Annotated in this window: 67 protein-coding genes (1 of these 67 cut by a window edge); 26 read left to right on the top strand and 41 right to left on the bottom strand. The window is 40.2% G+C overall.

The genetic code is table 11. From position 1 onward, the window contains the following. Positions 1-74 precede the first annotated feature (74 nt). From ACE1CC_RS08440 to ACE1CC_RS08375, 14 genes are all read right to left on the bottom strand, one after another. A complete protein-coding gene (locus ACE1CC_RS08440) occupies positions 75-1073 on the bottom strand; it encodes a ParM/StbA family protein (protein WP_413270026.1) in 999 nt (332 codons plus the stop codon). Between the two features lie 84 nt (positions 1074-1157). Then, a complete protein-coding gene (locus ACE1CC_RS08435; RefSeq protein WP_413270025.1) occupies positions 1158-1388 on the bottom strand; it encodes a hypothetical protein in 231 nt (76 codons plus the stop codon). A 70-nt stretch (positions 1389-1458) separates the two neighbouring features. After that, a complete protein-coding gene (locus ACE1CC_RS08430; RefSeq protein ID WP_413270024.1) occupies positions 1459-1848 on the bottom strand; it encodes a hypothetical protein in 390 nt (129 codons plus the stop codon). Next, the gene (locus ACE1CC_RS08425; protein ID WP_413270023.1) at positions 1848-2066 is read right to left on the bottom strand and encodes a hypothetical protein; all 219 of its coding nucleotides are present in this window, start codon (positions 2064-2066) and stop codon (positions 1848-1850) included. Before ACE1CC_RS08425 ends, ACE1CC_RS08430 begins: the two co-directional genes overlap by 1 nt. 16 nt (positions 2067-2082) lie before the next feature. Then, positions 2083-2274: a hypothetical protein gene (locus ACE1CC_RS08420; protein WP_413270022.1), complete on the bottom strand. Its 192-nt coding sequence runs from the start codon at positions 2272-2274 to the stop codon at positions 2083-2085. Between the two features lie 176 nt (positions 2275-2450). Then, on the bottom strand, positions 2451-3692 hold the full coding sequence (locus ACE1CC_RS08415; protein ID WP_413270021.1) for a terminase large subunit domain-containing protein: 1242 nt from the start codon (positions 3690-3692) through the stop codon (positions 2451-2453). Positions 3693-3790: 98 nt separating this feature from the next. Then, positions 3791-4264, bottom strand: coding sequence for a hypothetical protein (locus tag ACE1CC_RS08410; protein WP_413270020.1), 474 nt, complete (start codon positions 4262-4264; stop codon positions 3791-3793). Positions 4265-4277: 13 nt separating this feature from the next. Beyond that, entirely contained in the window at positions 4278-4490 is a 213-nt protein-coding gene (locus ACE1CC_RS08405; RefSeq protein ID WP_413259879.1) for a hypothetical protein, read from the bottom strand. 68 nt (positions 4491-4558) lie between these two features. Beyond that, on the bottom strand, positions 4559-4876 hold the full coding sequence (locus ACE1CC_RS08400; protein WP_413270019.1) for a hypothetical protein: 318 nt from the start codon (positions 4874-4876) through the stop codon (positions 4559-4561). Between the two features lie 67 nt (positions 4877-4943). Then, on the bottom strand, positions 4944-5276 hold the full coding sequence (locus ACE1CC_RS08395) for a hypothetical protein (protein WP_413270018.1): 333 nt from the start codon (positions 5274-5276) through the stop codon (positions 4944-4946). After that, positions 5276-5662, bottom strand: a complete 387-nt coding sequence (locus ACE1CC_RS08390) for a hypothetical protein (protein WP_413270017.1) — start codon at positions 5660-5662, stop codon at positions 5276-5278. The genes ACE1CC_RS08395 and ACE1CC_RS08390 overlap by 1 nt, the downstream gene beginning before the upstream one ends. Positions 5663-5714: 52 nt before the next feature. Beyond that, complete coding sequence (locus ACE1CC_RS08385; protein ID WP_413270016.1) at positions 5715-6254, bottom strand: hypothetical protein; 540 nt, start codon at positions 6252-6254, stop codon at positions 5715-5717. An 81-nt stretch (positions 6255-6335) separates the two neighbouring features. Further along, on the bottom strand, positions 6336-6953 hold the full coding sequence (locus ACE1CC_RS08380; protein WP_413270015.1) for a hypothetical protein: 618 nt from the start codon (positions 6951-6953) through the stop codon (positions 6336-6338). 70 nt (positions 6954-7023) lie between these two features. Then, positions 7024-7611 carry a hypothetical protein gene (locus tag ACE1CC_RS08375; RefSeq protein WP_413270014.1) on the bottom strand — a complete coding sequence of 196 codons (588 nt, stop codon included), beginning with the start codon at positions 7609-7611 and terminating at the stop codon, positions 7024-7026. Between the two features lie 112 nt (positions 7612-7723). Between ACE1CC_RS08375 and ACE1CC_RS08370 the strand changes: the two genes are divergently transcribed. The 4 genes from ACE1CC_RS08370 to ACE1CC_RS08355 all read left to right on the top strand — a co-directional run bounded on the left by ACE1CC_RS08370 (position 7724) and on the right by ACE1CC_RS08355 (position 9556). Continuing rightward, positions 7724-8041: a hypothetical protein gene (locus ACE1CC_RS08370; protein ID WP_413270013.1), complete on the top strand. Its 318-nt coding sequence runs from the start codon at positions 7724-7726 to the stop codon at positions 8039-8041. Between the two features lie 216 nt (positions 8042-8257). Beyond that, positions 8258-8860, top strand: a complete 603-nt coding sequence (locus ACE1CC_RS08365; protein ID WP_413270012.1) for a hypothetical protein — start codon at positions 8258-8260, stop codon at positions 8858-8860. Between the two features lie 73 nt (positions 8861-8933). Further along, positions 8934-9221, top strand: coding sequence for a hypothetical protein (locus ACE1CC_RS08360; protein WP_413270011.1), 288 nt, complete (start codon positions 8934-8936; stop codon positions 9219-9221). Positions 9222-9352: 131 nt separating this feature from the next. Beyond that, the gene (locus ACE1CC_RS08355) at positions 9353-9556 is read left to right on the top strand and encodes a hypothetical protein (protein ID WP_413270010.1); all 204 of its coding nucleotides are present in this window, start codon (positions 9353-9355) and stop codon (positions 9554-9556) included. A gap of 6 nt (positions 9557-9562) precedes the next feature. Here the strand turns inward: ACE1CC_RS08355 and ACE1CC_RS08350 are convergent, their stop codons facing one another. Beyond that, complete coding sequence (locus ACE1CC_RS08350) at positions 9563-10240, bottom strand: hypothetical protein (protein ID WP_413270009.1); 678 nt, start codon at positions 10238-10240, stop codon at positions 9563-9565. Between the two features lie 710 nt (positions 10241-10950). Here ACE1CC_RS08350 and ACE1CC_RS08345 point away from each other — a divergent pair. The 13 genes from ACE1CC_RS08345 to ACE1CC_RS08285 all read left to right on the top strand — a co-directional run bounded on the left by ACE1CC_RS08345 (position 10951) and on the right by ACE1CC_RS08285 (position 22573). Beyond that, entirely contained in the window at positions 10951-11451 is a 501-nt protein-coding gene (locus ACE1CC_RS08345) for a hypothetical protein (RefSeq protein WP_413270008.1), read from the top strand. A 125-nt stretch (positions 11452-11576) separates the two neighbouring features. Continuing rightward, entirely contained in the window at positions 11577-11798 is a 222-nt protein-coding gene (locus ACE1CC_RS08340; RefSeq protein WP_413270007.1) for a hypothetical protein, read from the top strand. An 86-nt stretch (positions 11799-11884) separates the two neighbouring features. After that, positions 11885-12847 (top strand): PIN domain-containing protein, encoded by a 963-nt coding sequence (locus tag ACE1CC_RS08335; protein WP_413270006.1) that lies wholly within the window; start codon positions 11885-11887, stop codon positions 12845-12847. Between the two features lie 117 nt (positions 12848-12964). After that, on the top strand, positions 12965-13633 hold the full coding sequence (locus ACE1CC_RS08330) for a DNA cytosine methyltransferase (RefSeq protein WP_413270005.1): 669 nt from the start codon (positions 12965-12967) through the stop codon (positions 13631-13633). 44 nt (positions 13634-13677) lie between these two features. Further along, the gene (locus tag ACE1CC_RS08325; RefSeq protein WP_413270004.1) at positions 13678-13902 is read left to right on the top strand and encodes a hypothetical protein; all 225 of its coding nucleotides are present in this window, start codon (positions 13678-13680) and stop codon (positions 13900-13902) included. Continuing rightward, positions 13896-14522 carry a deoxynucleoside kinase gene (locus tag ACE1CC_RS08320; RefSeq protein ID WP_413270003.1) on the top strand — a complete coding sequence of 209 codons (627 nt, stop codon included), beginning with the start codon at positions 13896-13898 and terminating at the stop codon, positions 14520-14522. Before ACE1CC_RS08325 ends, ACE1CC_RS08320 begins: the two co-directional genes overlap by 7 nt. A 69-nt stretch (positions 14523-14591) precedes the next feature. After that, positions 14592-15431, top strand: a complete 840-nt coding sequence (locus ACE1CC_RS08315) for a hypothetical protein (protein WP_413270002.1) — start codon at positions 14592-14594, stop codon at positions 15429-15431. An 84-nt stretch (positions 15432-15515) separates the two neighbouring features. Beyond that, positions 15516-17351, top strand: coding sequence for a primase-helicase family protein (locus ACE1CC_RS08310; RefSeq protein ID WP_413270001.1), 1836 nt, complete (start codon positions 15516-15518; stop codon positions 17349-17351). Between the two features lie 138 nt (positions 17352-17489). Beyond that, a complete protein-coding gene (locus ACE1CC_RS08305; protein ID WP_413270000.1) occupies positions 17490-18110 on the top strand; it encodes a hypothetical protein in 621 nt (206 codons plus the stop codon). A gap of 86 nt (positions 18111-18196) precedes the next feature. Further along, positions 18197-20782 carry a DNA polymerase gene (locus ACE1CC_RS08300; protein WP_413269999.1) on the top strand — a complete coding sequence of 862 codons (2586 nt, stop codon included), beginning with the start codon at positions 18197-18199 and terminating at the stop codon, positions 20780-20782. A gap of 131 nt (positions 20783-20913) precedes the next feature. Then, positions 20914-21558, top strand: coding sequence for a hypothetical protein (locus tag ACE1CC_RS08295; RefSeq protein ID WP_413269998.1), 645 nt, complete (start codon positions 20914-20916; stop codon positions 21556-21558). Next, entirely contained in the window at positions 21533-21877 is a 345-nt protein-coding gene (locus tag ACE1CC_RS08290; protein ID WP_413269997.1) for a hypothetical protein, read from the top strand. Before ACE1CC_RS08295 ends, ACE1CC_RS08290 begins: the two co-directional genes overlap by 26 nt. A 75-nt stretch (positions 21878-21952) precedes the next feature. After that, on the top strand, positions 21953-22573 hold the full coding sequence (locus ACE1CC_RS08285) for a methyltransferase domain-containing protein (RefSeq protein WP_413269996.1): 621 nt from the start codon (positions 21953-21955) through the stop codon (positions 22571-22573). 765 nt (positions 22574-23338) lie between these two features. Here ACE1CC_RS08285 and ACE1CC_RS08280 read toward each other — a convergent pair. Both ACE1CC_RS08280 and ACE1CC_RS08275 read right to left on the bottom strand, forming a co-directional pair. Continuing rightward, positions 23339-23749: a response regulator gene (locus ACE1CC_RS08280; RefSeq protein WP_413259854.1), complete on the bottom strand. Its 411-nt coding sequence runs from the start codon at positions 23747-23749 to the stop codon at positions 23339-23341. Positions 23750-23780: 31 nt separating this feature from the next. After that, positions 23781-24017, bottom strand: coding sequence for a DUF1816 domain-containing protein (locus tag ACE1CC_RS08275; RefSeq protein ID WP_413259853.1), 237 nt, complete (start codon positions 24015-24017; stop codon positions 23781-23783). A 209-nt stretch (positions 24018-24226) separates the two neighbouring features. Between ACE1CC_RS08275 and ACE1CC_RS08270 the strand changes: the two genes are divergently transcribed. From ACE1CC_RS08270 to ACE1CC_RS08260, 3 genes are read left to right on the top strand one after another with little or no spacing between them, the layout of a single operon-like run. Beyond that, positions 24227-25696: a hypothetical protein gene (locus tag ACE1CC_RS08270; RefSeq protein ID WP_413269995.1), complete on the top strand. Its 1470-nt coding sequence runs from the start codon at positions 24227-24229 to the stop codon at positions 25694-25696. A gap of 32 nt (positions 25697-25728) precedes the next feature. Then, complete coding sequence (locus ACE1CC_RS08265; protein ID WP_413269994.1) at positions 25729-27906, top strand: phage tail family protein; 2178 nt, start codon at positions 25729-25731, stop codon at positions 27904-27906. A 1-nt stretch (position 27907) separates the two neighbouring features. Beyond that, on the top strand, positions 27908-28618 hold the full coding sequence (locus ACE1CC_RS08260) for a hypothetical protein (protein ID WP_413269993.1): 711 nt from the start codon (positions 27908-27910) through the stop codon (positions 28616-28618). Here the strand turns inward: ACE1CC_RS08260 and ACE1CC_RS08255 are convergent. Continuing rightward, positions 28613-28930 carry a hypothetical protein gene (locus ACE1CC_RS08255; RefSeq protein ID WP_413269992.1) on the bottom strand — a complete coding sequence of 106 codons (318 nt, stop codon included), beginning with the start codon at positions 28928-28930 and terminating at the stop codon, positions 28613-28615. The two genes, ACE1CC_RS08260 and ACE1CC_RS08255, sit on opposite strands and share 6 nt — an antisense overlap. Before the next feature lie 96 nt (positions 28931-29026). Here ACE1CC_RS08255 and ACE1CC_RS08250 point away from each other — a divergent pair, with 96 nt between their 5' ends. From ACE1CC_RS08250 to ACE1CC_RS08240, 3 genes are read left to right on the top strand one after another with little or no spacing between them, the layout of a single operon-like run. Next, positions 29027-29620: a phage baseplate assembly protein V gene (locus ACE1CC_RS08250; RefSeq protein ID WP_413269991.1), complete on the top strand. Its 594-nt coding sequence runs from the start codon at positions 29027-29029 to the stop codon at positions 29618-29620. Positions 29621-29624: 4 nt separating this feature from the next. Continuing rightward, a complete protein-coding gene (locus ACE1CC_RS08245; protein ID WP_413269990.1) occupies positions 29625-29990 on the top strand; it encodes a hypothetical protein in 366 nt (121 codons plus the stop codon). Beyond that, positions 29987-31150, top strand: coding sequence for a baseplate J/gp47 family protein (locus ACE1CC_RS08240; RefSeq protein WP_413269989.1), 1164 nt, complete (start codon positions 29987-29989; stop codon positions 31148-31150). Before ACE1CC_RS08245 ends, ACE1CC_RS08240 begins: the two co-directional genes overlap by 4 nt. 45 nt (positions 31151-31195) lie before the next feature. On the opposite strand, the gene ACE1CC_RS08235 is transcribed toward ACE1CC_RS08240, so the two are convergent. From ACE1CC_RS08235 to ACE1CC_RS08195, 9 genes are all read right to left on the bottom strand, one after another. Beyond that, positions 31196-31816 carry a GNAT family N-acetyltransferase gene (locus ACE1CC_RS08235; RefSeq protein WP_413269988.1) on the bottom strand — a complete coding sequence of 207 codons (621 nt, stop codon included), beginning with the start codon at positions 31814-31816 and terminating at the stop codon, positions 31196-31198. Between the two features lie 2 nt (positions 31817-31818). After that, positions 31819-32427 (bottom strand): phosphatase PAP2 family protein, encoded by a 609-nt coding sequence (locus tag ACE1CC_RS08230; RefSeq protein WP_413269987.1) that lies wholly within the window; start codon positions 32425-32427, stop codon positions 31819-31821. 48 nt (positions 32428-32475) lie between these two features. Further along, complete coding sequence (locus ACE1CC_RS08225; protein ID WP_413269986.1) at positions 32476-33546, bottom strand: hypothetical protein; 1071 nt, start codon at positions 33544-33546, stop codon at positions 32476-32478. A 26-nt stretch (positions 33547-33572) separates the two neighbouring features. After that, the gene (locus ACE1CC_RS08220; protein WP_413269985.1) at positions 33573-34904 is read right to left on the bottom strand and encodes a KAP family P-loop NTPase fold protein; all 1332 of its coding nucleotides are present in this window, start codon (positions 34902-34904) and stop codon (positions 33573-33575) included. Positions 34905-35309: 405 nt separating this feature from the next. Continuing rightward, positions 35310-35819 carry a hypothetical protein gene (locus ACE1CC_RS08215; RefSeq protein WP_413269984.1) on the bottom strand — a complete coding sequence of 170 codons (510 nt, stop codon included), beginning with the start codon at positions 35817-35819 and terminating at the stop codon, positions 35310-35312. Between the two features lie 26 nt (positions 35820-35845). Then, on the bottom strand, positions 35846-36349 hold the full coding sequence (locus tag ACE1CC_RS08210; RefSeq protein ID WP_413269983.1) for a hypothetical protein: 504 nt from the start codon (positions 36347-36349) through the stop codon (positions 35846-35848). Positions 36350-36355: 6 nt separating this feature from the next. Further along, the gene (locus tag ACE1CC_RS08205; protein WP_413269982.1) at positions 36356-37756 is read right to left on the bottom strand and encodes a hypothetical protein; all 1401 of its coding nucleotides are present in this window, start codon (positions 37754-37756) and stop codon (positions 36356-36358) included. Between the two features lie 44 nt (positions 37757-37800). Then, positions 37801-39273, bottom strand: coding sequence for a phage tail protein (locus ACE1CC_RS08200; protein ID WP_413269981.1), 1473 nt, complete (start codon positions 39271-39273; stop codon positions 37801-37803). Between the two features lie 43 nt (positions 39274-39316). After that, complete coding sequence (locus tag ACE1CC_RS08195; RefSeq protein ID WP_413269980.1) at positions 39317-39925, bottom strand: phage tail protein I; 609 nt, start codon at positions 39923-39925, stop codon at positions 39317-39319. A gap of 735 nt (positions 39926-40660) precedes the next feature. Here ACE1CC_RS08195 and ACE1CC_RS08190 point away from each other — a divergent pair. Then, positions 40661-42973, top strand: coding sequence for a peptidoglycan DD-metalloendopeptidase family protein (locus ACE1CC_RS08190; protein WP_413269979.1), 2313 nt, complete (start codon positions 40661-40663; stop codon positions 42971-42973). Between the two features lie 126 nt (positions 42974-43099). On the opposite strand, the gene ACE1CC_RS08185 is transcribed toward ACE1CC_RS08190, so the two are convergent. From ACE1CC_RS08185 to ACE1CC_RS08165, 5 genes are all read right to left on the bottom strand, one after another. Beyond that, the gene (locus ACE1CC_RS08185) at positions 43100-43483 is read right to left on the bottom strand and encodes a hypothetical protein (RefSeq protein ID WP_413269978.1); all 384 of its coding nucleotides are present in this window, start codon (positions 43481-43483) and stop codon (positions 43100-43102) included. A gap of 73 nt (positions 43484-43556) precedes the next feature. After that, positions 43557-43799, bottom strand: coding sequence for a hypothetical protein (locus tag ACE1CC_RS08180; protein WP_413269977.1), 243 nt, complete (start codon positions 43797-43799; stop codon positions 43557-43559). A 74-nt stretch (positions 43800-43873) separates the two neighbouring features. Next, a complete protein-coding gene (locus tag ACE1CC_RS08175; RefSeq protein WP_413269976.1) occupies positions 43874-44134 on the bottom strand; it encodes a hypothetical protein in 261 nt (86 codons plus the stop codon). Positions 44135-44288: 154 nt separating this feature from the next. After that, entirely contained in the window at positions 44289-44531 is a 243-nt protein-coding gene (locus ACE1CC_RS08170) for a hypothetical protein (protein ID WP_413269975.1), read from the bottom strand. A 296-nt stretch (positions 44532-44827) separates the two neighbouring features. Then, a complete protein-coding gene (locus ACE1CC_RS08165; protein WP_413269974.1) occupies positions 44828-45118 on the bottom strand; it encodes a hypothetical protein in 291 nt (96 codons plus the stop codon). A 157-nt stretch (positions 45119-45275) separates the two neighbouring features. On the opposite strand from ACE1CC_RS08165, the gene ACE1CC_RS08160 reads away from it, so the two are divergent. Continuing rightward, positions 45276-45671 carry a hypothetical protein gene (locus tag ACE1CC_RS08160; protein ID WP_413259824.1) on the top strand — a complete coding sequence of 132 codons (396 nt, stop codon included), beginning with the start codon at positions 45276-45278 and terminating at the stop codon, positions 45669-45671. Positions 45672-45768: 97 nt separating this feature from the next. Here ACE1CC_RS08160 and ACE1CC_RS08155 read toward each other — a convergent pair whose 3' ends face one another. The 6 genes from ACE1CC_RS08155 to ACE1CC_RS08130 all read right to left on the bottom strand — a co-directional run bounded on the left by ACE1CC_RS08155 (position 45769) and on the right by ACE1CC_RS08130 (position 52138). Further along, a complete protein-coding gene (locus ACE1CC_RS08155; RefSeq protein ID WP_413269973.1) occupies positions 45769-46329 on the bottom strand; it encodes a hypothetical protein in 561 nt (186 codons plus the stop codon). A 138-nt stretch (positions 46330-46467) separates the two neighbouring features. Further along, on the bottom strand, positions 46468-47172 hold the full coding sequence (locus ACE1CC_RS08150; protein WP_413269972.1) for a CHAT domain-containing protein: 705 nt from the start codon (positions 47170-47172) through the stop codon (positions 46468-46470). 84 nt (positions 47173-47256) lie between these two features. Then, positions 47257-47631: a hypothetical protein gene (locus ACE1CC_RS08145; RefSeq protein ID WP_413269971.1), complete on the bottom strand. Its 375-nt coding sequence runs from the start codon at positions 47629-47631 to the stop codon at positions 47257-47259. Between the two features lie 97 nt (positions 47632-47728). Next, positions 47729-48991: a hypothetical protein gene (locus ACE1CC_RS08140; protein WP_413269970.1), complete on the bottom strand. Its 1263-nt coding sequence runs from the start codon at positions 48989-48991 to the stop codon at positions 47729-47731. 43 nt (positions 48992-49034) lie between these two features. Next, complete coding sequence (locus tag ACE1CC_RS08135) at positions 49035-49673, bottom strand: hypothetical protein (RefSeq protein WP_413269969.1); 639 nt, start codon at positions 49671-49673, stop codon at positions 49035-49037. Between the two features lie 887 nt (positions 49674-50560). Then, complete coding sequence (locus ACE1CC_RS08130; protein WP_413269968.1) at positions 50561-52138, bottom strand: hypothetical protein; 1578 nt, start codon at positions 52136-52138, stop codon at positions 50561-50563. 164 nt (positions 52139-52302) lie between these two features. On the opposite strand from ACE1CC_RS08130, the gene ACE1CC_RS08125 reads away from it, so the two are divergent. Then, complete coding sequence (locus ACE1CC_RS08125; RefSeq protein ID WP_413269967.1) at positions 52303-53358, top strand: hypothetical protein; 1056 nt, start codon at positions 52303-52305, stop codon at positions 53356-53358. A 170-nt stretch (positions 53359-53528) separates the two neighbouring features. Here ACE1CC_RS08125 and ACE1CC_RS08120 read toward each other — a convergent pair whose 3' ends face one another. From ACE1CC_RS08120 to ACE1CC_RS08110, 3 genes are all read right to left on the bottom strand, one after another. Continuing rightward, positions 53529-53954 carry a hypothetical protein gene (locus ACE1CC_RS08120; RefSeq protein WP_413269966.1) on the bottom strand — a complete coding sequence of 142 codons (426 nt, stop codon included), beginning with the start codon at positions 53952-53954 and terminating at the stop codon, positions 53529-53531. Positions 53955-54062: 108 nt separating this feature from the next. Continuing rightward, complete coding sequence (locus ACE1CC_RS08115; RefSeq protein WP_413269965.1) at positions 54063-54617, bottom strand: hypothetical protein; 555 nt, start codon at positions 54615-54617, stop codon at positions 54063-54065. Between the two features lie 60 nt (positions 54618-54677). After that, positions 54678-55101, bottom strand: the 3' portion of a protein-coding gene (locus ACE1CC_RS08110; RefSeq protein ID WP_413269964.1) for a hypothetical protein. It continues 146 nt past the right edge of the window; the window shows 424 of its 570 coding nt (coding positions 147-570); the start codon falls outside the window, past its right edge; it ends in the stop codon at positions 54678-54680.

Genomic DNA, 55101 nt, shown 5'->3' with positions numbered 1-55101 from the left:
ACGCTTCAGTGTGCGATCGCAGTCCTAAGATCTGTCTATACCTGTCTAATAAGTTATATTCCTGCTCTCCTAGATCAAACCTGTATCGCTTGTTCTGTTTGGGCATTTACGATGTCCTCATTATTTTCTAAGATGCCCAAAAGGTTAGCATAGCGAGGATCTGGCATAGACAGAAACATTGGAGTATCAGCAACCAAGTCTTTAACTAATAGGCTTGATCCGCCCGTCAGAATAAAGCGGGTAATGTAGCCAAAATACGGGGCATATTCGGCTTGAACTTCTGCCAAAATGCTAGAAAACCAAGGCTTAAGATATTCCATGTAATAGTCTTTCCAGGTAACTGGTAAGCTGCCGTAATGTAGAGTACCGTTGGCAAGACCGTCCATGATCATAGATGGCAGTGGTCTACTGGGTAAAGCTGCTCTCAGTCTTCCATCAAAAGCAATGTTCTGAGCTAAGGCAAAAGCACCGCCCTTTTCATTTACTGTTGAGCCGATAATGTCCCCATCTTCATTGAAAAGCCTACTGATCCAAGTACCGCCACCAATGTCGATCAGGACTGTATAACCCTTGTCTGGAACCATGCCCAACTTCTTAGCGTGTAGGTAGCTTCCCAGACCTTCAGGCAATACTTTAACGTCTAGGACTCTGACTTCCATTGGTTCGCCGTTGTACTTAAACTCATGCTTACCGACTAAAGAAGCGCGATAACCTTGAGTAACCATTTCTGGCATAGGGTGAAACGTGGTGAGAAATACGCCATATTCGTTCCGTCCCATTAATGGGGGTAAGCAAGCAAATAAAGCGGGAATGATGCGATCTTGCTTATTTGCTAATACGGTAGGCTCATTACTGCGATATTCGTTAGCCTTAGCGCCGTAGTGGTATCGAATGCCCTGGTACTCAATAAGCGGTGAAGAAGGGCTAGACTTGTGAGCTACAGTACCCCAAGGAAGCTGAAAGCGTAAAGAGCGAATACTAGTAGGTTGAGATCCATTAAGGCTGTGTTTGATATCGTAGTTGCCAAAGTCAAAAATAAGTCTATGGTTTTGCTGTTGTTGTACATTGATCATGGTTCTCGTTGTTGTTAGTGTCGTTTAATAGGTTGATAAATATTTCTAGGGACTTATTGACATTGCCCTAGTTTAGGGTGGACTTTACCAGGGGTTTACTTTGCCAGTTAACCGTCTGTCATTGGCGTTAAACTCAGCCAATGCAAGAGATAGACCGCACGTAGGGATAGCAAATAACCACCCCCAGTCCCGATCGTTGTCGTTAGCTTCTAAGACTTCACCGGAATAATACCGACCTGCTACGCGGTCAAACTCTCCCATCCGATGACCATCCTCATCGTATCTAGCATCGGGGTTAAACCATTGAGTTACCATTGTGTTTTCTCCTTTAATGAATGTTCAACTTGCTTACTTAACAAGCCTAGTTAACTAGTTAAAGAGGATGTTAATAACGACCTTTACCGCCTCCATAGCCGCCTTGACGGTTTCCGTAGCCACCACCTTTATTAAAGCCGCCACTTTGACCACCATTGCCGCCTCTATTGAAGCCGCCGCCTTGACCACCTTGACCACCTTGACCACCGTAGCCACCACCGTAACCGCCGCTTGGTTCTTCATAGTCTGACAGGGACATCAGACCATAGCCCATAAGCGAAGCACCACAGGTAAAAGGAGCTAAGGCTAAAGACACACCGAAGTTCCAGTCATCTTGTCTTAGTTGGCTGTCAGAGTACCAGCCGTCCAAATGCCGCCACTCCCTCTCACCAGTTTGCTCGTTAAGACGGTATTGCCCGTATCCGTTCCCCATTTTGCCCATGTCTTCTGGTCTGGTCATTAATACCCCCTTTGTTGTTGTTGTCCAAACTGTTGACCTTGATCGATAGGGATGAATAGATCTAGCACCCCACTAACTCTCAGTTGCCCGTCTACTACTTGGGCATTTTGTATCTGAAACGTGGTTTGTTGCCGATCAAAGGGTTGACCTAAGCTTTGTTGATATCCACGTTGCTGGGAGTGTTGATAGCCCTTACCGTTTCCTTGTTGTTGATACATTTCACCTCAAATAAAGTTACAGCCCTAGCAGGCATAACCAAGCGTGAAGGAAGAGAGAAAGACCTAAAGTAAACGGCGCTAAGACAATGGCAATAACAAGGTTTAAGTTATCTCTAGCTATCTCATCTTTGGTATAGAAACCATCGGCATAATAAACGCCATCTTTTCTAGGCGCTTGCCCTTGCTGTTGCTTATTTATCTGTTGCATTGTTTTTAAAAACCTTTATGTGGTTTTATCTTTCTCTGTGGCTCACTTCTTTAATATAACTACTTTTTGGTCAGTTTTACCACGTTTTTATGACCAAAATGGTCAGTATTTTTAACCTTTTTTGGAACCCTTGCAGGCAGCGGAGCTTAACCGATGAGTTAGTTCGATAGATATTTTTATTGAGTATTTGTACCTGTAGGAACAGCAAGCGCGTAGCGTATCGCATCGATTAGGTGATCGTTCTGTCCTTCAGCCGGAATATCTAGAATAGTCCCGTCTTTAGCCGTTTTCCGGTGATAGCTCATCATTAGCTCATACGCATCTTTACCAGATACATAACCCTTAGCATTACTCGTTATTGCAGTCGGAAACAGTAGCTTACGCTGATAAATAAGGCTGTGTACTTGGTTGATACCTTCAGCGATCGCGTTAAAACCTGCTACCGTCTGCTGTAGTCCTCTTACGCTATTTTGAGCGCCCATAGTACGCATTCTTAATATAGATGCTGGTCTTGAGGGGTCACAGTAGGTTATATGGACATTCCAACGACTTGCTAAACGTAGAGCTTGACTGTCAAAAGTAGGCTCTGGTACTACTTGACCTGTGTTGTTTTGCCAACCTTCTAAGTAGTACCAGACACCGTTATTGCGTCCTATTACGACTATTGCGGGGTTAATGTCTCCCCAATCGCAACCCATAACCACCAAGTCAAAACTATTAGGAACATAGTTAACTAGGTTTTCTTCTGAAAGTTCGGTGTAAAACTGGTTATCAAATGATAAAAATGAGGCTTCGTACTCTTGCCTAAATAGTTTGGGAGGTAGTCTAAGTCTAGCCGCTTGTATTTCTGCCCTTGGTATTGTTGGATTAGTAGATGTAGGCATATTAAAAGAGGCGTACTCATCAGGCAATTTCTCACACATTTGAAACATTTCATATAAGGTATTTTTCTTACCTTTTGGTGTACCTGTGATTAATGCCCTACTACCTTTTGTGTCTGACATTGCAGGTAAAACAACAGTCTCAAAAATTCCTGATTTCCAATCTTGGTACTCATCGCATAATATAAAATATACTCTTAAACCTCTTAAGCGATCGCCATTTTGGTCATTAGCGCCGCTAACAATAATACTCGGTTTACTGCCTTTAAAGTCGATTCGATATTCGCTTTTATTAATGTTTTTAACTACATGGAATAACTCAGTTTCAGCTAAGTTAACCAAAGGTTGCCAAAGCACTTTTTTAGCCTGTTGTAATGTGGGTAAAACTCCTAATACGACTTCTGGGGACTCTAAACTAGTCTTACCTTGAAATGATAAAGTTCTTACTAATAACTCATAGGTAGCCAACCTAGTCTTGCCAAACCTACGTCCTGCTACTAAAGTCCTGATTCTATGAGGATCGTTAAATACCCTCATTTGTCCTGAATGCAGCCTTATTTCCACATCAAAAACACCCTAGAAACTTATCATCTCTAAGGTGTTTATTGAGAGGGATTTTTTAACTTTTTAACTTTTTAAGCTGCTTTAGATAATAGCAAGTTGATCTTAGTTTTTAACTCCGTTACTTCTTCATAAGCATTTAGTCTGTCCAAAACGCCTAAAGCTCTTTTTAACTGAGAGATGTCAGCATCAGGCATGATCGGCTTCATTGTCTTGAGTTCATCTGATGTCAGTCTTAAAGTTCTAGTCATCTTGTTGAGTCGTTCCGAAATGGCTTGATGATAGCCTGGTAACTCTGAGTTGATAGCCTGCAACTCTAAGGCAATACTGTCTAAACGTCTTGCATAACTCTGGTAGATCTCAGAAGACTTATTTGGGTTAACTGGCTCTGTGTTGGCTGCTAGAGCGTCACAGGCTGCAACATAAGCAACTCTGAGGTGATGACGGACTAGGAAAAAGTCTGGAGTATCTAAGGTATTGATAGCGGTGCGGATAGCGGTAAAAACTGAGTTAATGACCTGTTCTTTCAACCGATAAGTTAATGCCATTAAACTAAACTCCTTATTTCATGGGATCTGTAGTGGTCAATGCCTGAAGTCCTAAGACGATGTTGCAGCACTTGATCCGGGCTGTATCGACTTCTTTTAAAACCTTTTTACCTGAATAGTCCTCACCTTCTAAGATCGCCGCTTCCTGATCTTGGATCATTTCAGTCTGCAACGAAGTTAATAAACTTACTACTTGCCTCAAAGTAGCGATCTGTTTTTCATACATTTCCTTACTAGTCCTATTTTTTCTATATACCACTATTTTATCTATGATAACCTACTATGTCAACCAGTTTAACGGTTTTCTTCCTCAAGTGGCAGAACATTCACGGTAAAACTAACATCTGTCTCAGTTTGGGTATCGTTGGCTCTGTTCATCGCATCTTGGAATATTTGGAACTGAAGCGCGATACAACGGGCTGCTATTTCGGGGTACTTCTCCAATAGATCGACCTTGCCAGTCTCCGATCGCGTGGCTACTTTTTCCTGTTCCCAACCTGCGATCGACTGTAGGCGTATTTGCTCCAGTTTGGCAGCTAAACCTACATGGTTAACACCTAGTTCTGATAGTTCTGACAATATTGCTTGAAAGTTTGGTTTTTCTGTAGTCATGATAATAACGCCTTAAGGTTTAAAAAATATCTCATCCCTAAGACGTTATTGATATTTTCCTAGTTAACTAGTTTTTATCTTGTTCTTTGTAATGTTCTAATAGTTGTAAAATACTGCTGTGAGCTTCTAAAGAATACCCAGAGCTAGAGGGTAGTTTACCGTAGTCTTCAGCTACCTTTGACAGTTTTCTAACTACTTCAGCGTTACTTAACCCCTTTTTATTTCTGGTTTTCCTGTCTTCAGGTCTAACAGTTTCTACTAAGTAACCGCTCACGCTTCCTGATAGTAAAGCTACCGCTAAATGTCCGAAATCCTCAGAAGCTAACCAAGCGGGGAACCCGATAAATAAACCAGCTAGAGCGCCTACAGAAACAGAGTAAATAGTTTTTTCTTCTTTCATTATTTCTGGTAAAACTCTATTTTGTTACCGTCACCGTTGATCTCATCAATGTGAATATTTGTTGTATTGTTGTGTCTATTCATGTTTCCCATTGAAACCAGTAACGATCCGATACCAACAACCATCAAAATATAGACTAGGGCTGTCTTTTTGTCCCCTACATTGATAGACGAAGAAGAGGAAGAGTAAGAGCTATCATCTGAGTAGTTACTGTCAGAACTATCTGAAACATAATAACCAGACTCGTAAGGTGTACTATCATCGTTAATATTTGAGTCTGACGAACGACTATAAGATGAACTGCTACCAGATGAGATAAACCCGCTATTACTACTATCATCCCAAGTTTCCCAACTTTCTTTGATGTGTCGAGTACGTCTAGCCATTGGTTAACCTTCTTTCAACTTCTTTAAAGCTAACACTGGTAAACCAGTAATGTCAACTTGCTAAAAGAGTTTTTTCCTGTTTATTTTTGAAGTTTGCTACAGAGGACTTTTTAGGCATTAATACACCTAGCAGGTTAACCAGTGCAACTGATAACAACAGAAATAAAGGTAGCTTTAAAGGCTCTGGTTTATCCTCAGCTTCTCTTTCATCCGGGCTGTAAAACAAGGCTGTTACGCCGTTGTCATCCGACACAGAAGCAACCTCTGTCAAATAGTCCATCATCAGATCGTCAGTTGCGGTCTGATAGCGGGTAAGTTGGTTGATGGAATGACGCGATCGATGTTGGGTATTTTCGTAAACACCTATCAGTTTAGGTAATAAACTTAACACTTCTTCAGTACAGCCATAGTCATCTAAAAGAGATCTCACCAATGAGGTAGCAACCGGATCGGTAGCCTGACGACCATAGAGCATTTGAAACTTTGCTTGTACTGCACTATGAGAGATGCCAACTTGACGAGCGATCGTTCTCAAAGACTTACCCTTGAGCCATTCTAGGTACTGCTCTTGTATTTCTGCTTTCGTTTTCATGACAAAACCTGTGTAGCATTAGTAACTTTACTTTTTCCTAAATACTAACACAGGTTAACCTGCTATGTGTTGCAATATCTTTTAGTTAGTGCTATGGCGTACTATAGCTCTCTTTGGTAGCTTCCTTAAGTCCTCTACGATGTTCTCTAACTCTTGTCTGAGTATGTAAGTGTGACTTTCTAGCGATATTTGCGGTACTACCCCTAACCGCTCAAAATGCCGAATATCAGTGAGGATCTGGGGACGTTCTAACCCTGGTATTAACTGGGGTTTTTCGTAGATGTAAATGCTATAGGCTAGGCTAATAAGCTTTGATAAGTGGTAATGATGCCCTATCTCTTCCAAGTCGTTTAAAACGTCAAACCGCTTAGGCTTATTCTCTGACACTTTACGAGGTAGGTATTTTTGATACTCTTCTACCCATTGGACTAAATGCCAGTTTGTCTCTAGGCTTAACCTTTCGATCTCTTTCCGCACCGTTAACCACTCAGCGCCCACAACGAGAAAGTTGCTCAGGCTGATCGATAAGTCAATACCGAGCGTTTCTTGAGCCTCTTTCAACTGTCGCTTTATCTCTTCCAGACTAGGACTAGCTGAGGTATCAAAACCGAAAATGTGCCAAGCCCTTACCAGCCAGTTAGCCTTAAATGTTTCTGTCGCTGTGTTGAAGTTAATGCCTGAAAGTCTTGTGTAGAGCATGAGTTAATGTCTTTGGTTCTTATGGTGCTGTTCTTTTATGTTAACATACTATGTTAACTAGTTAAATGGTTTATTTTTCTGCTGTTGCGGCTGTTAAGTCACTCACGATCTTTAAAAGTTCTATTTGTAATGTAGAGGGTGACTGGTTAAGTTTTGGGTGAACTGTTACGCCTTTATTGATGAAAAAGGTTAAATGCTCTCTCAATGTTGCGACATCCATTATATTAACTAAGATGCTATGTTGTAAGTTCTTTTCTTCCACATAACTAGTTAACTGTCTCAAGTAGAAATATTGCCCTATTTCTTCCAGTTGATCGAGTGCAGGAAACCGGGGGCTATTGATGTTATTCGCTTTATCTTCCTCTGACAAAATACTTTTGTAATAGAGATAGCTATCGTGAAAGTTTGAGTAAAAAACTTTGTGCCACTCTACACGACTTGCCATGTATTCAATATCATCGACTATTCGCTTCCATTGCAGTTTTAAGTGTTCTGTAGAAGCAGATAAGTTAACCTTGGTTTCTACTCTTTCTCTGATATCTCTTAGCTTATTTTTCAAAGTATCGCGGTCTAAGTTTTGGTAGTCAATGTTAGCTACTAAACGCCAGCTTTTCATGACATCTGTAGCTTTCCTTTTATTCACTGCCTGTAAGACCATTTAAAACCCTCTTGGTGATTTATCCTATGCTAACAATGCTAACTAGCCATGTCAACTAGTACAACTACACTTTAGTAATGAACTATCAAGACTTACAGAAGGGTTTAAAAATATGGACTTGGCGATCGGTAGAAGCTATCGCTTAAAGGCTGAAGGTGTAGAGGTGCGATATCTGGGGACTATCTTAGGTTTACCAGCCTTCAGACGCTTGAATAACGGTATGGACATTAGGATCGATCCTGAGCTTTTAAACGAGCAACTAACGCCTATGGATATTGATACTCAACCCATCCCCGATCAGTTAGTTGCTACTCCAGACGAACAAGCCGAAAAGCTAGATGCTCAAGAGGAAACCGTACAAACTGAAGTACAAGCGCCATCAGTCGTTAAGAAGCAACCCAGAGTGTCTAAAAATGTAGTTTCTGAGTAACAAAAACACCTTAGTAGGGATGTCATAGGTAACAGCAATGGAGTTTAAATACATCCCTACTGAGTGCTATTTTGTGCCTGAGATCCACAAGGTTAAATACATCGGATCTAGGGAAGGTTTACAGTTTTTTGAAATGCAGTCAGGACGCATTTTTTCACTGCCTAAAGAACTGGTGAAAGACAGCGTATTTATGTCTTCTCCAAGTGAGGTTAAATAATGGCGCTTGATGGAAAACGCCTACTAAAATACATGGCATTCAAGGGGTACGAGATCGAACCTTGGAACATTGTATATATTGAAGACTGCGATCCTGATACTTGGCAACCTATAGTAGGCAGACTTGATAAATGGGATGATGCCCGATCGGTAGTCACTAATGAGGGCATTGTACTTTTTAGTAATATTGCAACCTCAGAGCCGGGGGAGTTTTACACAAACCGACCGCTTAACCCGAATGGCGCTGCACGTATCGCTTTAATGCAGCATAAGGATGCTTGGGCGTTAGGCGATCATAAAGGTCAACCCGCTTTAGTCCAAGTTGGCAACTTAAAGATCCATCGTGACCTTAACCAGGACGGGTTACGCATTGGCGATCCTATTTTTACTGGTGATGGTTACGGCATTAACCAGCATTCTACAAGTCCAAGTTTTAGTAATAACTCTGTTGGTAAGTGGTCAGCAGGCTGCTTAGTTGGCAAGTTTTACTCTAGCCACTTGAACTTTATCGAGTTGTGCCGTGAAATACAGCGAAAAACTGGTAAAAAACGCTTTACCTCTACCATTATCGATGCCTCAGACTTTGCCAAGTTTACAGGCTAAATATTGAAAGCCCTTGTGGTAGTTCATCTATCCAAGGGCATACTTAAACGTTATATATTGAGTTGTTTCTATCATGACAGAAGAAAATATTAACTGCAACAGCGAACAGCCAGAGCAGACCTTTATTGCAGAAATGCCAGCAACTAATGAGCAGGTAGCAGTCAAGCATACTGAAGCACAACCAAACTACGGGTTAGTACGTATTGAAGCTATTAGAGCCGCTTTGGTGGGTATTGCGATCGCCGGGGCTATCTTTCTGGGTATCCGCTACCCTGAACACTACGCACAGGCTGTCTCAGTTACTCTATCTGCTGTGACTGGTGGGTACTTCGGACTAGCACAACAGCGAGGTGAGCGTTAGTGTTTATTGGTTTTGGTTTTGGCAGTATTTCAGGTATCGCTAAACAAGTAACCGGATCTGTATCAGGTATCCGAAAGGTTTTAGACCTTAACCCTCAGATATCGCCTTTTAAGTTTCCTCCACAGGTTAACATGGGTATTCAACTGTTAAACCAAGTAGGGATCAAAGTGCCTACCCCAGACGAACTGATCGGACTGGCACAAGGCAAAATAGACATGGTTTTAAAAGGCGTTAGACGACCTATACTAGACGCTCTTGGTAAAGTTGAGGGCGATCTATTGGGTAAGTTAGGCGGTGTCGAAGGCATTTTAAGCCAGATAGACTGGTTACTCTGAGGTAACTTACCACTTACCCGGAAAATGGGGCAAAGTGCTACAAGGAACTGTACTCATGAGGCTGTTACGCTTGTAAAAGCCGTTATCCTCATTGTTACGAATAGCGCCGCCTACTTTTGCTTGCCTCATTTCATACCAAGGGGTTAACTCTCTGATCGGATCTACCCACTTTAAAAAACTTCTTTTAATATCGGGTAAACCATAACTAGAAGCCCATTCGTTAAACTTTTCGATGTACTGTTGCCAGTATTTAACCCGCCCGTGTACGCGGTTTTTCGCGTCCTGTAACATTTCTTTGGCTGTCTTAGCTGGTTTGGCTAAGTCCTTATAAAACATTAGTTCACCTGACTTGTTGCGGTATGCCATCCCTTTAAGTTGTTTGACAGCATCCTTAGCGTCTTTGAATGATGACCGGATACTACCTCTACCGTAGAAAGGTCTACCACTAGGGGACTTTTGAGGTTTTGCTGTTGCAGGCTCGATTTCTTTTTGAATATTTCTATAACTGTTTAAAAAAGTTTCAATGTTGCTAACAATGCTATTGAAAACTTCTGCTTTATCTATAAACCTTTCTGCTAGTTTTTGATACTTTTTAGCAAAAAATGCTAGTTTTTCCGGGTTTTTCCTTGCTTGTACAACCTCTCTAGGGCAACCTTTCCACCACCAGTTAATATTTGATGTCATAGTATCCCTCTTATTTGCTTAAATATTGTTCTAAAATAAAGAAATATTCCTGATAGTTACTAGACCAACTTAACAACTACCAGGTATCTCTAAAGCCAAAAAGTTTAAGCCTTCTTAGGGCATCTTGTTCAGTCTTCAGCTTGGCTAACCACGCCTTAACCATGCTTGGACTTTATTAGATGCCCTATTGGGCTATGAAACCTTATCATTGCTGAGTTATCAGCCGTCTACTTAGAGGCGTGGTCATCGTTTCCGACCTTACCTCAGCTACTTTCAGGTTTTGTCAAGGTTCTGTGTGGTTTATAGTCTCACTCGACTTTTAGCTTGAAAGCTCTCATGTAGTTTCAGGCTCATCACCTTTCACTCATGCCGTAGTAGCTAGTTGATGGTTTAGGAGTTACAAACCGCGTTTATACCTAGCTCTCTTGCAACAGTGGCTTTAGTCGTCAGTTACCGTTGGCAGATCCAATGCGTTTCATTCGACGGTGGTCTGTGCTAGGGAGTACCAGTCCCTCTGTTGCCTTACATTTACCATGTTATACGGGATGACCTACCTTGTCAACCTGTATAAGAATATTTTTAGTATCATATCTTAGTGATACAAAGTTTACTCATGCCTTGTATGGTGTACAGGTTGACATAACAGGTTTTATGAAAGTAGAATAATATCTAAATATATTAAAACTTTCATAGAGAGGGAACATTTTTAAATGCAAGTAGTCTTAAACCAGTTAAACCGAAGCAAGGACAGCAGTAATGAGGTTCATTATTTAGAGTTAATACCTAAAAAACAAATACTTAAGCTTTTAGTTGCGGCTTTAGCTCAACCCGCACAATATGCCTTAGCCTTAGCAGACGACTTAAGCCCTGTAGAAGAAAATACACCCGCAAAAGATATGATAACTCTATCTGAATGGCTAGAAAGCAAGGGTTTAGAACTGGAACGATCGGAAAAGCACAAGTTAGCTTTGTTACTATCCAGACTCTACAAAGAAAAAACTGGTAGTACTCCCAGAGTGATCACCCGTCCAGATAGCCGGGGTAAATGGCTCAAGAAAGCTAATGGTTTTACTCAGGAAGAAACACCTATTTTGCAAGAAGCTTTAAACGAGGTCATACCAGACTGGAAAAGTCGATCGACTCTTGCTACTCCTTCTAGAAGAAACACCAAAAGTAAGACGACAAAAGCAACAACTACCAGCAAAGGATAACTTTAAAAGCAGAGTAGTACTATGATGTCACATTTTTATAAGTGGCACGGGTTAGAACTGTCACACATACAGGTTAACCCGTGTTATTATGAAACAAACGTTATATATTACGAGTGCTAACTAAAATGCAAACTACTATATCCCACTGGTTTACTCTGGGGTTAAAAAGAGCTTTTGGCAAAATAGCGAGTATTGATAAAAAGTTGAAAGAGGCTGATGATATTGATGAGATGCTACTACTTGCTTGTGAGCGGTTAAACTGGGCAGAGTCAGCCGATCATATCTTTTTAACAAAAGAAGCGGATGTAGAAACTATTACAGCCGAAGTTGTCAGCCTACAAAACTGATATGGGAGAACTATTACACTGGTTGACATGGTATGTTAAACAAGTTAATGTTAGGGTACAACACCAAGACATTAACCCATTTTTCTATGCAAAAAACCAGGCATACAACAGTAGTATTCGACTATTCAGTTTTCTGTCATCAACTACACGCGATCGTAGGTAATGCAGATATCCCAAAAAAGCATTATTTAGGCGTTATTAAAGCTCAGTTAGTGCAGGTTTTATCGCAAGAATATTTAGGTGTTTTAAAGCCTAACGAAAAGTTTCAGACCGTATTTTGTGTAGACTCAAAACCTTATTGGAGAACAGAGTATTTATTAAGACCTGAAGTGTGGGAAAAGGTAGAGAGGTATGGAAAAAAGGGTAAACTTTTAGAACCTCAACCGATACATTACAAAGCTGGTAGAAAGTTTCCTGAATACACTTTTACTAAGTTAAAAAACAAGATGCTAGAGGTTATTCAAAACCAAGGATGGTCAGTGATGGCTGGTCAAGGTTTTGAAGCTGATGATATGGCAGCTTGTATAGTTATGTGTAACAGGATATTACCGCCTGAAAAACAGCACAGGTTGATATTAGTTACAGTCGATACTGACTGGTTAGGTCTGTTGGACAATAACACCGAATGGTTTTGTATGAAGGGCTGGTTTCCTAGAGTTAGGATGACTCTGGACGATCTAAACCATTGGTCACACAAACGGCTAGGAACTTATTTTGATATGCCTGCTGAGTTATGGGGACATAAAGCGGTATTCGGGGATAAGTCCGATAACTTACCGCCTAATAGTCCCTTGGAGGTGATCGACTTGTGTGAACCGCCTGCTGAGTTTTGCTCTTGGGAACTTTCTGCAACGAGAAATAAAGCTATGCAGTTTTTACAGTATCCGGCTGATCACAGCGAGAAATACTTTACAGACTCAGCTAGTCGCTATCTGATGCAGCTTGGAATGCCAAAGGCTATCAGACCTTTAGACGTTGGTAAAGACTGCCTACCAGCGTTACAAAGTCAGTTAGGCTATTACCCAGAGTTGGAACTACTGACAGCTTAAGCGCGGTTAACCCTGGTTTTGTCTGGGGTTGAGCCATTTGTAACTGAATGCAAGTAACTAGTTGACATAGTTAGTAAACATATATAATAATGGAAACAACAGAACATTGATAACTAAATGAAACTTTTGGATCTGTTTTGCGGCGCTGGCGGGGCTGCTGTTGGTTACGATCGCTCTGGTCTAGTCTCAGAAATACACGGCGTTGATATCGTGCCACAGCCAAGATACCCATTCAGGTTTTACCAATACGACGCGATCGAGTTTCTAAAGCGGTACGGGCATCAGTACGACATTATTCACGCTTCACCGCCTTGTCAGAGGTTTAGTAGTGCATCGGGTAAGCACAAAGAAAAACACCCAGACTTACTGACACCGACTAAGGAAGTGCTGAAAAAACTGGGAAAACCCTACATTATTGAGAACGTACCAGGAGCGCCGTTAGAAAACCCTGTGATGCTTTGTGGTTCTATGTTTGGGTTAAAAGTCTATCGCCATCGGCTTTTTGAGGTTTACCCAGAGATCGAAGCGCCGTTGCACTTTCCCCATAATGACCGATCGCCGGGGGCTAATAAAGGGCTATCGCCTAAAGGTTTTGTTTGTGTGGTAGGGCATAGAGCCGGGATACAGCCAGCAAAAGGCGTTACTAAGGAATATGTAGAGGCTGCTATGGGTATTAACTGGATGTCAGCAACAGAACTGAGTCAGGCGATACCTCCGAAGTTTACTCAATACATCGGAGAACAACTTAAGAAAAAACTAGTTATACTAGTTGACATGGCTAGTTAACTAAAAGTAATATTAAACCATGAAACAGCGATAAACCTTGATAAATGAATAACACAGAAAAGCCCAAACTTGAGTTAGAGGTTGCTTACAACCTGCTGATCAAGGATAGCAAAGTACCTAACGAGGTCTTAGTTTATCCCACTCGCATAGAAACCGATCGCATCGTTGAAAATGTGATGGTTCCATTTTTCAAAGAGTCTGATGTACTCGTTGCACATTGCTGCACGATGCCTAATACAAACAAAGTACAGAGGTTAAGCCCTTGGTAAAACCCTTAAGTATCGGCATTACTGGCGTTATGGGTACTGGTAAAAGTACCTTGGGAGTGAAGTTAAGCAGAGAGTTAGGGTTAACCTACCATGTAGAACCCTTCGAGTTAAACCCTTGGATAGTCCACAGCTTAACCACTCCAGAGCCATCAGAGTCTAACTTTGACTGCCAAGCTGTAGCAATAACTTTAGGATGGCAGAACGTTTATAAAGTATCGCGCTTGGGTGGTATGGTTGACGCGCCTTTTATGGGTGAGTCTGTTTTTACGCCTACGATGTACCAGTTAGGACAGTTAAACGATGCACAATACGAAAGTTTACTGCTTATAGCGGATAACTTGCCAAAAGTGCGGTTAGATGTCCTTATTTGCTTGAAGGCTGCTGTTAGCACCATGCTATACAGAATAGCTTGCCGGGGTAGAAGTTTTGAGAGTGAGGTATCAACTGAGTACCTGCACGCTTTGAAAACAGCTTACGATCATTGGGTTGAGTACGCAGCCTATAAAATGGCTACGGATACTCTAGTAATAAATACTGATGAACTAGAAGCTGAGGAAGTTTTAGAAAGTTCTCTAAAATGGTTGGCAATCACAGGTCAACCTGCTATGATAAGGGTATAAGGCAAAGAGAAGCCTGATAAACCTGAAACCAAGACATAAAAAGACTTACAACACTTAAGGAACATAAGTATGCAGTTCGTAACAGAAGAAGTAAAAAGCTTGTTCAACCGCGCTAAGTTTTCCAAAGAAAGAACTGAGATCCCGAATGACCATCCTGCGATCGCAAGAGTTCAGAATGTTATCGATGATGCTTTGAGCATTTTAGGTCTTACAAATGTTTTCCTATCCCGTACTCGCTTCACTTACACAGTCATCTATAAAGATGGTGAAGTAAACATTTATGCTCCATACGTAGGCAGTAAAGACGGTGTGGCTGTTCTGTGTTGGGGTGATGAAAAGTTCCCCATTAGCGACATTAAATCAGACCTAGACATTATTGAAGACAACAAGCGGTTTTTACTTGAGGTTGCTGATGAAGAGGGCAACGCGCTTGAGTTAACTATGATGGTACGCCGCAAGGACAAAGACGGCAATGATGTCAAGTTTGAGAAAGCAGAGTTACGTAAAGCCTTAAAGCAAGGTCGCTTAGGTGAGTACCTTTCTCAGTCATTCGTTAAGCCTCTGAAACTCAAGGACGTTCAACCTGGTACTTACACTGTCACTGGTTACGAGTCCCGTATTTATGAAGGCGACGTAAAATACACGCTATTTCTAGAAGGTGTCGGGGCTGTCTCAGCTAACACAGCGTTAAATAACCGCTTGAGCTTTGAGCCTGAGATCACCCCAACAAAACCAGCAACTTTAGTTATTTCTCCGTCAACTAAGACAACTAACCAAGGTCATCCTATTATCCCTACCCAGTTAACCACTGCTAAAGACTTAGAGATCCCGGTTTTTGACTTCTGTGATGGACTTGTAACAGATAACTTTGCTGAAGATGAAAACCTAGTGGATAACATCGCTTTCTAAGCTAGTTGACTAGTATATGAAGGCTCTAGGGTTAACTTAGAGCCTTTTTTATTCACCAAGACACTAACCAAAGTCAACAACACTATGCCTAAGAAAACATCACCAGGACAAGACAAAGGTAAGACTGGGTATAGCAACATGAGTAACCAAGACTACAACGCTACGCATGAAGAAGAAACAGTAAGTATTTCTCTTCATTCCTATGCTGAGGTGATGGGAATATTGATCGCAGACCTTGACTATAAAGGCTTTCAGCTTATCGCTTCACCTTTAGGCGAGTTCTGCGGTTATGAAGTCTACACAAAAAGTAAACTGTCAATACCTGGTATAAAACCAGACGATAACTTCTGGTACTGGAAGCGAGTAGACCCTACCAATACTGGAGAGCGTTTAAAGTTCATTGCTGCTGTTCGTAGTGCGATCGAGGGGCATTTAGAAGAGGCAAGCAAAGAGGAAGCACGATACTGGAAAGAAGTGTGGTCATGTTTCGCAGATAAATCAGCCGATGTTACCAGCAAAGTCTTTATACACAGTCGGACTGAAGCATCTACTTACTATCGAAACAAGAGATCGGCGCTATTGGGGACTAGTGGCGGGTTTAAGTTCGTTCCTAAAGTTGAATGGTTTCCAGTTCAACTACAAAACTATGATGCTAGAGACTTGCTGACGCTTTTACCCGATGCTGAGGCAAAACAGTTAATGTTGCTCTTAGGTCGCTTAATGGCTGGTGCTAATGGTACTGAGGCTGTAGAAGGCGTGATAGAGCATACTTTCCGGTCTATGGCGCTCATCGTTGGGAACACAGCCGGAATGGGTAAGAGTACTTTTCTGGGTTACATCAGTTCTGCTTTAGTTCAGCTTGGTTATGCTACCAACTGGATAAATACCAATGACACGCGGTTTGGTTGGGGAGAGGTAGCGACTACAGACTTGGCTATTGTAGACGACTTGACAGAAGAGGTACAAAAACGCCTGATCCGAGATGTGCGTATTAAGTCCATAGTTTCCAACAACTACCTAAAAGTAGAAGAGAAAGGGATCGCAGCAGTATCAGTAAGAGCAACATCGGTAGTTTTGGGGTGTACTAACCTCTCTAACTACTCCCACTACATCGGTATGGATAGCGGTAGCATATCGCGCTTAAACCAGCTTGACACCTTCAGTAAGACCGACTTAGCCGCTAAATATCCTCATGTGCCAGATGCCCGGATCAAGCCATTCTGGGAAGCTAAAGCCGAAGAGATGAGAGTCAGTGAGTCAGTTTTGGCGATGTACTTGCTCAGACGATCGCTTGACTTATTTCTTGACGTAACTGGCTATGATGTCACATCAGCAATGTTAGTCAAGGATAGGTCTAAAGACAGGCTGGAAGAGGTCAATAATGAGCTTAGAAAGCAGTTTCGGATCGATATCAACATTAGTCATGCTGAGGAACTGACAAGGGTAGCGGCACATTTAGCGGCGCTAGTTATTGCTGATAGCCGTCAGAGCGATCGCACAGAGTTAGAGCAAGGTCTGAAGGCTTTGGAATATTGTCCAGAGCTATTATTGACTGTTGCTGAGTTGTTCATCGATCAGGCTAAAATGCCAGATGAGTTAAAGGGACTAGCACTTTCACAGATGAGCCTAGCTGTTCGGAAGTACCTCAAAGCTCAGATCAGTGACCTTAGACAACTGGCAATAACTAAGACTTTTGAAGAAGCTTTTGCTATCATCATCAAGCATTTCAAGAGTACCAAAGGTTTTGGTTATCCGGTCGCATCATCCCACTATCAGAACCTATGGCAAGCTGAAAAGCGACAAGTAGTAGAACTCGTTACGGAATACGAGAAACTGCTAGAAAATGGCTTTAAACTGCCTAAAGCCGTGCGTAACGCAATGGATAGCATGAGATCGTTGTTAACCGAAATGACTGAATAGCCTACTGGTTAACCTGTGTGTAAACATATATTACACTGGTTGACATGGTTAGTAAGCCAGTGTTAGCTTTTGAATATCAACACTAGTTAACCAGTTTGCCTAACCATGTTACCAAGACAATATCAACAACTAACCAGAATGAAGACTACAGAGAACAGAGGATACAAAAAAGGGGACACAGATTTTGCTAAAGCTTACAATGAGGGACTAGATGAGGAAACGCGGATCTTGTGTTTTTTAAATAGGTTGCCTGGAATGGCAGTATTAGCCACAGAAGAGATACACGACCAGTTTAATGATATTGACTGCTATCTCAATGGAGTCCCAACAAGTATCAAGACTGAACACGCCGGAACCCGTTATGGGCATATATATGTGGAACTGGCTACACAACGCTTTCAGCCGTTTGACTGGGAAGAGTCAGAAAGTGAAATGATGAGTAAGTTATTGAAACAGTATTTTATAAAGAAACGAAACGATAAAGCTTACCGCCCGTCTTGGTGGTTTAAAGGTAAAGCCGAACAGTACCTTATTCTACAGGGTGAGATTTTGTACCTGATCAGAAAGTCTACTATTGCCGAAATGTTGGAAAAAGGACAGATAGCAAGGGTTTTAGGTTTATCGGCTAAAACGCTGTTACAACAAGGCAATAAAGATACTATTTGCGCCTTCTTTAATATCTCAGAAGTCGAGAAAGTGGCAGAATGGCAACTACCCAACCCAACAGCTAGACCCAAGCCATTAAAAGCTATTGCGTAAAGTATCACCTTTTTATTACACTAATACTAGTTGACATACTAGGTTAACTAGTATTAGTATTAAACCATCACCAAGACATTAATACCATGACTAAAGTTAAAAAACTCTCGGACTCGCTACACCAAAGAGTTTTAGGCTACAGTCCCGCACCTTGGACAGCCAAAGTATTGAAGACAGCAGAAGACAACTGGCGTAAAGCAGGCTTATTGGATGCAGAAGACTTGACCGAACTGGTAGAACTTCCTTTACCTGAGTGGTTTGGTAAATATCAGGATATGCTCAGTAAAGCGGTTTTTAAGTATGGCATACCTCATATTGTACGCTTAGACGCTTTTGCACAAATAGACATCCCAGAGATACCCGAAATAGCTCCATATTCTAAAGTTTCTGGCTGGTACAAGTGGACGGGCAATAGTTGGAAACCGGGAAAAATAGCCGATGACAGCACTCTGGTTATAGACTTTGAAACGGTTAATGTACCTACTGATGACTACAAAGATGTTTGGTGTCCCGTCTGTGCAGTAGCCTACACTATCGATGGTGACTGGTTTTTATGGTTGGCAGATCTGGATAACCTGACAACTACCATTGACTTTCCCAAAGGCTGTACAGTTATTAACCATAACGTACAGTACGATCGCCAGTTTTTAAGAAGTGAGTACTATTACAAAGACTCAGGCAACCGCTTCTTTGACACTATGGCAGCTTGGATCGCTTGCCGGGGTATTTCAAACCAGCAACGTCCTGTGTTACTTAAGACTGAGGAAACCTACCGCCCTGACTGGTGCGATGAAACCGCTACAAATGGCTTAGATGCTGTTTATCAGTTTTATTTTGGTGACGATCTCGACAAAGGTGTTAGAGATGCCTTAGTCGCTGAAGGTTTACCGTTTGTCCGTAAAAACCTCTCTGATGTAGTGAAATACTGCCTTAAGGATGTACAAGCAACTATTAAGGTATTTCAGGCAGTATACCCGGAAAATAAGCGCCATAGACCTTCTTTAATATCTCAGACAGCACAGTTACTCTTGGGGTCTTGTTGGTTGCCTTTGGATGGCGATCGCTTTCCTGAGTATTACCCTAAAGCTGAAGCTGCTTTTGATGCGGTGATGTCGGTAGTAGATGCCCGTATCGCTGAAAGATGGGCAGAAGTTTCAGAATGGGTGCAAACTTACTACAAATGGTCAGACGATAGCATCAAAGCTTTCAAAGCTAACCCAGATCAGGTGTTGGCAACTTATTTAAACCAAGTGCCGCTACAGTGGCGATCGCTAGACTGGACACCCGGACTATCCGGCAAAACCAAGGGACTACCCAAATGGTTTAGGACTACTAAGCTAGAAGACTTAACCTTAAAGTCGAGACTGACTCCGATACTTTTAGAGCTTAAATGGCGTGGTGAGGATGTTTTATGGAATAACGATCTAGGCTGGCATACTGAAAGCTTTGGTTGTCTACCTCACCCGGAAAAGCGGGGGCAAAAAGTTACAGACATCTTTGCTAAAGGCTTTATTCATGCTGTAGAAGAAGACGTTTTGACAGCGCCAGGGGGACTGCAAGAGTTACTAAGGTCTGTGATGTCTACGATCAACTGGGTATCTTTAAGAAAGAGAGTTGCAGCCATCCACACCGAGCAACTAGAAGGCTATCCAGTAGTTTTACCTCAGCTAGTGGTCACAGGCACAATAACGGGCAGATGTGCGGACAACCTTTGGCAAGTAGCAGCCAACCCCAAAAAAGCCCGGATAGGGACAGAGTTAAAGTCGATGCTTTCCCCTATGAAGGGTTACACCTTTGTCGGTGCTGACGTTGACAGCCAAGAACTATGGATCGCGTCGTTGTTGGGTGATAGTATTTCTGGCTTTTGCGGTTCCACTGCGTTAGGTTTGGCGGTAACTATCGGGTTAAAAGAACAAGGATCGGACGTTCATAGTTTACAGGCAACTAAAGCAGGTATTAAGCGAGATCTGGCTAAAAACATGGTGTATGGCATGGTTTACGGCTTAGGGCTTAAAGGATGTACCGACTATCTCTTAAAAGCTCTACCTCATAAGTCAGACGGGGAATGTAAGCAGATGGCTCAACAGTTCCTTGATGTCTTCAAAGGGGTTAAGTCAGACCATACAGGGCATTACATGAACGGTTTAGCGTCTGACTGTTTCAACGTTTTAGAGCAGGCAGTAAAGAAACCAGGTCAACCAACACCAGTTTTAAAATGCAGAGTTACTAAGAGTCTCGACGGTACTAAGGACTATCAGACAACCAAGATCAACCGAATAATACAAGCGTCAGGAGTTGACTTTCGGGATATGTTGGTCTGTCTGCAACGTCTTTTTTATGACCTGCTAGGGATCGATGGTCGTCTGTTAATGACTATTCACGATGAGATCAGGACTGTGGTAGCAGAAGAAGACAGCTATAAGGCAGCTTACGCGCTACAACTGGCACATTTAGCCGTTAGAGCCTCATTTATCGATAGTTTAGGCTTAGACTGCATACCTGCTAACGTTGCTTGGTTCTCAGCAGTTGACATCGATCCTTACTGCCTGAGAAAAGATCCATCCGATCCTCAACTTACACCAAGTCAGACAGAGCCGATCGCTAAAGGTCAAGCGGTATCGCCTAAGCAGTTGTTTGAATACCTGCAAAACAACCCAGAAACTTTATTCTAAAACCTTGTACACAACACAGGTCAACCTGTATTAGAATAAGGGAACAGCTTACAAATACCAGGGGGCTAACCATTCCCCCTGGATAAACCAAGACATTAACTTATCAACACTAGCCATAGGTCAACGTAAGTATGAGCTACAGCTACAGCGATAATATTGCCTCTATTATAGTCATTCTGGGCAACTCAGGAGCAGGCAAAGACACGGTTACAGAGGTGTTAAAAGCCGAAGTGGGTAACTGTATCGTGCATAAATGGTCTGCACCTATGAAGAGAATGCTTGAGTATGCTTACGACTTGCCTACTGGTAGCTTAGAGGATAGAGAGATCCGATCGCAGGAAGTGCCAGATATGCCGGGGGTAACTTATTTAGACCTGATGGTAAGATGCTTTGAGTTTTTCCCAAAAATAGACCCTTTAATGATGATCAGAAAAGTTTTTCGAGCTATTCAGTCAGATGTAAAAAATAAAGGGAAAATAGTTATCTCAAATGACTTACGTAACCCACTAGAAGCTGAGGCGATCGCTAACTTGGCTATTTATTATCCTCTACACATCATAAGAGTAGAACGAAAGGGCTGCAAAGGTTTAAAGTCTGATAAGTTCCTTAAAACCAACTACCAAACTTTGTTAAAGGTTGCTAAAACTGCCCATATTGTTAATAACAATGGAACGTTAAACGACCTCAAACAAGCTACGAAAATGTTAATAAATGTCCGTTTAAAACCCTTATTACAGGAGACTAAAAGCAGTGTGTTCATTGGTCAACTTGGCTAGAGAGTATGGTATCTACTTAGATGCCTTTACTAAGAAAAGACTTGAGTTATTATCCTATAGCAAAGTATTAGCTGTAGGTATTGTAAACTGGGACGATCGTTATAACAGATATACTCAACAAGTGAGAGACAAAAATATCGTTAGGTTCCCTGATAACTCGGAACTACATCAACAGTTGATGATAGATCTAGATACTTTTGAGTTTCAGGCTGAAGAGTCCCCAGACAAAGCTTTGTACTGCTACACCATTGGAGAGGATAGTGAGTTACATTTCTCCATTTTTTCACAGCCTAAACAGCATCTAGCCACAGCTTGTTAAGCTTTTACTGGTTGACCTGCATTGTTTGCTAGTGTTATAGTAAAGAGACAAAGCAAACACCAAGACATTTAACTTATGACAGTAGCCACAGCTAACCCAAGACATCTGAGCAACAGCAACGAGCATTTTACTCCAGACTGGCTATTAGATGCTGTCAGAGAGGTTTTAGGCAGTATTGACTTAGATCCTGCTAGTTGTGAAGAAGCAAACAAGCGGGTAAACGCTCAGATGTTTTATGATGCTGACTCTTGCGGGGTCGGTGCGTTAGGTCTTGACTGGGATAGTAGAGAGGTTAATGAGGCTGGTCAACTAGTTGTTAAGCCTGCTAATGTGTTTTGTAACCCACCAGGCGGTAAGGTAGCGAATAAGTCTCAGATAAAGCTTTTCTGGAATAAGTTGATCGAGCAAGTAGAAAAAGGAAATATCCGACACGCGCTATTTTTGGCGTTTTCTGTCGAGGCGTTACAGTCCACACAGAAGAAAACTGACAAGGCTATGTTAGACTTTCCGGGCTGTATGTTCAAAGACAGAGTGGCTTATGTTCAACCAGGGGGAAGTATTGCTAAGTCACCACCTCACAGCAGTTCTATCATTTACATTCCTGGTACTTTTGACGCTACCGATCGGTTTTTCCGGGTATTTCATGGCAAGTTAGGCAAGTGTTGGAAACCTGTAAACGGTCATTTAGTAAGGTAAAACACAGAACTGTAGGCTGATAAACATCCTTCGTTAACTAGTTATTATGTCCTTAACGGATACCGCGTAGTCCTCAAAACAATAATGCTCTTAATAGTAGAGACTCAAAGCCCTGCTTTCAACCGAGCAGGGTTATTTTCTTCCCCGCGTGTTTTTGAAGCTTAACAACCTTTCCGAAAATATGTGCGATCGGAGTCCCAAAGTTTTTTATTATTATTTTCAATGTTTGTTAGGAAAAACACACAACTATAGCATGATAAATATTCTTGGTTAACTTATTAAGATGCAAATACAGAATTCATCAAAACTATGCTCCTGACGGCGAGTATTTCATAGCCCCGCTTTACGGCCAAGCGGGGTTTTTATTAGCAAAGAATTATAATGGTTGCTGTTGATGGTTTACAATATTTTAGTTAGGAAAAACACAAAACTTAAGACTGATAAATAAGCTAGCTTAAAGAGTATAAACTTAAATAAAATTACTAAAGCTATTCGTATGCTGAAGAACCCTACTTTTACAGAGTAGGGTTTTTTATTTGTAGCTAAACCAAGTTTTCTCTATGAAAATTTACTAAAAAATATATAACCATAGCATGATAGACAGGCTTGGCTAACTAGTTAAGATGTGTTTAAAGGAAAACATAACAATTATCCAAAGTGCTATTTTATAGACCCTAACGATCAACTTGGTAGGGTTTTAATTCGTCAATTATAGGTTACTTAAATTATTAACTTATGACTCACAATAATTAATATCAAACAGTTTTATCGTGGTTCAGTAAGGTTAGCAACAACTTTTACTAAATCATCAATATCAACAGGTTTAGATAGATGTTTCTGAAAACCTGCGGCAAGTGAGCGAATACGAGCGTCATCCCCAGTAGCCCCCGTCACAGCGATCGCAGAAATATTTTTACCTCTTTGTGCTAGACGGGCTTTTATCTCACGAACCAACAAACATCCATCTCCATCTGGTAAGGTAATATTGCTGATTACAATATCTACTTCATAGCTTTCTATTATATCTAAAGCTTCACTTGCAAAAGTTACTGTTATTATCTCTGCTCCTACTTCTTCAAAGATAATATTATATAAGTCTCTTGTGTCTGGATCATCTTCTACTATCAAAACTCGAAAACCTTTTAAAATTTGTTTCGGTATATTGTCATTAGCCATTTTTTCCTTTTTTATGAATTTTGAGTATAATCTATAATGCTTGTTCACAAATGGTCAAAACATCAGGCTGACAGCGTTTGATTAACACTTCAAGAACTTGAGAATTTTCACTTTCTAAATCCTCAACATAACCTAAACTAGCTTTCTTGGCTTCAACAAAATGTTGGAAAGAGCCAAAATAGTAAACGCAGAAAGGTTTAGCGGTAGTAATTTCTACCCACCAAGGCATATCCTCATTGGATAACTCTAATTGAACTGCTACTTTCATTACTGTTTTATATTGTTTGCAACACCTGATATCGTTTGTTCTTAAGTGTTCTACAAAACAAGTGATAATAAAAACATTCTTTAGTAGTATTAAATGTTAAGTTTAATTGTATGAAAGCAAACTAAGAGCTTTTATTGCAAGAGGAGTAAACCTCTAAATCACTTCTAGTTAACTCTAACAACGTAGGTTTAGTGAAAAGTTTAAAACCTATGTTACCTGAGAAAGTATTAGCTAAAAGACTAGAACAAAAACATACTGACTATGACTACTACAAGGAAGCTTGGGAAACGATCGCACAACTAAGAGAAGGATCGCCAGCTATTCTTCAAAATGCTACTAAATATTGCCCTAGACGACCGGGGGAAGCTGAAGACATTTACCAGATAAGGCTTAGTAAGTTGTCTTACACTCCGTTGATGAGTTATCACATCTTCCAATATGTCTCTAAGTTAATATCAGCGCCCGTCTATTTATCTGGGGTTGAAAATGAGAGTTATTGGGCAAAATGGCGATCGTCAGTGGATGCCAAAGGTTTAGATGAGCTTGGCTTTTTATCTAATATTTTCAGTTGCTTACTATATTTCGGTCGCTGTTACATCGCCTTAGATTTACCGAGTCAGGTCAAAAAATACCGATCGCACTGGGAAGCACAGGACGATCAAACTATGCCTTATGTCTTGCTCTATGAGCCTTTAGACGTTCTTAACTGGTCTGACGATAGTTGGTACATCACAAGACAAGTAGAAACCACAGGGGACGCGCTAGACGAGCCTAAGATCGTCTGTAGATGGCTGGTAAGGACAAAGGAAGAAGTTAGCCGATATTCAGCCGAAGTTAAGGTTAATTCAGCAGGTAGACCTGTTGAGATCCTATCTGATACCAAATGGCTACCGATAGACCACCCTAACGCCGTAGTTTACCAAGATAGCCAATGGTTACACGGCTTAGGCAGATGTCCTATTTTATGCCTTGAGTTACCCTCAGAAGCTTGGATCGGTAAAGCAGTCTATAGAAAACAGGTGCAACACTTACAAATAGAGTCAGCATGGACGGATACAGGAACGATGGCGGGTATTATTCAGAGGTTGTACACGCCTACACCGCCCGTTGCACAGACCGATCCTAGAGTTGTTTACCAGCCTCAACCTGACTACAACCAACTGAGTAAAGCCGATAACGCCCACATTCTGATCGGGTCTAACTTTGAGTTTAAAGAAAGCTCTGGGAGTGCGATCGGTAACTTATCCTCTCAACTGCAAATAATAGAAGGACAGTTGAAATACTTAGCCTCTATGAGTTTTGCCAGTGTCACCAAAGGGGCTGTTATGCAGTCTGGAACGTCTAAAGGTTTCGATATGGCGATGATGGCTGATGCGATGAAAGCTTACGGGGCAAAGGTTAGGCAGTTTTATGAGGACATTTTACAGCTTGTCGCCAAACTATCGAACTCATCAGAAGACATCAGAGTACATGGTCTGAGTACATATTCTGTAGACAACCTGGAAACTATGCTAACTCAGGCAGAAAAGCTGGAAAGTTTACCGCTTTTACCGCCTACAGTAAAACGCATCTGGTACGGGAAACTAGTTAACCTGCTAGTTGGTACTGTTTCCCCTGATGTTTCAGTGAAAATAGAAGAGGAGTTAGACAGCATCTTAAAAGAAGAGTTCAATAAATGACGTGGTAGCCATAGTTAGATATTCAAAAAGCTATGGCTCAAAATACTGTCACAGTTAACTTAGTTGCTAATAACTTTGTTACAGGTGCTATTCAAAATATTAAAAACTCTATTGGAAGTTTAAGCGGTACAGCTAACAGTTTCGCCGCTAACTTTATGGCTAACCTTTCAATGGTTGGCTTAAACCTTGCTATTAACAAAGTTAGAGAACTGGGTAGCACCATTGTAGAGACTAGTAAGCTGCAAACTACAATGTTAGCGACCGCCTCAGACGTTGGGACTAACTTAGGGGTCGGTTTTGATAAAGCTAAAAATGTAGTTGCTCAGACTAATGATGAGATCGCTAAAATGGCGGCTGCTCTACCTGGTACTACAGCCGGATACAACGCCGTTTTTAATAGTTTGGCTGGTACTTTGGCTAAACAGTTTAGAGGCGATACAGAGCAGTTTTCTCAAGTGGCGATGGACATTACAAAGCGCGTAGGGGTACTCGCTTCTATTCGTAATGTTGACCCTGGTCAGTCTGGGGCTGTTATCGAAAGGTTGATCAATGGTTCATCAGGTTTTGCAGAACTGGCACAAAATGACATCTTGCAGAAAAATGCTGTGTTTAAGCAGGCGCTAATAGACCAAATGACCGCGCTTGGCATTGACCAAAAGCAATGGAAACAGTTAAGTAACGATGTCAGGCTAGGTATTGTCCGAAAAGCTTTAACTGTAGCCACTCCAGACACTTTGATCGATGCTTTTAACGGGACTGTAGACAGCACGATCGAGTCTATTAAGTCCAACCTGTTCGATCCAATGATCGGGGTGTTTGGCTTTCTGCGAAAAGTCCCCAGTGCTGAAGGTCGAACGGTGATCGATGCTGTACAAGGCTTTTTACAAGCTTGGTTAGGCTTTTCTGAGTCAATGGGTAAGTTAGCATCGCGTCTGGGGTTTAACTTCGATCCGTTGGAACCACTGATCGGAGTAATAGACTTTTTAGCTGACATCGGCAATACTGCCCACCTGTTGATCACTGATAGTCCTCAGAAGGTTTTTAAGAACCTGAGTGGTAACGTTGAGGACTGGGTAAAAAACTTTTCTAACAACTTCACTGATGCGATCGCATCTCTGCCCAAAGTCGATCCGGTTGCTATTGGCTACTTTTTCGCTCAAGTGGTCAACCAAGTTAATGACCTGTTTAACTCAGTTCTGAATAATACTGACTGGTCTGCTTTAGGTTTTGCGGTTGGGGACTTTATCGGTAAAGCTGTGGTTGCTTTTGGGGCATTCTTAGTTAGCCGTGACTGGTCAGACATTGGTCAGCAGTTTTTAGCCGTTGTTTTAGCTGCTATTAAGTTGATTGGGGGGTTGATCCTTGGTGCATTGAATGGGTTACTTAGCGCCGTAAGAACTAACCTCTATGATGCTGCTATCAGACCACTACAGGACATTGAGAACCTAGTTAACCAAACTTGGCAAGGTATCATCAGGTTTTTTAAAGGTCTATACGATAAGGTAACTAGCTGGTTAACAGATATAGTAAACCAGTTAAAACCTCAGAACGTGCTTAGTAACTTAGGCGCTACTGTAATACCGCAACCTATACAGCAGGCGGTCAGCAGTGCTACACAAGGGGTAGGTGGTATAGGTCAAGCTGTCATAGATGCTGTAACAGCGCCTATCAAAGGGTTAGGGAACTTAGGGCAAGGACTACTAAACCGCGTCACAGGTCAGCAGAATAAGCCAACGACTGACCAAAATAGACCAAATAACAACCAAGTTAGACCAACAGTTAACCAGCGTAACGTAACCAATAACAATCAAACTACAACAACCGTCGATCAGCGCCGCGTCAGCAATACTGTCAACCAAGTTAGACCAGTCTCTAACCCAAGGGTACAGGTTAACTTGCCTAATATATTGGCTAGTGTACCTAGACAGTTAACTGGTATTTCTTCTATAACTCCTTTGACTACTAGCAGAACTAACCCAACTGCTCAAAATAGAGTTAACCAGAGCCTAGTTAACCCTGTGGCTGCTTTACCCATCAGACAGCCTCAAGTTCAAAATAGTACAGCTAGGACTCAACAGGTCAACCATTTTAACCCTCAAGTTAATGTTGAGATGACAGGTACAGACGCTAACCCGGATGCTGTAGCACAGGCAGTTATGGACAGGATAACGGTAGGATATCGCAGCTTTTTAAGGCAGCAAATAGCGTAATATGTACCAGGAAAATGTAGTAAACAAACTAGCTAAAACAGAAGCTTCTCAGGTCTGGGGTAAACTAACAGGAACTAAGACGACTTGGGACTTTTTAGTAAACCCTGAGACTATAGACTGGGATCATTCTGGGGAATATAGCAAGCTACCAGTTTTAAACACTGAGCAACCATTAGTTAAGTATAAATATTCTGAAAGTGTCGTAGCTTTTCCCAGAGTTTTGTTTGTTACCAAGGATAATAATAGGGACTTAGACCCTTTATTAAAAGCCTTGGTTGACTTAGTAAAACCTGTGAAAAATGGGGATAGTCCAGAGCTTTTAAAAGTAGAGTTAGGAGAGGTAAAGATCGCTAGATGCTACTTAAAAGGGGTAAAAATAACTGAGCAACAGTGGCGATCGGGTAAATGCGTAATGGCATCTGGTAGCCTTGAGTTTATCTTAGCGCCTGAGATACCAAAAACAGTTATAGAAAGCAATAACACCACTCAGTTAACCGAGAGAGAACAAGCGAGTAATGCTCAAAAAGTTAAAGATGCTGTGACCAATAATAAAACCTTAGCGACTCAGTTAAATGTAAAACCCAGTGATACCTTTAACGTTAACTCTAGTGGTCAAGTTTCTGTTAGTGGTATCAATGGGGGTAGAGTTAATATTGGTAGTCTTAGCGATATTTTAGGTAGTAGTTTAAGACCTGGTTTAAAAGGACTATAACTTTCCTTGGTATTTTGCCAAACGTCTACTGAGTTCTAGTTCTAAAGTGTTAATAAAGCCTTTTAAAATGGTTGTAGACTGGTTTAGAGCTATTTCCATTCGGTAGTTTTGTCTGAGGTTTTTTATTAAAGCCTGAGCGTCTTTTCGGCTCAATTCCGTATGTTTATACTCTGAGATAAGCTTTAGTATTTCCTGAGTTCTTTCAGCTTTAGAACCATCAGCAAAATAGCCATTGTAAACCAGGTCTAGGTCTATCCCATACCTTATCCGTAAAACTGCTGTTTCGATCGCTTCTTGTGCATCATTAACCATTACTTAAACCCTTTATTGCTACACCTTAGTTCTGAGGTTTCTTTAACCTTTCTTGTTTCAAGTTTAACACAGGTCAACCTGTTATGTCTACATAAAATGGATGATATTTATCAGGCTTTATCACAAGCGGGTAAAGCTTTTCACGATGTACAAGAGCTAATAGGGCGATCGCAAGGAATACAAAGCGCCGTAGTCCTCAGAACTGAAGACCCTGACGGATACGGTAGGATACAGGTTTTACTGCCCTCTAAGGCTGCACGATCGGAGTCTGACTGGATATATCGACTGATGCCTTGGCATGGTTTGAGCGTTCCCGATCCATTGCCGGGGGATGTTGCTATGGTTGGCTTTCTGGATGGAGATCCCCATAAAGGCGTTTTACTGGGTATCGTTACCAATGACTCTAACCCTGCTGATCAAGAGAAAAGATGGCGATATTATTTAGGCGAGAAAGTCTTTTTAGTAGTAGCTGAAAAGTATTTGAGCTATCAGGTAGGTAATACTTTAATCTACCAAGATGCTGAAAATGATAGTGTAACTTTAAAAGCGGGGGATACTACCCTAAAAATAGATAAAAATGGGGATGTAAACTTTACTAATATTAAAAACTTTAGGATAAACGGGAAACAAGTTTTAACTATTGGTTCTAAGGATGATGACGGAGATTACAGCATAACAAGAGGCTGGTAAAACTATGGCAACTACTAAAAAGGAAACTGGTTTTAACTACCCTTTGAGCTTCGATGCTTATGGCTCTATTCTGTTAGTTTCAGATTACCCAGAAAGGGTTAAGCAGGCTATGTTGTCAGCACTATTAACCAGGCTTGAGGAAAGGGTATGGTTTCCAGAATACGGACTAAACGATCGCGAGTTTAGAGCAGCTTACCCATTGCCGCAACAGCTACGCATTATCAGAGAATGCTTAGATCTGGCTTTAGCAGGTTTTCCAGATGTTAGTTATCTTCTCAGAGGTGCGATCTTAGAAGGCGGTGAGGTTTATCTAGAGGTACTTTACCAGGTAGCAGAAGAGGAAGAAAAAAGCTTAGGTTTGTATTTATGAAATATGAGGATATCCAGAAAATACAGCTAGATCCCGATGATGATGAGGCATTATTACAACAAGCATTTTTAAGGGTAAAAGCTGCTAGTAATAACCGGATAACAGACTTTACTTTAGGTAGTCCTGTATCTGCATTATTAGAAGGGCAAGTCTTTGCAATGGCTGAGTTATTCTGGTATTTAAACCAGTTACCAGAAGCTTTGGCTATTGAAGTTTTTAGGCTTGCTGGTATTCAAAGATCTTTAGGAACTAAGGCAACCGGGGATGTTACTGTTCTTTTAAATGCACCTTTAAGAGATGCTTTTATCATTTCAGCAGGTTATCAAATACCTTACAAAGATAGTTATTTTGTGACAACTGAACAGCTAGTTATTCCAGCCGGGGCTATTTCTGGAGATGTGGCAATAGAAGCGGCAACAGAAGGATCGTCATTTAATGTTGCAGCTTACGGCTTAGTCGTTCCTAACCCTGGTTTAGCTTATGTACAAAGCATTTATAACTTAGAGAATATTGTAGGCGGTAGCGACTTAGAACCGTTAGACACTCTGGTAAAAAGAGCGCAGTTTGTTTTACGTTCTAGAGAGGTTTTAGTTTCTAAAGAGGACTTTGAACAGGCAGCACAAGACCTATTAGGTGCGGGATCTAGAGCTAGTTGTGTTCCTTTGTTGATGTCGAATAAAGAAACTAAAGCGCCGGGGCAAGTCCACTTATTTCTAGTAGATGGTAGAGGGGAGCCGCCTAGTTTAGCTACTTGTAATACTATCAAAAATGCTTTACAAGAAAGGTCTTTTGCTGCTAGTTCAGTTTGGGTATCTCCTGTTAACTTAGAACCCGTTTATGTTGAGGTGACAGCAACGACTGAGCAGATAAGTATTGACTTAGCAAATAGATGCTATGAAGCTTTGAAAGAATATGTTAACCCATCTGGTACTTATCCATTAGGCGGTAGTTTGTTCATCAATGAACTTGAATATATTTTTAGAACTGTAGCAGGTATTACTAGGGTTGAGTCAGTTTTGATCGATGGACAACCTTTAAATAGGGCTATGCCAAACCTTTACAGTACGCCACTTATAGACACTTTGGCAGTGTCGTTAGTTCAGCCAGATAGTGTTAACTACACTTATTATTTGGGTAATGGGACTGGAGATACTGACTGACTAGTTACTGTAAATAAAATTGCTTAATATAATTAAAATGTTAGCCTAGTGACTACAGTTAGGACGAAACATTGTAAAGGTGTCAATGCCATTTATATTCAATTTATTTGTTGTGTAATAGCCAAAGTGTTGATATAAAGTTACATTATATGGATTTGCTGTCTCAAGATATATCCCCGTTGATAGGGAATGAGTTTTTGAAAGTGCATGAAGGGTATCAAGTAGAGGACGAGCATATCCTTTCCCTTGAAAAAGTGGATGTACACCCAATAGGGATAAGTAGTAATGAGGTTCTTGAGGATGGTATGGAGCTAGGAGTCTTAGATTGTCCAAAATATTCCAAGCTACAAAGGGACTGATACCGAAAATTACTTGTCGTAACCAACGAATCTGCTCCCTGATAGGTAAGTGGTTTTCTGGTTCTTGAAACACTGCCACTGCTATCACTTGAGAATCTTTGATTACAGCCAAAATTGGCTGTTTAGCCGCTACTTGCATAGTTATGGTAGCCCGAAATAGCAAATATAGAGAAGTAAGAACCTTTTTCCCTTTTGCTTTTGTTTTACAGATTTGACTAAGACCAGAACTATCCTCAAATGCCATTGCTAAGAATTCTGCAATTTTGTTGATTTGTGTTTCATCAGGTTTAATCAAGTTAATTTGCATTTTTACCTACCTATACCTATTTTTATGACGGAGGAGAAATTACCGATATAGAAACTAACTATGCCTAGTAAAATTCCACTAATAACATCTAGAAAGTAGTGCTGTTTCACAAACATAGTTGACAAGATTATTGATACCACAAAAACACCCATTGGCACTTTTAAGTTTGGAAAAATCTTAATCCAATATAGAAAAGAAATAAGCGATAAGGCTACGTGCAAGCTAGGAAAGCAATTGTATGGTTGGTCTTTAGAATATATAAATAGTACAAGTTTAGAAAATATATCTGTATCATTAATGCTAGGACGTGGTACATGAGTTTGGTAAACAGCATAAACTATAGCTGCTATCGCTTGACAAAATACAAATGATATAGATATTTCTTTAAAGAGTCTAGTAAAAAAAATGAAGTATAATAGTGTAATTACCAAAAATGGGATATATAAGATATAAGGAACACTAAAAATTGGTATTAAAGGAATCCAGTCATCTATTTCTAACTTAATTATGTGTACCGCTTCTGTTGGTTTGTTTAACGATGGATACAATAAGAAGCTTAGAAAAACTAACAAGGCATAAAAGCTTCTAAGAATTTTTGTTGAATTTAACACTTGATTACTCCTTATTTTGGTTGTGTATGTTCATGTTACTGGATGTTATTACCATAATGCACCGATATTTCTTAATATTTTGATAGCGGGAAGCAATAATGTTATAAATGTAGGAAAAAATATAGGATGCCTACGTAGAATCTTATTAAATATATTTATGGGAATATAATTTTCTATAAGATAAGATGATTCATGAATAATTTTTAGTTCATTTAACTTGTCTTCCAGTTTTGTATAGACTTCTTCATAATAAAAATAACCTACTGTTATAGTAATAACTCCAGTAATCATTATCAGACAATAAGCCCAAAATGCTCCGGTTTTACCCACGATTGAGAGAGTTTCTTGAAACAAGAACATTTCGCAGAATACAATTATTGCACTACAAAAAAACAAGGAAGAATATATACCTGCTACAGCAATAAATTTTATAGAGAAGTAATCCAATGCAGGGAAATTATAGGGAATCCCGTAAGCATGAGCTTGAGCAATGCTATGAATAGAATCTAATACTTTAATAACCGAACATTTTAAAATATTTAATGTACTTCCATTTTTCAAAAAAGCATAAAAACTGATCGAGAAAACAAAAATAGCTAATCCCAAAAAATTAACAGCAGAATATAGTAAATAACACAAATATGGGTATTCATAAGAGTTAAAATAACTTTTAGGCTCTCCAGTCTTTTTATTGCGTTTTTTAAACCGTTTCCAATAAGATCCATACTTTTCAGGTGGATCTTTGAATTCTTTTTTTTCTAAGTCTTTAAGAATATTTGGCCCTTTTGAGAAGTGAATCCAACCCAATATGTATAAACTTATTAGCAATAAAATGAGGATAACACAATAACTAATATTTAGGAAGCTATATTCTATTTTAGTGGCTGTGTCGAGACGAAAAAATTCTCTAGTCTCTTTGCCAAATACATATATAAGTAAATATAGGGTATTTCCGATTAAAATCCAGCTACGGTTGAACTCCAGCCAGAAGCCTTTTTCTCCTCGATATGTAGATTTCCATATATCGCTGCTGTATTTTCTATAAGCTAAGTGGAGTGATATAGCACTTATGCCTAAAAAGATGAATCCAATTCCAATTACCGAAACTATAAAAGCCATAGTTTCTCCTAATATTGCTCTAATAATTAAGGCTTTTCTTGATTTTGGTTACTGATACTAGCCCTGCCTGATTGAGATAATATATTAAGAATGGTTTTCAACTCTTTACTATCACTAATATCAGGATCAAAATTATTAGCGACCCCTCTTCTCAAAAAACTGTTTAAATCGCTATTATAGATAAATTTTTTGCAATCAGGATATTGTTCTAATAAATTATTGAATTGATCAGTTTCAGATTTCTTAGTTTGAGCATTTAATATTTGTATCAATTTGCTCATAAAAAAGAAATTAAGTGTAGGCAGCATATCATATAAATCGGGGAAATATATTTGTATAAGTAAAACTTTGGCTAACTTGGGTAGTAGGTTTTGTTCTATTTTCAGGTCTATAGCTATATTTTTTACTAGATACCAAGCAATAATAAATTGCTTGCTACGACGCAAATTCCCTTTAGTAGCTATCAGAAGCATATCCCATATATCATCCTCTGCTGGAGCAATTTCATATAAAGTATCTTTCAGAACCGATTTTACAGCTTGTGAATCTTTATCTGGCAAGAAAAAGTTAAGTTGTATGATTTTTTCTACATATTCTTTGCCAGTTATAGTAGAGTCTTTATACCGTTGAGAAACTGCTTGCTCTATAACTCTTTTATCAATTCCTATAAAAAACACACAACGTGATTGATCTAAATAAAGTTTTAGTGCTTCTAATACCGCAAGTGCATTTTCTGGTAAGCAACGATCTAGGTCATCAATAAAAACAAAAAGTTTTTTGTTTTTATCTTCTCCTAAATAAGCTTGAACTATCTTATTAAAGTTAGTTTCAAATTCATTGATAGCTGTGTAATGATCGCTCAAGGCTTTAATTAAATCTAACTCGCGTAATTGGTCTTGTGGAAGTTTCAGATCATCTTGTGATAATTCCACATCAGTATATTTCTTTATTTGTGTTCTGATTAGCCCCGTGAAAAGCTCTTTAGATATATCATAAGCGTGTAGCCCTATATTTTTAGCAAGCCTTTTAATGTCTTCATTAAGTACTTTATTATCTCTGGTGTTATTTTCCAGTTCAACTAAAATAGTTTGAATTAAAGCATTCCAAACCGCTTCTTTTTTATCATATTTCCATGAATTGAACCAAATCGTTTTCTGAGATGCCGAAGCTTGTGATTCAATTTGACGCATTAAAGTAGTTTTTCCACTACCCCAAGATCCAAAAATTCCAACAGTAAATGCTCCCTCTTGATTTTCTGTTACTCTCATGGCTATATCAAGTAACTGTTTGGCATACAAAGTGAAATTTAGATGAGGGTCTTTACTAATTCCATCACTATAGGGAATAGGATTAAGCATAATTCTTTGAAACTTTAATATGGATTAAATTATTTAATTATATATTAACACAAAAAAAATGTCAATAGAGGTATTTGCAATGGAAAAGAGGTGTAAAAACCAGAAGATAAGTAGGTAATAAAAGTTATAGGGCTTGATTACTTTAAGTGTAACTGGACTCATTAGATAATTATTCTTTGCTAAACCGTTAGATCCGGAAAATCTGAAAATATTTTTGAACAAGAATGACCAAACCAAGCCTAGTAGGGTCAAGGAATCGATCAATAACACGCTGGTTGATTTACAAAAGAGCTATTCTGATGAGTTATATGATCAAGTATGCGAAGTTATATATTGTCAGCTTTTCTACATAAGACTGCGGATTATTTCGTAAAGATTTAAGTGATTATATAACTTCAGTTTTTTCTACTCTTCTGAATAGTCCTCAATGTCTTCTGTTTCCTTGGGTTTTCCCTCGTGCGAACCACTTTGACATTCTTGTAACATACCTGCTGAAATATCCAAAACTCTTAAAGTATTTTGTAACTCTTCAGCTACTCTTTGAGCATCAGTATCAGAATAGTTAGACCTTTCTAAAATACGTGCAACACGGGCATTAGAAAGACTAAGCCTTCTTAGTGATGCTGCGTTAGTTTCTAATACTTGCGAGTTCGTTCTAGTAGTTAAAGTTAAGGTTTCCATTAACCTTAAATGTTTGGCGATCGCATCTTTAACCCCTCTCCAAATAAGAAAACCAACTACACACCAAGAAACTAAAACAGCAAAAGCACCGCTATTAACGATCTTTGCTACATACTCCCAAGTTGTAACCGATGATGGTTCGGGGGTAGGTTGTTGAACGATAATAACCCTTTGATTAGAGCTTTCTTGCTGTTGATCTTGACCTTTAGCAGGCACTATATTAATGTTAGCCATCACCTAACCTTGAACACTTCCTACATTTATTTAGTAATATCAGATGTCGGTTTTTTAGGGTCTACAGTAAGTGTAATAGTAGTCGGTTTAGGCTGTTCTTGTCCCTGTTCCTGTTGTTTTTGTTGCTGTTGTTGGATCTCTCTTTCTATCTTATTTTTGGCGTGTTGTCTAAGCTTTTCTCGATATAACGTCTGTGTTTCCACATTATTTTCATACCTAGCTATAAAATAGGCTAAAGTATCTGCAATAATCGGAGAAATACCGGATATTTCCCCATAAATAGCAGCAAAAACAGGGTCTTCACTAGCTTTTTCTATTTTCGGTTTATCTGGGATATCTTCAGCCCAACCTTTACCAGTCCAGTAAGCATTCTCTGAAGGTCTAGGGGGAATAATACTAACGGTTTTACCATCAAAATATAAGTCATTTAATGGCATCCTTTCAAACTCGTAAACCCTAAAACCAGATGGCACATTTTCCGGGTTATCTGTTTCACCTGCAATATCATTACCTTGAACTAAAACAAACATTTTCTATTAACTCCCAATAGGAATAAAAGGTCTTAAAATAAGTTTTCCGTTTTGTCCGGGTGTACCATCAACACGACTACCCGCACCGCCAAAACCAGCGCCAAAACCACCACCTAAAGTCTTAGGATAACCACCAGCCGAAGCTTGACCAGTCACACCACCACTAAGCAAAATATTTGCGCCTGATACGTTGTTATCTGGACTAATGAGAACTACATACCCACCACCACCACCACCACCACCAGCCGCGCTGTTAGAGTCCCCAGAAGCTAACAGCGCATAACCATCACCACCATTACCGCCCTTTACAGAAACAGTTGCAGAAGGAGAAACCACGATCTTTGATAGGCTACTGAGTAAAACTAGACCACCCGATCCACCACCACCACCAGAACCACGACCGTAACCACCAGCTACCACTTTAGGAGAGCCGCCCGTATTACCGTTGGCAAAAATACCACCGTTCACCACGATATCTAAAGCAGCCTCTACCCAGAAACCACCACCGCCTTCACCACCAGGAGCAGTAACCATCGTTCCAGTATTAGAGGTAGAGCCAACAGGGGAACCGATAACATAACCACCAGTACCGCCCGATCCGTAAGCTTGCCCACCATAACCATAAGTAAAAGTCCAGTTATTCGATCCTGCTCCTGTAGCACTTGCAGAACCCGCACCGTGACCAGCTACACCACCAAAAGCACCATAACCATTAACAGGAGTACCATAGGAAGAAGCACCGGGGGCAAAAGGTGTAACGTTGACAGTCCCATCAATACGCACGTAACCAGAGCAGTAAAACTTTGCCCATTTATCGATAGTGATGGTTACACCAGCCGGAACAGTAAAGTTTCGGTAATAGTACAAACCTTGATCGAAAGTTTCCCCGTTGGTACATTCTTTGTCGGTTACGTTAGAACCACCAAAAACCTTGATAGATGAGACTCTTGGCATAATATACTTGACTGCCAAAGAGCGTAAGTCAACCACCTGAGAAATAGCACCGCCTGACGTGACCACCTTGGCAAGTCGCATCAATAAAACTGGTGGGTTATCTGAGATCTTTACAGTGCCATCAGTGTCAACATACACATAACTAGTTTTATTATCTGGCGCTACTAACTGACCAGCCGCAACCGCAAAAGAAGTACCATCAGGCAGAATAACCGAGCCTGCATTATAAGCCAGCGTCAGACCAGCTACTTTCGATACTTGTAGAGCTTTTTCGATCGCATTGAAACGAGGTTTAATAGCACTCGGATCGTTAGATAGCTCATCATCTCGTATCCGGTAATGATGCCCTAAATATTGAGGTTGATCGTCAAAGATCTGATGAAAAGCTAAATAAGCAAGGTCAGGTGTCCAAGCATCACCCTCAGAAAATGGGGTATCAGGATATAAAGCCATTTTTAGTAGTAACTTTTTAAACTTTTAACTACTACTAAAATGTCTTAAACTCCTGCATAGATGATGTAGTTTAAGACTATGCTTGGCTGAACATTATTATGTGCTGCACCATTACCAGTATTGAGAGATCTAAGGAACGGGCTTAAAGTGCTGCGATGCCAGTAACCGTAGGAACTATCACAATAGTTGAGATACGAGTACCCACCAGCATATAGATAAAGGTCATAGTATCCGCTATTACTACCTTTGGCGGGGTAAGTATTACTAGCATAGCTGTAGTTATAAGCCAAACACATCTCTAATGTATGGTTATGTGCAGGCATTTCGTTAGTAGTTAAGGTCACAGTTGCCGCACCGCCAACACCACCTAAAGTAGTTGCCCAAGAGTCTGAAACGTAAGCAGTCCAAGGGTTGCCCGTGATAGTTTCGCTGTAGTTACGTCCTATAGTGGTCTTTCCTCTGAGGTCTGGTATTTTAAAATACTGCGGATAGTCTGAGTCATAACCGTAAGTAGTACCGATCGCACTATAAAGTTGAGCGTACTTGGTCTTATCGATCATACTTCCGTCACACCTCAGCCATTTAGCCGGGATCGTAGTACCAGCAAAAGCAATGATAGTACCGATCGGGATAGTTACAGGAGCCGGGGCATTTTTTAAAGGTGCTAGTTCCCCTTGTACCCATCCCGTGTTAGCGATCAGTCCAGAGCTATTACCAGCCGGGGGAGATGGTACAGTAGGAAGTCCAGAGAAACTAGGACTATTGATGGGAGCGCGATCGCTTGGGATATCAGTTTTTCTGGCTAAAGTTTCGATAATATCCCTCAGTGCATTCATGCTAGGAGCATCGATCCGCCCATCCCATTGAGTAGCGTCATAGGGAAGATCTACCCCAGTTGTGCCTGCTCCTGTGTCACCTTTATGAGCAAGCAACTGCCAAACTGTAGAGGGACTAGTAGGCGTTACCCCAGAAACAGCGATCGCAGAACGGCAAAAATAACTCGATCCTGCATAACTGACTACATCACCTAAACGATACTGACGATCGGCCTGATACTCGCCTTTAGACCTAAATATTTGCTCTTGAAGTGCTGACCAGAACATAGTCTCATTGTAGAGCCGTCGAGTGATGGTAACGATCGCAGCCGCTAAAGCATCCCTAGTTATCCCAGTAGGCATCAAGTCAGTTAAGCGGATCGGTGTACCTGAGTCTGGTACAACAGCATGAAAAGGCTCTCCTACAGCAACCAAAACAGTTTTAGTTGTGATAGTGCCATCCTCAGCAGTTTCATTTACTTCGGTATTCTGTAATATTTCAAATAAGTAACTAACTTTAGAACCTTCTGTCTGTTCTAAGTTTAATGTTGCTTGTCCATTAACTAAAGGAACTTCGACAGGAACAGAAACGAACATTTTGCCCGTTCCTTGGTTGCCTACAGAATAGTCTAAAGTTACCCTAATAGCACCATTTAAAGGCTGACCACTAGAGTCATAAAGATCGCATAATACTTGAGTCATTTAAGTAGTTCTTTTTAACTTCTAGAACTACCAAGTAAACTTATTAAACAGGCTTTTCAAACATCAGATCACCTATGCGACTAGTACCCATATTGAAGTAAGGATAACTAACTTTAGTCTCTACAACAGCCGGGGCATAGTTCCTTAAACTTCTTTCGACTTCTTTCCAGTTTTCCCTTTGTCTGGGATACTTAAAAGGCACTCTGACCACCAGCCGCAACCTTTCCGACTCGTACATTTTGGCATTAACACCCATCTTAAAAGTCAGATAAAGTCTAGCTTTTGACCAGATATCATACTCTAACTCATGAATGTCTAAAACTTTTTTGATGCAGGCTAAAGTCCCCTTGGTACGCCAAAGGAAAACATGAGCATATCTAATAAAGTCCCGTTTAACTTTAGCAGACCATTTTACGTCCCAATAGTTACCAGACATTCCCACCAAAAACGCTAAATAGTCCAGTAAATGATCTGGACAAGTATCAGGGTCTAAATATTTATAAAAGTTTTCTAGCTGTTCCTTTTTCTCAACCAGCTTGCTATCAGTCCAACTAGTTAAAGCGTCAGCTACTTCGTTATCCTGGTAGTTTTTCTCAGGCAAACGATAAAATACTGGTCTTCCTTCAGACCATGCTTTTTGCCCATCATTCATTTATTAAACCCTTAAATAAGTTAGGTATAGCCGTTAACGTCAAGCTTTCTATACCTACCTTGTGGCGTGAATAGCACTCACTTTTTAGCAATACATTCTTGATGTACACTCAGTTTATATCACTTACTGAGCCAGTGCTACCTTATACAACCAAAAGGGTTTTTAGTCTGGATAACCTCAGTTAACCATGCCCGATCGTTTATCTCGGAAGTTCATCTAGTGCTGTTCAACTAGCAGTCAGAACGGGGATCGTAGAAGATCGTGTAAGTGGTAGGACTACTCTAGGCTTCTTATACTTTGAGGTGTTTACTACTTCACTACAGATCAGTCCGTCTTCGGTCTAACGTGCCGCTACGGTAGGCTTATGGCATCCCTGCTCTACCTCTTACGAGTTGGGTTTACCTACTCCCCGAAAGTCTATCCTTTCAGTCTTAGCTGTTGGTACTTGCCCTCTGTTCTAGGGAGCTATCCGAAAATAGCCGTTGCTTACGCCCTTCTTCCCTTCATCCCATACTAAGTAAAACCTAGCAGTCGGATGGTTTTTACTCACATAAACTAAACAGCGTTCAAAGGTTTTGTTTACTGCCTTAACGGTTGGTCTGTCGTTAAAGCAATGTTATTACCTCTGACTCTTTAAAGATAACCCTTGTTAACCTGCTTTGTCAACATATAAAAGCAAGTATTTGTACTCAACTTTAACAGCTTAGTTTTGGTTACTAGTCAGGTTTATTTTTAATGGCATTTAAGATAACAGTCACCTTAGAAGGTTTTCCGCAAGTCTGGGAAACAGGCAGAGAAATATTAGATGCTTCTGTCACCCTTGGACAGCAAGAAAAGTCTAGTAGTTGTCAGGTAACTATTGCCGATCCTACAGGCAGTATTGCAGCCGCAATGATCAAGCATACTCTAGCAGCCGGGGGTATAGCTGCTCTGCCTGGTAGTTCTGGCACTACATCAGGGGTCGCTGGTACTACAGCCGATGGGACTCAACTGGTTACAGTACAGCCTGGTAACTACCAAAAGCAGGGGACTAGTAGTAATAGTGAGGTTATCTGGAGTAATGCCCCAAAGTCGGATGCTGAGTGGGAACAGTTGATCGTCAGGGAATGTCTGAGGCAAGGGGTAACAGATAAAGGTCAGATCGCCTATATTCTCGCAACTGCAAAAGGCGAGTCTAGCATGGGTAGGGACATGGTAGAGAACGCTTCCGGTAGTGCATACGAAGGTAGGCGAGATCTGGGGAATACTTCACCGGGGGACGGGGTAAAGTATCGCGGTCGTGGTCTTGTGCAGATCACAGGTAAGGGAAACTATCAAAGGTTTTCTAAGCTTACTGGTACGGACTTGGTAGCCGATCCCGATCAAGCCACACGCCCGGATATTGCCTTATTTACGATGGTCTACGGCATGAAAAACGGCACGATAACGGGTGCTAAGTTGGGAACCTACGTAAACGGGGAAAAACGAGACTTTTACAACGCAAGAAGGACTGTAAACGGCATTAGAGCCGATCAGGTTGGCAAGTACCAAGCATGGGCTAATGAATACTACAGCCAGATCGATCGCCTCATGAGTACAGCCAAGCAAACACCTTTAAACCCTGCTCCTATTAACAAAACTACTATTGAGCCTAAGAAAACTGAGGATAAACAAACTGGTCAACCTGCAAATAGTACTACTCAAGATCCTTTAGCTACTTCTGAGGTATACAAAGGTTCTAAGCTGACTATCTCAGCAGAAGGCTACAACTGGGAGTTTTACCACCAAGGAACTGAAACCGACGATCAAGGAATGACCAAGATCAACGGGCAAGGTATTAGATGGGTGCTATCTCGACGCGATCGCAACAAAACCGAGAAAAACCTATCGCTTAAACAACTGGCTGAGAAAATAGCCAAAGCACACGGGGCAAAACTGGAATGGTTAGCAGACTTCGATCCGCAGTACACCTTCATCGATCAGACTGGTATCTCTGACTATGCCCTACTAAAAAGAGAGGCTGAACAAAACGGCTTATTTGTTTCTGAGCAAAACTTAGTAATAACTATCAAAAGCTTGAGAAACATTCAGGATAAGCAGATAGTTATCAGCCCTGGTAGTAACCTGATCGGCTATGTTATTCAGGACTTAGCACTAGACAAGCTGAAGGATGACCAAAGCTCATCGTTAGTACAACAGGACGCTAAGGTAGAGCTTGATATACTGACAGGACAGTTTAAGCAGGTTAAGCCAGAAGTCGATCCGGCAAAAGACAAGGCTAGTACAGGTAAGAAACAGGAAGAGGCAACAGGTACTTTAGCGCCGGGGCAAGATGCGATCGCCAGTCAGCAGAAAGGCAGAGTTAAGCGCGTCCAAGGTTTACCCAGTCGGTTTACTGTCGTTTCCGATCAAGCTGTCTTAGGTCTTGAGCCGTTGGATGCTGTCAGAACTACCGGACTACCAGGGGTTTTATCTCGGATCTGGTTAGTGGACTCTGTAACCCATAACTTAGGCGATGGAACCACAGATATTAACTGTTACAGTCCTATTGAGGTTATTGGTGCTGATGTACCGAGTCTGTCAAGCGGTAGCGCGGGGAATACGCCCGGAAATACTCAGACAACCGGGGCAACTCAGACTTTAAATGCTCCTAAAGGCTTTCAGTATCCGGTAACTGGCTACTCAGTAACAGATACTAGACATTTGCGATCGAGACACCCTGTTACAGGACAAACAAAGTTTCATCATGGTACTGATATCGGGACACCGATGAACACGCCCGTACACGCCTCAGCCGATGGTGTGGTTAAGTTCTCAGGGGTACAGTCAGGCTATGGAAACATTATCATTATTGAACACTCTAACGGCTGGACAACTCGCTATGCTCACTTAAACAGCTTAGGCGCTAGAGTAGGTCAACCAGTAACCAGGGGACAGCAGATCGGCTTATCTGGTAACACTGGGATCGGAACGGGCAGCCACTTGCATTGGGAAGTCAGAGATCCATCTGGCAACAGTGTTGATCCGTCAACTGTAGGTTTACCAGCTTCTAAAGGTCAGAAAATATAAGACCAGGGGTTAAAAACTAAGCTCTACAGATTGGTTTTAAATGTATTAATAGAAATAACCTAGAACCTTTATCAGTTCTAGGTTTTGTTGTCTATTAAGAGATGTTTTTAAACTGTTAAGCTGTGGTTAATAAGCGGTTAAAGTGTCGATGTATTGCTCATATAGATCTTTAGCCACTTCTGCTCTAATATCCGCTTGAGCTAATACATCAATATCTAGATACTCATCCTCAAAAGGTAACTCATTTTCTAGTTCCCACTCGCAAGGGTCTAAAGTATCCGGTACAGGCTCAAAGTTATTAAATAACCAGTCACAGATAGCCTTTTGTACTGCGTCTGATACTTCTTTGGTATCGATAGTTAACTTGGTTCCATCCTTTAAGGTCACTTGAAAAACTTCTACATCAACCCAAAACCGATCGCTATCCTCCCAGTCAATATCTTTAATGTCGCTTTCTGCGATCGGGTTTTCGGTAAGGTTGTAATGCTCATTACTGGTTACGGTTGTCATTGCTTTAAGTCCTTTGGTTAATGTCTTGGTTATGTTCTGAGATTATGTTAAATAGCTATGTCAACTAGCTAAGTTAAACTACTAGCCAGTCCCCTAGAGCTTCTTCTAAGTCGCTGGAAACATTGAAAATAGGTAGCCAGTACTCTTCCCCGCTTTCCATATCGATAGAAATACCAGGGGCTTTATGAAACGGTAAACCTTTGCTTTGAAATAACCAGGATACTTCGGTTATTTGGTCTAGCTGTAATACCGTCCCGTCTTCCAGTTCTACTACTGTCCAGTCTGGGTTATGTTTATGGGTTGTTGTTGCGGTCATGGGTTTAAGTTTTTAGTTATGACTTAAGTTTTTACTAGTTAAATTGCTATGTTAACCAGTAAAACGAGAAGCTTTTACCAGAGATCTAGATCGGGATCGATATCCTCTAGATCATCTTCTTCATCGCCTAACAACATATCAACCTCTTCCCACTCATCCTCAGTAAGGTAAAACTCTTCTGTGTTGGTATCATCGGGTATTTCTTCATCTTTCCAAAGTGGGTAGAAAAAACCACAGATAAAGTTAAAAGGTGTTTTTGGTTTACCTTGCCAGTTAATAGCTTTGATACTGTGCAGGTTAAGGTACTGATGCAACAGTAAGTTATCTATCGCCATAGCTTTAGTTAATGTCTTGGTGTCCTTGGTTATGCCCTTATTATAATACTAGTTAACATAGTGGGTCAACATATAAAATAATAAAGTCAATAGTCTAACAAAAGAAAAACCCCAGTAAAACCGGGGCATCTTGCAAAACCAAGGATATTAAAAACTACACACCTACCCAAGCGGCTAAAGCTTTCTCAGCATCAGGATCTAAGTCGAAAGAATGGACGGCGATCTCTGTACCATCCATCAGGTAAATGAACATTTCAAGCGCGTCCCAATAGCTCACACCGTCATATTTTCCATCCCAGTAGATATCGGAAATATGATCGATGTCGATGTCTTGCCCACAAACGCAAATGTCTTTGATATCCAAACCATTGATGTCGATCGCTGTTGCTGTAGCCATTGCTTTACATCCTGCTGAGACTTTCTTTAGCCTAACTATGTCAACAAAGTATGTAAACCAGTGTACTAGGCTTTAAAAGTTACTTTATCCAGTCTTCTATATTTTCCTCCGTTAAGTTAGCTTCTTCATGAAGTTCGTTTATTATCTCAATAACTTCTACGATCTGCCATAGCTCTTTATTCCAGATGTTGAGGTAGGCTGATGTGAGTTTACCGCCACAGGACGCTATCAAGGCTTTTTTAAGTTCATATAGAGTAAACCTACGACCTTCTAAGGTGTAGTAGACTTCGTTAGTTTTACTGGCTATTTCTACCGAGAACTCGAAAAAAGCTCAACGCTTGCCCTAGTTCTATTAAGTCTTCTCCATCTAACTCTAAAGCTTCATCTTTAGACATCTTGGGTGAGGCTAAAAGAGCAATGGTAGAAGCCATGATCTCGACATTGGTTATGTCTTCTGTTTTTGATGCTTTTTCGATCGCAGCAAGGTCTTTACCTTTTGGCGGTCTGAGGCTAACGTTAACACCTGATACTGGCAAAACTATATTAATGTTCCCTTTTTCATCTGCTAAATATTTGGGTTTATCCATTGCTGTAAAAAGTATCAATATGTTTAAAAAACTTTCCTAAAACTACTCTGTAAAGCTCTTAGTAAACCTACAGCTTAGTGATGACGTAAAGAAAGAACTTTATACATTAATGCCTAGCAACTTAAAACCGACCTACCAGAAGCAATATTTGGTAACAATGGCTGGTCAAGAGGGTTATTTTACTAGATGTACGTCTCCCAGAGAACGTAGGGACTCTGTAGACTATAACGATGGGGTTACAGGTACTACTTACAAACATTTAGGCTTTACCAGTCGTGAAAATGTGACCTTATCTAAACCTTTCGATCCGGCAAAAGATAAGGCTCTTATTGAGTTTTATAGAAAGCAAGTAGCAGAAGGGGGAGAAACTTTTAACGTTAGTATTCAACCTGTAACAGTTGACTTACAAGGTAAACCGATCGATGGAGCAGGTACTTTTATTCTGAACGAGTGCCAGTTTGCGGGGGCTAACTTTCCCGAAACCGATCGCATGGGTAATAATATGTCAATGCTTGAGTTTGAGATTGTTTTTAATACTTGGACTTATCAATAATACAAACTAGTATACTGGTTTACAAACTAGAAATACCAAACATAAAACCCCTGGAACTATCCAAGGGTTTTTTAATAAGTTATTGTCAAAAAACTAGTTAACTGGTTATTTCAGCATAAGCTTTTTTCAAGATGTCTAAATGTTCGGGTCTATAGCCTTTTGCCTTGTTAGCAAACTTTCCAGATGCAATGGTACGAATAACAGTTCTAGGTTTTAAACCTGTCTCTTCCTGATACTTTTTGGACACCGCCGCCGCTAACCGATGCTTTTCGGACTTGTCCAAGTTTAAACCTTCAGACTCTAACCATTCGTTGAGAGTTACCAGTTGAGCCGGGGGGTAGTTATCAGTAGGTTCTGTCTTTTTCAGATAGTTAGCGATACCTGCTTTATTGTCCAGTGTCCGATAAACGTCAACCGCTTCTTTGCAGCCTTCATGTAACACGCCTAAGATATGCCCTTCTTCTGTTGTGTCTGTTTCTAGCCGTTGACCTTGCTGGATAGCCTGACGGCATACGGGGCATTTGTATTTTTGCAGTTTAAGCTGTGGTTCTATTTCAGTGGGAAATACTAAAGCAGCGATCGCCTCAGCGTGTCGATCTTCTTCTACCTCAGTCCGATCGATCGCTTCTGCCTGTTGGTTAATAACTTCGGTTTCCATAGTTAATGTCTTTTGTCTTATCCCTTGCCTTGTCTCTTTATGTTAGCACAGGTTTACTAGTTATGTATACCTGTAAAACAGAAGAACAACTATTTCGGGTTGGGAAACTGAAAAGCCAAAATAACTCTAAATACTGACTTACTCTTTTTTCAACAGTTTGGGAGTTAAATGTTCTGCGATGCCAGCCATGCGAATAGCATTACAACCGACTTGGTAAGCAAAATCTATTGTTTCACCAGCGCCTAAAGCGTCATAAAAAGCTACTGCAAACTCAATTGCTGCTTTATCACCAATCTCTTTATTCATGCCAATCACATAAGGAATATAGTTAACTATTGCCTTGGCTTGCACTTCCGAATAACAGGCATTGAGGACGACGCATTCAATATGATTGGCGAATAATTCAAATAGTCCGGCTAATGCTTCTGCGTTGACAAATGTTATTTGTCCGGTTTCATTTTCTAGCACTAAACCGTCCTCTCCGGCTCCATGACCTGAGAAATGAACTATTTGGGGTTTTTCGTCTAAAAGGGCATGAGATACATCTCGGACTCGCACAGCCCAATGTTGCTTGATTTGGAATTGTTCGCGTTTTTTGGCTTTTTGCAATACTGAGTCTATTTCTCGAACTTCTTCATCTAAACGCAGGGGTTTAGTTGTTGTGGGGTTGGCAGCTAATATGAGAATTTTTCTGGTTTTTGGAGTGCTAGAGGTTTCGGTTTCGGCTGTTGGATTGGTGGATGAATAATCGTTAAAAGTGCCACTTGCTTGTCCTTCAGTTCCAGCAAAAGCAGCAACTTTTGCACCTTGTAGATTGTATTCATTATTAGAGGCGTTGGACATAGTTTAGTTCTCCGATGCAGGTAGATTTGATTGTTAATTAACTACCAAATTTGGCTATTATTATTACTTAAAACAAGAAGTCACTTACTGTGCTGCTTCTGTCCATTCCTCAAAAATTGGTATAAGATTTTTAGCTAGTGGATGGTTAATTGCCTGCTTTAACACTTCTGTATCTCCTGCTTCCAATACAGCAATAACCTTTTGCTTCAAACCCTGATTTTTATCTATTGTGTCAGCCACCTTAGCAACAATCGCCATTTTTTCAGTAGTGGTTGTGGTCGAATTAGTTGCCGACAACTGGTTTAGAAGTTGCTGAATTTCTGCTGCTGCTTGAGATAGATTGGAATTTGCAGAATAATCATTGAAAATGCCACTTGCATGACCTCCAGTTCCCGCAAAAGCAGCTATTTTTGCACTCTGAAGGTTGTAATTATTAGAACTTCCTAATTGTTCTGACATGGTTTCATCCTTATATTTGCTAAAATGATGGCTTTTCCTGATGTATTTATTTCTTCTTTAGTTTTGAATTAAATTGGAAAAGAGGCGCTTTTTTTTTTTAGTTCACGAGTTTATCTACTAACTTCAAAAATAACTTAAATACCTCCACAGTTTCTTCACCAAGCAAAGCGTTAGTAGCAGCATAATCTAAAGAATCTCTCCATCTAATCAGCCTTTCTTTAAGAATTGGGTTAATTTGTGCTTGCTTCGCCAAATCTTTGGCAATTTTTTCTCTAGCAACCTCTAGACTATCACCGTGTGATTGCAGTTGAGCTATGGACTGCTGAATCTCTACAGCAACTTCAGCCAAATTCTGCTTTGATGAATAGTCAATATTTGCCGACTGGTCATAGAAAACGCCGCTAGCATAACCTCCTGTTGTAGCCAATGCACCTATTTTTGCATTTGTTAAATCGTAATTATTAATATTAGGACGTTCTGCCATCATTTTTTCCTCTCTAGCTTTTTTAAGTTCTTTATCTTTTGATAATATTTCATCGCTGTTTCGGTTTATGACCTCTTGAATATCTTTTTGAGAAGAAAATTCTAAAGAGTTTTTGGTTAGTTTGGGTACAAAAAGCATCTCTAAGAGCATTTGCACAAAATTTATTAATAAATTATCGTTATAGATTTTTTTAATTTCTTTAATTAACAATTTTATCTTATTTGATTGCTCCTTTTTATCTACTTGTTCACATATCTTTTGAGCCTTTTCATAACTCTCTATAGCTTCCTTTATTAAGCTACGTTTTTGCGAGATTTGCAATATGTTTGTTAATTTCATTCCTTGTTGTTGTAGTATAGCTCCTTTCTCTATAAAAGCTTCTGGTAGTTGATCTCCAATACGAATTGCTTCTTTGACCTGCTTAAGTGCTTGCTCTAGTTTATCTTCTTTGCGTAAGTCCTGTCCTAAACTAAGATGAGCTAATGCTAATGCTTGATCTGGAAGTTTTAACGCTTCTTTTAGCTCTTTTAACTCATGCCGTTTTTTATCGCTGATATTATCTATATCATCTTTATAAACTTCTCTTAATCTTAGTTTAAATTTTTGAAAATTTTTTTGAATATCTTGATAAGGTTTTAATTCTTCATCTTTTATAATGTCAGCTTTATCTTTTGGTATTTTTAGTTCATTAGCTCTTTCTTCTAAAATATCACAACGGGTTCGAGAAATATTACGTTCCCTAGATTCATATCCTTTAGATATCTCCTCTTTAACTGCTTTCCGATATTCTTCTACTGCATTTTGTGTTTCACGATGCAGTTGAGGATCAAAAACTGATGGGTTAGATGAATTATTAGGATCAAAAGGCTGGTTCATAATTAATACTGATTTCAATTTTTATGGACTAAAATAAATCAAGCTATTTTTGTGAGTTACTGTAATTTTTGATTGTATAATTGGTAGAGTTGTCTCCAAGGTTTTCCACTGCCTTAGCGTTGTTATAATATATCATTGCCCCGACTCCCGATGTAGTAGCTAAAGTAATACCTAAAGATCGAGCCTTTTGCTCAGCTGTTTTTCTTCCTATATCAATCAAGCGTTTTGTCTCAGTATTAGAAGATGTATTCAATTCTGATAAAATAGAATTATGAACAGCTAAGTAGATTATGTGAGCCTGTTTTTTAGTTACTTGACAGTCAGGTTCCCCTTTATTGTTGTGAGGACAATAATCACGAGGCGTTAAGTTAGGATTAGGAGGAGGAGCAGAAATTTCTGGAGCGACGGGAGCATCAGGATCTCCTGGAGCGACAGCACGAAAATTATCTTGTAGCTCACCTGGAGCAGAATATGTTGGATTATAAGAATATCCTGGGTTGTAAGAATATCCTGGTTTATAAGAATTAATTGCTACATTTAGAAGATTAAGACTATTATTAAGAAGATTAACAGTAATATTTCCTCCAATCCAAAGAACAATTAGTACAAATCCTCCACCAGGAGGGGGGTTTCTGTTTGTTTGGACTGGTACTAATACCCCATCAAATGATATTGCTTTCATTTGCTTTTTACCCCTTCCTAAGTGGAATTTTGAAAGCAAACTTAAAAAGTCTAACTGTTAGGTTTACCATTAGGATATATTTCCTCCTTGTAGCCTTCTCTCTTTAAAAGAATCATCGCTAGATCCTTATTCTTCTTTTGATTATGCCTTTAGGGGTAAAGAAGCTTATTCTTGATAAGATAAAAGTCGATGATTAGTTGGTTTATAAAGAGGCTGTGGTCGAAATTGCTGGTATCCTTTTTATCTGAAGCCATTATGCTCCTCCGATAAAGGTTAATTAAAATTTGACCCTGATAATACAGAAGTTGGCTGTCACAAACCTATCTATTATTTCTCTCATGAAAAGAATGTTGTCCAGAAAGTAACTGCTTAGTAAATACACTTGTCAATGGTTATTTTTCCTAAAGATTACACAACTATAAGACGGCACATATCCAAAAATCAAGAATTATTTAATATTTTAATATCCATAGCTCATTCTCCATTTGTGATCCGGGAGGTTATGTCCAACGTTGTCTAAGGAGTTTGGTGTTTAAACTCCTCTAAATAGTTATATAGGTTCTACTTCTACCTATTTATGCAATTATTAACGATGTGTCTATGCGTCCTCGCCAGAATAACATTAAACTTTTTGTAACTTTTATACAATCGAACGCCGAGCGCTTCAGCCATTGGATTATTTAACCTGCTATAATTTGGCTACAATAAACTGATATTTCAGAAAGTTGTTTAGTACTTTATGTGTATAAATATTGGCAATTTCAAGCAAATAATTTCAGTAAATCCCTTTGTAAGAATCTTGCTATTTGGTTGCGGTAAAAATATCCAAATATCTAGATAAATAGCAATACTGGTCAACCTTTATTGTCAACCAGCATAATAAGAAGCTATCGACTTATTGTTGCACCACCGCCGCTAGGGTTAGCTGTTGCAGGTTGGGAAGACTTAGCAGACTGAGGGTTAACTTCGGGGTTGTTAATTGGAGAACGATCGCCCGATGAAGCAACCTCAGCAAGTACAGTACCAAGGGAAACCCTTGATAGTCTGATGTTTAGTACCTCCATTACTGGTGATGGTTTGGCTAAAACATCTAAGTTAACTTGACCGTTTTCTAAGTCAATAGCGGGGTTATTGGTCAGGTCACAGATGCAAAGGTAGGCATCGTCAGGAGTAGCACCAAATAAAGCACCAGCCAAGCGCAACCTTTCACAAAACTGTACAGCAGTTTGCTTGATGCGACCGAAAAGCACCCCTAAACCATCTACTGAGCTAAAGATGATCGAGTCAAAAGCCCCACGTAGCGATCCAGCTAAAACGTTCATGATAACTCTAGTGCTGACAAAGCGGTAATAGGGGTTAGTGCTGACAGTTCTAGCGCCGTAGATCACCCTTCCCCGTCCTGCTGACAGATGTCTACCGCAGTTAACGCCCACAGGGTTTAAGGAGCTTTGGATCTTGTCTGTTACCTTGTAACTGATGTCTTTTACTCCATAAACCGGAAAAGCTGTACCAGCCGGGGGTTCTCTGAAACCTTGGTCACGATAGCGCCGTAAAGCTACCCCAACAACAGACGCACTCATCGGGACTAAGTTATCTCTGGCATCTACCCAATAAGGAAAGTAAAAAGCCAAGTGACCTCTAGGAGACTGTAACCCGTTTCTTTCCTGAATGGCTAAGTTAACCGCACCTGCTGAGGTTGTCTGGGTGGCTACATCTTGCCCACAGTCTGCGATCGCAACCCAATAATAGCTAGGGTCGGATGCTAAAGACTCCATTGTATTAGCCAGTACGTTTCGATCTGCCATACTGGTAAAGTTTTGGAAAAACTCAGGAGCAATGATAAAGCCTTGTTTCATTTCCGGCTCAAAAGCTGAGTTAATGGTGTCTACCACGTCCCAAACTACCGGATAACTGGGTTTAGCCTGAATAGTACCCAGAGCAATATTAGCTGATGCCACAGACGCTAAACCACTGGCAAAACGTAACTCGCCTGTAGCGTCCCCAGTCCGTCTAGCTGTCATAACGTGACTAGCATTTTTATTAACCAGGTCTATCAGGTTTCTCACGATACTATCAGGGGTATCGCCTGTAACTGCTCTGTAGGTGACATCATAGCCGGGGCTGTCTACCGTGATAGTGTAGTCTTCATCAGGTGTTGCTGTAGCTACGGTAAAGGTACGAGTAGCTTTAGTTGCAACGTTTACAAAGTACAAACCTAAACCAGAGCGTTGAGCAAAGAATAACGCCACACTGTTAGTAGAGGCTGAAGTACCAAACTGGTTATAAAAGTCATCTGTAGACTGGACAAGCGCCGGGACACCTACCGGGGCATCTACTTTAGAGCTAAACCCAAGCATATAAACTGTGCTATGGGTAGCAATACCAGCCGGAAACGCCCCAAAAGTATCTTCTGTGACGTAAACACCTGGTACAGACCTATCTAAAATACTGTTTATTAGCGCCATATTTTATTTATCTATGTTTCACTAGCACTAAGTTGTTAAGTGCTAGTTCTGAGTTGTAGCTTTCCTAAACATAGCTAAACTCGTTTGGTAATTATCCTGAAGAAGTGCAGTAGGACAGGAATACTATAAACGAAGAGCTTAATTGTTTACGGAGATATATAGCAATGAGTAATATACCCAATAGGAGACTTAGTGAGAGACTTATTGAGATACTTAAAAGATGGAGATACTTTAGAAGGCTTGCAAAAGAAGTTTTTATAGCTTTTGGATGCTTTCTTGCTTTAGGGTTTATCTTTTTGATTTTATCCATAGTTTTACCAATACCATCTCTAATAAGAGACATACTTTTAAGCTTTAGTTCAACCTTTCTTAGTTCAGCAATTTTAACTCTAACATTAGAAACATTCAACTCACTTCAATCTCAAAATGATCGTGATGATTTAAGTAAAGCAATTCAAAATAAGCAGGATGATTTATTTACAAATATTGACACTAAATTTACAAAAGTAATAGAACAAATTAATAGCAAAACTATTGAGATGATAATCCAGTCTACGATAGGTAGCCAAGCCATATATGAGCAAATACAAAACCAGATTATATCTAAAAAATACCTAAGAGAAGAAATGCAAAATAAGTTAACATTAAAATGGTATGAAGATGATAAAGAATACTTACAATTAACTTATGAAACAATCTCAACGCTGAGAAGTTTATCTGACCAGGATATTGATAAATATGAATTTAAGCATTTTTTGGAAAAACAGAGTGAAAATAAGTTCCCTGGCAATAGTAAAATTATGTCAATTCTTGCTGATGTATATAACGCATCCAACGAACGCCAAGAAGGAAAAGGATTTAGTCTTAACAAAACAATCGAATTAAACAATTTTATTGAGAAAAAACCACGTCTAATTACATTTTTAAAAGAAATTGAACTTCCAGCAAGAGGTAGAATAAAATCTAAAATTATAGATCAAGTTATTATGAAAAAGGATAATATATTTCCAATATATTGTTCTCATTGTACGTTAAATATGAACATAGAAATTGACTATCCCGAAGATTTAGTAGTTACAGGCTATGCAATTCATCCTAGTAGACTTGAAGAATATGATGTGGAAGGTATTAGAAGAAAAATATTTATAATCAATACTGCACTTCTTCCTATGCAAGGAATTGCAGTTCAATGGTATCCCTCAACAAACGTCGATTCTTGAGGCATAAATTCCCAAAACCAAAATTGTACTGTAGGAAATTCTCCAAATGATTGCCCTCCCCATACTAAGCCGTTAAGTGATGCCTAGCTAAACTTTTTCACTAATAATAATAAAACCCTGATAAAACCAGGGTTTTACTTTCATATTTGGTTGTTACTAAGTTAACTAGGTTATAGCCCAAAACCTTGATACTGTAAGAATGCTAAGGCATAAGGAACTTTATAGACATTCACCACAGGTACAACGCCACAATAGTCAATAATAGAAACCGGGGAACCATACCAGTTAAAAAACTCAGCAGACAACAACAAGTTATGAGCTTCAGCCATTGACATTCTTAGATAGTGGGAGATGTTAAATAAAGAAACAAACTCGCCATCGAAAAGCTTACTTACTTTGAAGTCTACAGGCAAGGAAAGTGCTAGAACGTCACCACCCGATCGCGTGTAACCATTCTGAAAAACCTCTCTCATTTCCTGACTTAAATACCATCCTGTACTAGGGGCTGCTACTGATGTATGACCGTTGTTTTCAAAAATAATAGATAAGTGAGGCTGTTTAGAAGCTTCCTTATTAACTAAGTAAGTGGTCTGCATTTGGTTGAGTCCTTAATGTCTTGGTTGTTTTCTTTCGATACTTTGATAATAACACTAGTTAACCTACCTGTGTTTGTAGCTAGTCAACCAGTGTATTTTCTAACAAAACTACACAACAACAGGCTTTACTAGCTGTTTCATGGGCTGAACTTGCGACAAGTAGTAATATTGCCCGATCGTCTCTAGTTTCTCCAGTATTGAAATATCGAGGTTAGTTGCTGAATACTCGCTTAGGCTGTAGTAACCTTTATCAGTCCAAACCAGATCAACCCAGTTGATAGATAAGCCTATTTCATCGTAGAAAGCGATCGCCTCCTCAATATTGCCGATGGCAGTGTAAGAGGCTTTTTCGTAACCTTTATCGATCAAATAGTTCCAAAACTCCAGAATACGTACAGTTTCCCAACTATTCACCAAATAGTTAGCCTTATCTACGTTTTTCTGAGGAAATGACTTTTCTGCCATATCCAGAAAATGATCGTAGGCAACCTCGATCGCCTCAAAAACTTTTATCAGCTTGTCTCGATCTGAGGTGTCATAACCTAAACCGTCTGGTAATAGTCTTAACTCTTTCTTAAGCGCCGCCGCCGCTTCCTGTATGCTTTCCGGGTATCTGTCGAGTAATGCTTTACTGATGGCTGCTGTAGTGTTTCGGCTTAACATGGTTTTCCTTAACATTTTGCTGGTTATTATGGCTAGTTAACTAGTCTGACAGAAAGTTTACTAAGCTTTCTGACGCTGGCGAGTCTGTTTTAAGTAATAAAACTTGCCTTGAGACTCAAGCCGTTCTGAATGATGCCGATCGGGGTTGACTTCTTCTTCCCAGACATCCCAAGGTTTATATTGAGAGTCATTCTCATCCCAGTAGACATAAGACCAGTCGATCGACATCCCTAACTCAGTCCACCAGCCGATCACCTGTGCGATCGCAGCTTTCAATATTGCCTGTTGAAACGTATTTACATCTATACATCTCAAAAAGTTGTTATCTATCAGTAAATATCGCCAGTATTCGAGAATGCAATATACAGGCTCATAACGCTTGAGGTAGTTGGCTTTTTCTACGGTTGTCTCTGGTACTTCTTCTAAAGCATCCTTAGCGCCAGATACCATATCATAAGCAGTTTTCAAGGCAGTAAGGTCATCT

The sequence above is a fragment of the Floridaenema aerugineum BLCC-F46 genome (assembly GCF_041929345.1).
In the GTDB taxonomy this organism is placed as follows: Bacteria; Cyanobacteriota; Cyanobacteriia; order Cyanobacteriales; family Aerosakkonemataceae; genus Floridanema; species Floridanema aerugineum.
Note: the sequence above shows the minus strand (reverse complement) of the source record. Positions and strands in the feature narration are given on the sequence as shown.

Excerpts from the sequence above, each read along its gene's own strand:
- ACE1CC_RS08440 (WP_413270026.1), bottom strand. The coding sequence starts at position 1,073 with ATGATCAATGTACAACAACAGCAAAACCATAGACTTATTTTTGACTTT.
- ACE1CC_RS08435 (WP_413270025.1), bottom strand. The coding sequence starts at position 1,388 with ATGGTAACTCAATGGTTTAACCCCGATGCTAGATACGATGAGGATGGT.
- ACE1CC_RS08430 (WP_413270024.1), bottom strand. The coding sequence starts at position 1,848 with ATGACCAGACCAGAAGACATGGGCAAAATGGGGAACGGATACGGGCAA.
- ACE1CC_RS08425 (WP_413270023.1), bottom strand. The coding sequence starts at position 2,066 with ATGTATCAACAACAAGGAAACGGTAAGGGCTATCAACACTCCCAGCAA.
- ACE1CC_RS08420 (WP_413270022.1), bottom strand. The coding sequence starts at position 2,274 with ATGCAACAGATAAATAAGCAACAGCAAGGGCAAGCGCCTAGAAAAGAT.
- ACE1CC_RS08415 (WP_413270021.1), bottom strand. The coding sequence starts at position 3,692 with ATGAGGGTATTTAACGATCCTCATAGAATCAGGACTTTAGTAGCAGGA.
- ACE1CC_RS08410 (WP_413270020.1), bottom strand. The coding sequence starts at position 4,264 with ATGGCATTAACTTATCGGTTGAAAGAACAGGTCATTAACTCAGTTTTT.
- ACE1CC_RS08405 (WP_413259879.1), bottom strand. The coding sequence starts at position 4,490 with ATGTATGAAAAACAGATCGCTACTTTGAGGCAAGTAGTAAGTTTATTA.
- ACE1CC_RS08400 (WP_413270019.1), bottom strand. The coding sequence starts at position 4,876 with ATGACTACAGAAAAACCAAACTTTCAAGCAATATTGTCAGAACTATCA.
- ACE1CC_RS08395 (WP_413270018.1), bottom strand. The coding sequence starts at position 5,276 with ATGAAAGAAGAAAAAACTATTTACTCTGTTTCTGTAGGCGCTCTAGCT.
- ACE1CC_RS08390 (WP_413270017.1), bottom strand. The coding sequence starts at position 5,662 with ATGGCTAGACGTACTCGACACATCAAAGAAAGTTGGGAAACTTGGGAT.
- ACE1CC_RS08385 (WP_413270016.1), bottom strand. The coding sequence starts at position 6,254 with ATGAAAACGAAAGCAGAAATACAAGAGCAGTACCTAGAATGGCTCAAG.
- ACE1CC_RS08380 (WP_413270015.1), bottom strand. The coding sequence starts at position 6,953 with ATGCTCTACACAAGACTTTCAGGCATTAACTTCAACACAGCGACAGAA.
- ACE1CC_RS08375 (WP_413270014.1), bottom strand. The coding sequence starts at position 7,611 with ATGGTCTTACAGGCAGTGAATAAAAGGAAAGCTACAGATGTCATGAAA.
- ACE1CC_RS08370 (WP_413270013.1), top strand. The coding sequence starts at position 7,724 with ATGGACTTGGCGATCGGTAGAAGCTATCGCTTAAAGGCTGAAGGTGTA.
- ACE1CC_RS08365 (WP_413270012.1), top strand. The coding sequence starts at position 8,258 with ATGGCGCTTGATGGAAAACGCCTACTAAAATACATGGCATTCAAGGGG.
- ACE1CC_RS08360 (WP_413270011.1), top strand. The coding sequence starts at position 8,934 with ATGACAGAAGAAAATATTAACTGCAACAGCGAACAGCCAGAGCAGACC.
- ACE1CC_RS08355 (WP_413270010.1), top strand. The coding sequence starts at position 9,353 with ATGGGTATTCAACTGTTAAACCAAGTAGGGATCAAAGTGCCTACCCCA.
- ACE1CC_RS08350 (WP_413270009.1), bottom strand. The coding sequence starts at position 10,240 with ATGACATCAAATATTAACTGGTGGTGGAAAGGTTGCCCTAGAGAGGTT.
- ACE1CC_RS08345 (WP_413270008.1), top strand. The coding sequence starts at position 10,951 with ATGCAAGTAGTCTTAAACCAGTTAAACCGAAGCAAGGACAGCAGTAAT.
- ACE1CC_RS08340 (WP_413270007.1), top strand. The coding sequence starts at position 11,577 with ATGCAAACTACTATATCCCACTGGTTTACTCTGGGGTTAAAAAGAGCT.
- ACE1CC_RS08335 (WP_413270006.1), top strand. The coding sequence starts at position 11,885 with ATGCAAAAAACCAGGCATACAACAGTAGTATTCGACTATTCAGTTTTC.
- ACE1CC_RS08330 (WP_413270005.1), top strand. The coding sequence starts at position 12,965 with ATGAAACTTTTGGATCTGTTTTGCGGCGCTGGCGGGGCTGCTGTTGGT.
- ACE1CC_RS08325 (WP_413270004.1), top strand. The coding sequence starts at position 13,678 with ATGAATAACACAGAAAAGCCCAAACTTGAGTTAGAGGTTGCTTACAAC.
- ACE1CC_RS08315 (WP_413270002.1), top strand. The coding sequence starts at position 14,592 with ATGCAGTTCGTAACAGAAGAAGTAAAAAGCTTGTTCAACCGCGCTAAG.
- ACE1CC_RS08310 (WP_413270001.1), top strand. The coding sequence starts at position 15,516 with ATGCCTAAGAAAACATCACCAGGACAAGACAAAGGTAAGACTGGGTAT.
- ACE1CC_RS08305 (WP_413270000.1), top strand. The coding sequence starts at position 17,490 with ATGAAGACTACAGAGAACAGAGGATACAAAAAAGGGGACACAGATTTT.
- ACE1CC_RS08300 (WP_413269999.1), top strand. The coding sequence starts at position 18,197 with ATGACTAAAGTTAAAAAACTCTCGGACTCGCTACACCAAAGAGTTTTA.
- ACE1CC_RS08295 (WP_413269998.1), top strand. The coding sequence starts at position 20,914 with ATGAGCTACAGCTACAGCGATAATATTGCCTCTATTATAGTCATTCTG.
- ACE1CC_RS08285 (WP_413269996.1), top strand. The coding sequence starts at position 21,953 with ATGACAGTAGCCACAGCTAACCCAAGACATCTGAGCAACAGCAACGAG.
- ACE1CC_RS08280 (WP_413259854.1), bottom strand. The coding sequence starts at position 23,749 with ATGGCTAATGACAATATACCGAAACAAATTTTAAAAGGTTTTCGAGTT.
- ACE1CC_RS08275 (WP_413259853.1), bottom strand. The coding sequence starts at position 24,017 with ATGAAAGTAGCAGTTCAATTAGAGTTATCCAATGAGGATATGCCTTGG.
- ACE1CC_RS08270 (WP_413269995.1), top strand. The coding sequence starts at position 24,227 with ATGTTACCTGAGAAAGTATTAGCTAAAAGACTAGAACAAAAACATACT.
- ACE1CC_RS08265 (WP_413269994.1), top strand. The coding sequence starts at position 25,729 with ATGGCTCAAAATACTGTCACAGTTAACTTAGTTGCTAATAACTTTGTT.
- ACE1CC_RS08260 (WP_413269993.1), top strand. The coding sequence starts at position 27,908 with ATGTACCAGGAAAATGTAGTAAACAAACTAGCTAAAACAGAAGCTTCT.
- ACE1CC_RS08255 (WP_413269992.1), bottom strand. The coding sequence starts at position 28,930 with ATGGTTAATGATGCACAAGAAGCGATCGAAACAGCAGTTTTACGGATA.
- ACE1CC_RS08250 (WP_413269991.1), top strand. The coding sequence starts at position 29,027 with ATGGATGATATTTATCAGGCTTTATCACAAGCGGGTAAAGCTTTTCAC.
- ACE1CC_RS08245 (WP_413269990.1), top strand. The coding sequence starts at position 29,625 with ATGGCAACTACTAAAAAGGAAACTGGTTTTAACTACCCTTTGAGCTTC.
- ACE1CC_RS08240 (WP_413269989.1), top strand. The coding sequence starts at position 29,987 with ATGAAATATGAGGATATCCAGAAAATACAGCTAGATCCCGATGATGAT.
- ACE1CC_RS08235 (WP_413269988.1), bottom strand. The coding sequence starts at position 31,816 with ATGCAAATTAACTTGATTAAACCTGATGAAACACAAATCAACAAAATT.
- ACE1CC_RS08225 (WP_413269986.1), bottom strand. The coding sequence starts at position 33,546 with ATGGCTTTTATAGTTTCGGTAATTGGAATTGGATTCATCTTTTTAGGC.
- ACE1CC_RS08220 (WP_413269985.1), bottom strand. The coding sequence starts at position 34,904 with ATGCTTAATCCTATTCCCTATAGTGATGGAATTAGTAAAGACCCTCAT.
- ACE1CC_RS08215 (WP_413269984.1), bottom strand. The coding sequence starts at position 35,819 with ATGGCTAACATTAATATAGTGCCTGCTAAAGGTCAAGATCAACAGCAA.
- ACE1CC_RS08210 (WP_413269983.1), bottom strand. The coding sequence starts at position 36,349 with ATGTTTGTTTTAGTTCAAGGTAATGATATTGCAGGTGAAACAGATAAC.
- ACE1CC_RS08205 (WP_413269982.1), bottom strand. The coding sequence starts at position 37,756 with ATGGCTTTATATCCTGATACCCCATTTTCTGAGGGTGATGCTTGGACA.
- ACE1CC_RS08200 (WP_413269981.1), bottom strand. The coding sequence starts at position 39,273 with ATGACTCAAGTATTATGCGATCTTTATGACTCTAGTGGTCAGCCTTTA.
- ACE1CC_RS08195 (WP_413269980.1), bottom strand. The coding sequence starts at position 39,925 with ATGAATGATGGGCAAAAAGCATGGTCTGAAGGAAGACCAGTATTTTAT.
- ACE1CC_RS08190 (WP_413269979.1), top strand. The coding sequence starts at position 40,661 with ATGGCATTTAAGATAACAGTCACCTTAGAAGGTTTTCCGCAAGTCTGG.
- ACE1CC_RS08185 (WP_413269978.1), bottom strand. The coding sequence starts at position 43,483 with ATGACAACCGTAACCAGTAATGAGCATTACAACCTTACCGAAAACCCG.
- ACE1CC_RS08180 (WP_413269977.1), bottom strand. The coding sequence starts at position 43,799 with ATGACCGCAACAACAACCCATAAACATAACCCAGACTGGACAGTAGTA.
- ACE1CC_RS08175 (WP_413269976.1), bottom strand. The coding sequence starts at position 44,134 with ATGGCGATAGATAACTTACTGTTGCATCAGTACCTTAACCTGCACAGT.
- ACE1CC_RS08170 (WP_413269975.1), bottom strand. The coding sequence starts at position 44,531 with ATGGCTACAGCAACAGCGATCGACATCAATGGTTTGGATATCAAAGAC.
- ACE1CC_RS08165 (WP_413269974.1), bottom strand. The coding sequence starts at position 45,118 with ATGGATAAACCCAAATATTTAGCAGATGAAAAAGGGAACATTAATATA.
- ACE1CC_RS08160 (WP_413259824.1), top strand. The coding sequence starts at position 45,276 with ATGGCTGGTCAAGAGGGTTATTTTACTAGATGTACGTCTCCCAGAGAA.
- ACE1CC_RS08155 (WP_413269973.1), bottom strand. The coding sequence starts at position 46,329 with ATGGAAACCGAAGTTATTAACCAACAGGCAGAAGCGATCGATCGGACT.
- ACE1CC_RS08150 (WP_413269972.1), bottom strand. The coding sequence starts at position 47,172 with ATGTCCAACGCCTCTAATAATGAATACAATCTACAAGGTGCAAAAGTT.
- ACE1CC_RS08145 (WP_413269971.1), bottom strand. The coding sequence starts at position 47,631 with ATGTCAGAACAATTAGGAAGTTCTAATAATTACAACCTTCAGAGTGCA.
- ACE1CC_RS08140 (WP_413269970.1), bottom strand. The coding sequence starts at position 48,991 with ATGAACCAGCCTTTTGATCCTAATAATTCATCTAACCCATCAGTTTTT.
- ACE1CC_RS08135 (WP_413269969.1), bottom strand. The coding sequence starts at position 49,673 with ATGAAAGCAATATCATTTGATGGGGTATTAGTACCAGTCCAAACAAAC.
- ACE1CC_RS08130 (WP_413269968.1), bottom strand. The coding sequence starts at position 52,138 with ATGGCGCTAATAAACAGTATTTTAGATAGGTCTGTACCAGGTGTTTAC.
- ACE1CC_RS08125 (WP_413269967.1), top strand. The coding sequence starts at position 52,303 with ATGAGTAATATACCCAATAGGAGACTTAGTGAGAGACTTATTGAGATA.
- ACE1CC_RS08120 (WP_413269966.1), bottom strand. The coding sequence starts at position 53,954 with ATGCAGACCACTTACTTAGTTAATAAGGAAGCTTCTAAACAGCCTCAC.
- ACE1CC_RS08115 (WP_413269965.1), bottom strand. The coding sequence starts at position 54,617 with ATGTTAAGCCGAAACACTACAGCAGCCATCAGTAAAGCATTACTCGAC.